Annotated in this window: 43 protein-coding genes (1 of these 43 only partly in view); 20 read left to right on the top strand and 23 right to left on the bottom strand. The window is 64.0% G+C overall.

Annotated features, from left to right (window positions below):
* Both astD and astB read left to right on the top strand, forming a co-directional pair.
* On the top strand, positions 1-1431 hold a 1431-nt coding region (gene astD, locus DOM56_RS05675; RefSeq protein WP_232822190.1), incomplete at its 5' end, for a succinylglutamate-semialdehyde dehydrogenase.
* Positions 1428-2789 (top strand): N-succinylarginine dihydrolase, encoded by a 1362-nt coding sequence (gene astB / locus DOM56_RS05670; protein WP_110707901.1) that lies wholly within the window; start codon positions 1428-1430, stop codon positions 2787-2789. The genes astD and astB, both read left to right, overlap by 4 nt.
* Before the next feature lie 9 nt (positions 2790-2798).
* Here the strand turns inward: astB and DOM56_RS05665 are convergent, their stop codons facing one another.
* From DOM56_RS05665 to DOM56_RS05655, 3 genes are all read right to left on the bottom strand, one after another.
* Complete coding sequence (locus tag DOM56_RS05665) at positions 2799-3848, bottom strand: SPFH domain-containing protein (RefSeq protein ID WP_110597979.1); 1050 nt, start codon at positions 3846-3848, stop codon at positions 2799-2801.
* Between the two features lie 5 nt (positions 3849-3853).
* Entirely contained in the window at positions 3854-4309 is a 456-nt protein-coding gene (locus DOM56_RS05660) for a nodulation efficiency, NfeD-like protein (RefSeq protein ID WP_110597978.1), read from the bottom strand.
* A gap of 188 nt (positions 4310-4497) precedes the next feature.
* Positions 4498-5700, bottom strand: a complete 1203-nt coding sequence (locus DOM56_RS05655; protein ID WP_232822189.1) for an MFS transporter — start codon at positions 5698-5700, stop codon at positions 4498-4500.
* Between the two features lie 162 nt (positions 5701-5862).
* On the opposite strand from DOM56_RS05655, the gene DOM56_RS05650 reads away from it, so the two are divergent.
* Both DOM56_RS05650 and DOM56_RS05645 read left to right on the top strand, forming a co-directional pair.
* A complete protein-coding gene (locus DOM56_RS05650; RefSeq protein WP_110707899.1) occupies positions 5863-6390 on the top strand; it encodes a TetR/AcrR family transcriptional regulator in 528 nt (175 codons plus the stop codon).
* A 134-nt stretch (positions 6391-6524) separates the two neighbouring features.
* Positions 6525-7835, top strand: a complete 1311-nt coding sequence (locus tag DOM56_RS05645; protein ID WP_110707898.1) for an MFS transporter — start codon at positions 6525-6527, stop codon at positions 7833-7835.
* 74 nt (positions 7836-7909) lie between these two features.
* On the opposite strand, the gene DOM56_RS05640 is transcribed toward DOM56_RS05645, so the two are convergent.
* The 7 genes from DOM56_RS05640 to DOM56_RS05610 all read right to left on the bottom strand — a co-directional run bounded on the left by DOM56_RS05640 (position 7910) and on the right by DOM56_RS05610 (position 15061).
* Complete coding sequence (locus tag DOM56_RS05640; RefSeq protein ID WP_110707897.1) at positions 7910-9286, bottom strand: amidase; 1377 nt, start codon at positions 9284-9286, stop codon at positions 7910-7912.
* Complete coding sequence (locus tag DOM56_RS05635; protein ID WP_110707896.1) at positions 9283-9966, bottom strand: DUF2848 domain-containing protein; 684 nt, start codon at positions 9964-9966, stop codon at positions 9283-9285. The genes DOM56_RS05640 and DOM56_RS05635 overlap by 4 nt, the downstream gene beginning before the upstream one ends.
* An 87-nt stretch (positions 9967-10053) precedes the next feature.
* Positions 10054-11334, bottom strand: a complete 1281-nt coding sequence (locus DOM56_RS05630; RefSeq protein WP_110597971.1) for a TRAP transporter large permease — start codon at positions 11332-11334, stop codon at positions 10054-10056.
* Positions 11334-11957, bottom strand: coding sequence for a TRAP transporter small permease (locus tag DOM56_RS05625; protein WP_110707895.1), 624 nt, complete (start codon positions 11955-11957; stop codon positions 11334-11336). Before DOM56_RS05625 ends, DOM56_RS05630 begins: the two co-directional genes overlap by 1 nt.
* A 59-nt stretch (positions 11958-12016) precedes the next feature.
* Positions 12017-13063, bottom strand: coding sequence for a TRAP transporter substrate-binding protein (locus DOM56_RS05620; protein ID WP_110707894.1), 1047 nt, complete (start codon positions 13061-13063; stop codon positions 12017-12019).
* A gap of 74 nt (positions 13064-13137) precedes the next feature.
* Positions 13138-13932: a putative hydro-lyase gene (locus tag DOM56_RS05615; RefSeq protein WP_110707893.1), complete on the bottom strand. Its 795-nt coding sequence runs from the start codon at positions 13930-13932 to the stop codon at positions 13138-13140.
* 229 nt (positions 13933-14161) lie between these two features.
* Complete coding sequence (locus DOM56_RS05610) at positions 14162-15061, bottom strand: LysR family transcriptional regulator (RefSeq protein WP_110597967.1); 900 nt, start codon at positions 15059-15061, stop codon at positions 14162-14164.
* Between the two features lie 349 nt (positions 15062-15410).
* Here DOM56_RS05610 and ilvD point away from each other — a divergent pair, with 349 nt between their 5' ends.
* From ilvD to DOM56_RS05590, 4 genes are all read left to right on the top strand, one after another.
* Positions 15411-17120, top strand: a complete 1710-nt coding sequence (ilvD, locus tag DOM56_RS05605) for a dihydroxy-acid dehydratase (protein ID WP_110597966.1) — start codon at positions 15411-15413, stop codon at positions 17118-17120.
* A 256-nt stretch (positions 17121-17376) separates the two neighbouring features.
* Positions 17377-18558, top strand: a complete 1182-nt coding sequence (locus DOM56_RS05600; RefSeq protein ID WP_110707892.1) for a methionine synthase — start codon at positions 17377-17379, stop codon at positions 18556-18558.
* Between the two features lie 97 nt (positions 18559-18655).
* Positions 18656-19090 (top strand): hypothetical protein, encoded by a 435-nt coding sequence (locus tag DOM56_RS05595; protein WP_110707891.1) that lies wholly within the window; start codon positions 18656-18658, stop codon positions 19088-19090.
* An 82-nt stretch (positions 19091-19172) separates the two neighbouring features.
* On the top strand, positions 19173-19667 hold the full coding sequence (locus DOM56_RS05590) for a metallophosphoesterase family protein (protein ID WP_342595354.1): 495 nt from the start codon (positions 19173-19175) through the stop codon (positions 19665-19667).
* A gap of 9 nt (positions 19668-19676) precedes the next feature.
* On the opposite strand, the gene DOM56_RS05585 is transcribed toward DOM56_RS05590, so the two are convergent.
* Positions 19677-20909: a PQQ-dependent sugar dehydrogenase gene (locus DOM56_RS05585; RefSeq protein ID WP_110708056.1), complete on the bottom strand. Its 1233-nt coding sequence runs from the start codon at positions 20907-20909 to the stop codon at positions 19677-19679.
* A gap of 172 nt (positions 20910-21081) precedes the next feature.
* Between DOM56_RS05585 and DOM56_RS05580 the strand changes: the two genes are divergently transcribed.
* Complete coding sequence (locus tag DOM56_RS05580) at positions 21082-22182, top strand: AbrB family transcriptional regulator (RefSeq protein ID WP_198655691.1); 1101 nt, start codon at positions 21082-21084, stop codon at positions 22180-22182.
* 123 nt (positions 22183-22305) lie between these two features.
* Here DOM56_RS05580 and DOM56_RS05575 read toward each other — a convergent pair whose 3' ends face one another.
* Entirely contained in the window at positions 22306-22671 is a 366-nt protein-coding gene (locus tag DOM56_RS05575; protein ID WP_110597962.1) for a hypothetical protein, read from the bottom strand.
* Between the two features lie 412 nt (positions 22672-23083).
* Here DOM56_RS05575 and DOM56_RS05570 point away from each other — a divergent pair, with 412 nt between their 5' ends.
* On the top strand, positions 23084-24565 hold the full coding sequence (locus DOM56_RS05570; RefSeq protein ID WP_110707890.1) for an amino acid permease: 1482 nt from the start codon (positions 23084-23086) through the stop codon (positions 24563-24565).
* Between the two features lie 133 nt (positions 24566-24698).
* Here the strand turns inward: DOM56_RS05570 and DOM56_RS05565 are convergent, their stop codons facing one another.
* From DOM56_RS05565 to DOM56_RS05520, 10 genes are all read right to left on the bottom strand, one after another.
* Complete coding sequence (locus DOM56_RS05565) at positions 24699-25469, bottom strand: ABC transporter substrate-binding protein (RefSeq protein ID WP_110707889.1); 771 nt, start codon at positions 25467-25469, stop codon at positions 24699-24701.
* A gap of 163 nt (positions 25470-25632) precedes the next feature.
* The gene (locus DOM56_RS05560; protein ID WP_110707888.1) at positions 25633-26751 is read right to left on the bottom strand and encodes a succinylglutamate desuccinylase/aspartoacylase family protein; all 1119 of its coding nucleotides are present in this window, start codon (positions 26749-26751) and stop codon (positions 25633-25635) included.
* Positions 26752-26818: 67 nt separating this feature from the next.
* Positions 26819-27640: a transporter substrate-binding domain-containing protein gene (locus DOM56_RS05555; protein WP_110707887.1), complete on the bottom strand. Its 822-nt coding sequence runs from the start codon at positions 27638-27640 to the stop codon at positions 26819-26821.
* Positions 27641-27708: 68 nt separating this feature from the next.
* A complete protein-coding gene (locus DOM56_RS05550; protein WP_110707886.1) occupies positions 27709-28440 on the bottom strand; it encodes an ABC transporter permease in 732 nt (243 codons plus the stop codon).
* Complete coding sequence (locus DOM56_RS05545) at positions 28428-29144, bottom strand: ABC transporter permease (RefSeq protein WP_110597956.1); 717 nt, start codon at positions 29142-29144, stop codon at positions 28428-28430. Before DOM56_RS05545 ends, DOM56_RS05550 begins: the two co-directional genes overlap by 13 nt.
* A gap of 13 nt (positions 29145-29157) precedes the next feature.
* Positions 29158-29928, bottom strand: coding sequence for an ATP-binding cassette domain-containing protein (locus DOM56_RS05540; RefSeq protein WP_110597955.1), 771 nt, complete (start codon positions 29926-29928; stop codon positions 29158-29160).
* A 318-nt stretch (positions 29929-30246) separates the two neighbouring features.
* On the bottom strand, positions 30247-31242 hold the full coding sequence (locus DOM56_RS05535; RefSeq protein ID WP_110707885.1) for a succinylglutamate desuccinylase: 996 nt from the start codon (positions 31240-31242) through the stop codon (positions 30247-30249).
* A gap of 229 nt (positions 31243-31471) precedes the next feature.
* Positions 31472-32374, bottom strand: coding sequence for an SMP-30/gluconolactonase/LRE family protein (locus DOM56_RS05530; RefSeq protein WP_232822188.1), 903 nt, complete (start codon positions 32372-32374; stop codon positions 31472-31474).
* Positions 32375-32601: 227 nt separating this feature from the next.
* Positions 32602-33186 (bottom strand): lipocalin family protein, encoded by a 585-nt coding sequence (locus tag DOM56_RS05525; RefSeq protein WP_110707884.1) that lies wholly within the window; start codon positions 33184-33186, stop codon positions 32602-32604.
* Between the two features lie 134 nt (positions 33187-33320).
* Positions 33321-33761, bottom strand: a complete 441-nt coding sequence (locus DOM56_RS05520; RefSeq protein ID WP_110707883.1) for a hemerythrin domain-containing protein — start codon at positions 33759-33761, stop codon at positions 33321-33323.
* Positions 33762-33972: 211 nt separating this feature from the next.
* Between DOM56_RS05520 and DOM56_RS05515 the strand changes: the two genes are divergently transcribed.
* On the top strand, positions 33973-35733 hold the full coding sequence (locus tag DOM56_RS05515; protein ID WP_110707882.1) for an IlvD/Edd family dehydratase: 1761 nt from the start codon (positions 33973-33975) through the stop codon (positions 35731-35733).
* A 41-nt stretch (positions 35734-35774) separates the two neighbouring features.
* On the opposite strand, the gene DOM56_RS05510 is transcribed toward DOM56_RS05515, so the two are convergent.
* Positions 35775-36503: a GntR family transcriptional regulator gene (locus DOM56_RS05510; protein ID WP_110707881.1), complete on the bottom strand. Its 729-nt coding sequence runs from the start codon at positions 36501-36503 to the stop codon at positions 35775-35777.
* Between the two features lie 333 nt (positions 36504-36836).
* Between DOM56_RS05510 and DOM56_RS05505 the strand changes: the two genes are divergently transcribed.
* The 9 genes from DOM56_RS05505 to DOM56_RS05465 form a co-directional block, all read left to right on the top strand.
* Entirely contained in the window at positions 36837-37817 is a 981-nt protein-coding gene (locus DOM56_RS05505) for a tripartite tricarboxylate transporter substrate binding protein (RefSeq protein ID WP_110707880.1), read from the top strand.
* A 32-nt stretch (positions 37818-37849) separates the two neighbouring features.
* On the top strand, positions 37850-38329 hold the full coding sequence (locus DOM56_RS05500; protein WP_110707879.1) for a tripartite tricarboxylate transporter TctB family protein: 480 nt from the start codon (positions 37850-37852) through the stop codon (positions 38327-38329).
* Between the two features lie 58 nt (positions 38330-38387).
* Positions 38388-39896, top strand: a complete 1509-nt coding sequence (locus tag DOM56_RS05495) for a tripartite tricarboxylate transporter permease (RefSeq protein ID WP_110707878.1) — start codon at positions 38388-38390, stop codon at positions 39894-39896.
* 29 nt (positions 39897-39925) lie between these two features.
* On the top strand, positions 39926-41047 hold the full coding sequence (locus DOM56_RS05490) for a mandelate racemase/muconate lactonizing enzyme family protein (protein ID WP_110707877.1): 1122 nt from the start codon (positions 39926-39928) through the stop codon (positions 41045-41047).
* 62 nt (positions 41048-41109) lie between these two features.
* On the top strand, positions 41110-42030 hold the full coding sequence (locus DOM56_RS05485) for a dihydrodipicolinate synthase family protein (RefSeq protein WP_110707876.1): 921 nt from the start codon (positions 41110-41112) through the stop codon (positions 42028-42030).
* 77 nt (positions 42031-42107) lie between these two features.
* Positions 42108-43274 carry an alpha-hydroxy acid oxidase gene (locus tag DOM56_RS05480; protein ID WP_110707875.1) on the top strand — a complete coding sequence of 389 codons (1167 nt, stop codon included), beginning with the start codon at positions 42108-42110 and terminating at the stop codon, positions 43272-43274.
* Positions 43275-43683: 409 nt separating this feature from the next.
* Complete coding sequence (locus DOM56_RS05475) at positions 43684-44112, top strand: hypothetical protein (protein WP_198655690.1); 429 nt, start codon at positions 43684-43686, stop codon at positions 44110-44112.
* Positions 44105-45298, top strand: a complete 1194-nt coding sequence (locus tag DOM56_RS05470; RefSeq protein ID WP_232822187.1) for a hypothetical protein — start codon at positions 44105-44107, stop codon at positions 45296-45298. The genes DOM56_RS05475 and DOM56_RS05470 overlap by 8 nt, the downstream gene beginning before the upstream one ends.
* Positions 45299-45322: 24 nt before the next feature.
* A protein-coding gene (locus tag DOM56_RS05465) for an EAL domain-containing protein (protein WP_110707874.1) crosses the window boundary here: on the top strand, positions 45323-47514 show its 5' portion. The gene runs 634 nt beyond the window's last position; 2192 of the gene's 2826 nt are visible here — the first part of the coding sequence; the start codon lies at positions 45323-45325; its stop codon lies off the right edge, out of view.

Genomic DNA, 47514 nt, shown 5'->3' with positions numbered 1-47514 from the left:
ATCGACGGCGCCGCCACGCGTTTCGACAAGCGTGACCCCGTGTCGGGCGACTTGCTGTGGCAGGCCGCGGCGGCGTCTCCCGAGCAGGTCGATGAAGCGATCGCGGCGGCGCGGCGTGCGTTCCCCGGCTGGGGGCATCGGCCATTCGCCGAACGCCAGGCCATCGTCGAGCGTTTCCGGGACGAGCTGGAGGCCAATCGTGAACCGCTGGCCCGGAGCATCGCCTGCGAGACCGGCAAGCCGATCTGGGAGGCGCGCACCGAGGTGGGCGCAATGATCGGCAAGATCGCGATTTCGCTCACCGCCTACCACGAGCGCACCGGCGAACGCGCCCGTGATGCCAGTGGCACGCGGGCCGTGCTGCGCCATCGCCCTCACGGGGTGCTGGCGGTCTTCGGACCCTACAACTTTCCGGGCCACCTGCCCAATGGGCATATCGTGCCGGCGTTGCTGGCGGGCAACTGCGTGGTGTTCAAGCCCAGCGAGCAGACGCCGATGACCGCCGACCTGACCCTGCAGTGCTGGGAGCGGGCGGGGCTGCCCCCCGGCGTGATCGATCTGGTCCAGGGGGCGGCGGAAGTCGGACAGGCGCTGGCGGGCAGCGCCGCTATCGACGGCCTGCTGTTCACCGGCAGCGCCAAGGTCGGCGGCCTGCTGCACCGCCAGTTCGGCGGCCAGGTCGGCAAGATCCTGGCCCTGGAGCTGGGCGGCAACAACCCGCTGGTGGTCAAGGACGTGCGCGATCTCGATGCGGCGGTGCTGACCGTCGTGCAGTCGGCATTTCTCTCCGGTGGCCAGCGCTGCACCTGTGCCCGCCGCCTAATCGTGCCGGCAGGCGAGGCCGGCGATAGACTGGTCGAAAAGCTGGCAAAAACCATGGCCGAACTGCGCGTGGCGGAACCTTTCAGCGAACCGGCGCCGTTCTACGCCGGGCTGGTCAGCCCCCAGGCAGCGGAGGGGTTGCTCGAAGCGCAGCGTGATCTCGAAGCCCGAGGCGGGCGGGTACTGGTGCGGATGCAGTCGCTGCAGGCGGGAACCAGCCTACTGTCACCGGGCCTGGTGGATGTCACCGGCTGCGACGTGCCCGACGAGGAGCATTTCGGTCCGCTGCTCAAGATCCATCGCTACACGGGCTGGGACGAGGCGATCGAACTGGCCAACGACACCCGTTACGGGCTCTCCGCCGGTCTGATCGGCGGCGATCAGACCGACTGGGACGACTTTCTGCTGCGAATTCGTGCCGGCATCGTCAACTGGAACCGCCAGACCACCGGGGCCTCCAGCGATGCGCCCTTCGGCGGCATCGGCGACAGCGGCAATCATCGCCCCAGCGCCTACTACGCGGCGGATTACTGCGCCTATCCGGTCGCCTCGATGGAAGCGGATACGCTGGCCATGCCCGCGGAGCTGCCGCCCGGGGTCACGTTATGAGCGGCGACGGCGTGAAGGACGACGTGCTCGAGGTCAACTTCGACGGCCTGGTCGGACCGACCCACAACTACGCCGGGCTGGCTCATGGCAACGTGGCCTCGATGCGCCATGGCGGGCTCGCCTCCAGCCCCCGCGAGGCGGCGCTGCAGGGGCTGGCCAAGATGAAGTCGCTGATGGATGCCGGTTACGCCCAGGGCGTACTGCCGCCCCAGCAGCGCCCGGATCTAGGCGCGCTGCGCTCGCTCGGCTTTGTCGGCAGCAACGCCGAGGTGCTGGCGCGGGCCGGGCGAGAAGCGCCGCAGCTCCTGCGGGCGGTCTGCTCGGCCTCGTCGATGTGGACCGCCAATGCGGCGACGATCACGCCGAGCCCCGATGCGCCGGATGGCCGGGTGCACTTCACCCCGGCCAATCTGCAGTCGAGCTTTCATCGCTATCTCGAGCCGGAGACCACGGGCCGCGTGCTGGCCGCCATCTTCCGTGACGAGCGTCATTTCGTGCATCACGCCCAGTTGCCGGCGACGCCCGCCTTCTCCGACGAGGGCGCGGCCAATCACACCCGTTTGTGTGGCGAGTACGGCGAGGCCGGTGTGCATCTGTTCGTCTATGGCCGTCAGGCCTTCGGCGGCGGGCGTGAGCCGCAGCGTTACCCCGCCCGCCAAACCCTCGAGGCGAGCCAGGCGATCGCGCGTCAGCACGGGCTGAGCGATGCCCAGGCGGTCTTCGCCCAGCAGCATCCCGATGCCATCGATGCCGGCGTCTTCCACAACGACGTGATCGCGGTGGGCAACGGGCCGGTGCTGCTCTACCACGAGATGGCATTTCTCGATGAGGAGAGGACACTGGACGCGCTGCGCGCCAAGATGGCCTCGCCGCTGATCCCGGTGCGGGTACCGAGCGAGGCGATCAGTCTCGAGGATGCGGTCTTGACCTACCTGTTCAATTCGCAGCTACTGTCGAATCCGGATGGCAGCATGACCCTGGTGGTGCCCGGGGAGTGCCAGGAGAACGAGGCGGTGTGGCGCACGATCCAGGATCTGCTGCTGGCGGGCTACAACCCGATCGGCGAGGTCACGGTCAAGGACGTCAAGCAGAGCATGCGCAACGGCGGCGGGCCGGCGTGTCTGCGTCTGCGGGTGGTGCTCTCCGCGGCGGAGCGCCAGGCACTGAACGGGCGGGTGCTGTTGAACGACGCGCTGTATGCGGATCTGGTCGCCTGGGTCGAGCGTCACTATCGCGACAACCTGACCCCGGACGACCTTGCCGACCCGCAGTTGGCCGACGAGACGCTCACGGCACTCGACGAGCTGACCCGGCTGCTGGGTATCGGCAACGTCTATCCGTTTCAACTGGCGACATGAGCCTGCCGCTCAGCCTTGCCCCGCGGCGCCACCGACCATGCCGCTGCGCAGGTCGGCGCCACTCTGGCGGTTTCTGACATGCTGGCTCACCACATCTTCCGGTGAGCCAGCCATCTCCCGGAACATCCCCATGCTGCCCAGCAGGGCGGAAGACTCGTAAGGCACGAACACGCGCTCGCCATCCTTGGCCATGGTCGGCAGGGCCTTGATGTAGCTCTGGCCGAGCAGGTAACCCACCACGGTGCGCTTGTTCTCTTCCGTCTCGCCGATCGCATTGAGCACCAGCTTGATCGACTCCTGCTCGCCCTGGGCGCGCAGGATGGCGGACTGCTTGTCGCCTTCGGCATTGAGAATCGACGATTCGCGCTGACCCTGGGCCATGGCGATGGCAGCGGATTTCTCGCCCTCGGCTTCGGTCACCGTGGCGCGTCGTTTACGCTCGGCGGCCATCTGCAGGCGCATGGCGCTCTCGACCTCTTCCGGCATGGCGATGTCCTGCACCTCGACGCGAGAGATCTTGACGCCCCATTTGGACGCGGGCTCTTCCATGGCGGATTGAATCGCGTTGTTGACCTCGGCGCGGGATTCGAACAGCTTGTCGAGCTCCATCTTGCCCACCACCGAACGCAGCGTGGTCTTGGCCAGCACCTCGACGGCCTGACTCATGTTGGCGACTTCATAGACCGCCCGCTTGGGGTCGATGATCTGGTAGTAGAGCGCGCCGTTGATGGTGACGGTGACGTTGTCGGTAGTCACCACCGGCTGGCCCGGAAAGTCCATCACCGTCTCGCGGCGGTCGATGCGGATCTCGTCGGTGGCGATGGGGTAGTACTCTTCGCCCTGCTTGCGGTAGCGGATCATGCTGATGGCGCGGGGCTGTTCGATGAACGGGATGATGATGTTGATCCCGCTCTCGAGCAATCGGTTGAAGGAGCCCAGTCGCTCCACCACCATTACCTCCGACTGGCGAACGATCACCAGTCCCTTGACGATGAGCAGCACGCCGATGGCGACGATGATCAGACTGATGATCAGGCCCGGGCTGGCGAGAAGATCCATGAGCGTTACTCCGTAGGACGCTTCAGCGTGACGATGGCTTCGGTGCCGTCGAACCGCTGAAAGATGACCGGACTGCCGAGCGGCAGTTCGGTGGTGTCGGTATCGGCGACTCTCAATCGATAGAAGTCGCCATTGATCTTGAGGCCGGTCGCGCCGTCGAAATCGCGCTTGAGGGTGCGGTACTCGTTGCCCTTCTCGACGCCGGTACCGGTGGTGCCGTAGTCGACGCCCGGCGGCGAGAACCTCGGCCGGATCACCTTGACGACCAGCGGCAGCAGCACGCCGGCCGCAAACCCCAGTCCGAGCAGTTGCCAGGTCATCGAGGCACCCAGCCAGGCCAGCAGCGCCGCGGTGGCGGCAGCGATCGCCAGCGCCAGCAGCACCAGGGCACCGGAGGCCAGCTCCGCCAGCCCCAGCAGCAGGGCGACGGCCAGCCAGACATAAGCCACATTCCAATCCATATCGATTCCCGACGCGCGGTGATGGAAGAGAGGAGGTTGCGATAGGCGATCGAAGCCCGTCGGGCTGGTTCCCGTCACCGATCGCGGCAGAACGATCCCGAAGTCTGCCCGCATTCGACCGGTCAGCGTATCAGAGATTGCCGACAAGGGCGGTGAGCGTTTGCCGACAGCCTGTCCAACCGGGGAGGTCAGTCGTCTCCCAGCTTGACCATTCTGGGCCGGCCGATCAGTATGCCGGCGACGCTCTGCCCGGTGAGCAGTACGATCAGGAAGATCAACGACAGCTGCCAGTCGCCGCTCAGGCCGTGCAGTGCACCGAATAGCAGAGGGCCGCTGGCGCCCATCAGGTAGCCGATGCTCTGGGACATCCCCGAGAGCATCGCGGCATGCTGGGGCTGACGGGTACGCAGCACGATCATGGTCAGCGCGAAGGCGAAACAGCCGCCCTGGCCGGCGCCCAGCAGCACCGCCCACAATAGTGGCGAGGCCGCCGGTGCCAGCAGCAGGCCGAACAGCGCCAACGCCACCAGCGAACAGAGCCCGAGCACCAGCAGGCTGTGATGGGTCAGCCGCGAGGCCAGGCGGGCAACGATGTAGCTGCCCGGAATGCTGGTGAGGTTGATCAGCGACAGCATGATCCCGGCGGTCGCCTCGGGTACGCCGGCCTGGATCGCCACCGCCGGCACCCAGGTCTGCAGCGTATAGAAGCTCAGTGACTGGGCGCCCATGAACAGGGTCAGGGTCCACGCCACCGGACTGCGGAACAGGCGCGACATTGGCGGCCGACGGGCGGCGGCCGGTGGCTCGGGCCCCAGCGAGAGCGCCATGCGCCACCACACGATGGCGGACCCGATCCCGAAGGCGGCCCACAGCCAGATCGGGGTGGACCAGCTTCCCGAAGCGTTCATCAGCGGAATGGCGCTACCGGCGCTGATCGTGGCGCCAACGCCCATCATCACCGTGTAGAGGCCCATGGTACGGCCCAGGCGGTCACCGCGATCGCGCTTGACCAGGCTCGGCATGAACACATTGCCGAAGGCGATACCCATCCCCGCGCACAGCGTGCCGAGCAGCATGACTGTCAGGCTCTCGACGCCGCGCATCACGCCGCCGACAGCGATCAGCGTGATCGCGCAGGCGATGGCGCGATCGAGCCCGACACGATCGGCGAACCCCGGCGCCAGCGGCGACAGCAGGCCGAAGCAGAGAATCATTCCGGTGGTGAACAGGCTCGCCGTGCCGGCACCGATGGCCAGTGTCCCCATGATCGGTTCGAGCACCGGCCCGATCACCACGATCGGTGCGCGCAAGTTGATCGCCGCCAGGCCGAAGGCCACGAGCCATAGCCAGGCGGGGAGCGATCGAGCAGCAGGGGGAACGGGTCGGGACACGGTTGGCGGCCTTCGGTAAATGGGGCGGCATCTTAGCATTTTCCTTCCAAGGGGCGGATCCGACCTTGCGCGAAGTGCCCGGCGCAGGCGGCCCAGCGGAGATGGCCGCAATCCAGTGAATCGAGCCTTGCATAAGTAAAGTGATCGTTTTACATTGAGGTCATGGATATTCGCACACGACTGATCGACACCGCCGAGCAGCTCTTCGATCGCCATGGCTTCACCGCCACGGGGATGGACCGGCTGACCCACGGCGCCGGCATCTCCAGCCGCACGCTCTACAAGCATGTCGGCAGCAAGAACCGCCTGCTGGCGATCGTCCTCGACGAGCGCGATCGTCGCTTCATGCGCTCGCTGGCGAGCGCTGTCAGCGTGGAGGACCTGTTCGGGGCGCTGGGCGCGTGGTTCGCCGACGAGGGCGCGCGGGGCTGTCTGTTTCTGCGCAGTTGGGCCGAGACCGGCGGCGACGTGCCGGAAATCGTCGAGGCCATGACGCGTCACAAGGCGCGGCTGCGGCAGCGCATCGAAGAGATCGTCGAAGCGGAGACCGGGCGTCGCGACGACGAACTGGCCGAATCGATTCTGCTGCTGGTCGAAGGTGTGACCCACGCCGCGACCTATCGGGGTAGCGCGACCGTGGACGTGGCTCTGCGAGCGGCGCGGCGGTTGGTCGAGGCCGCTATAGTCTGACCGCAGGAAATTGCTCTCTCCGGCTCGATGTCGGCGGATGTATCACGAGCGTAGGGAAAACGATCATTTTACATCGAGGTTGTCGTCTGGGCTCATCGCTCGAGCCAGATTCGGTAGCCAAGGAGAATGGCATCATGACCCACCAGGAACGTCGACTCATCGTCGCAGGGACGCTACTGATTGGTGTGAGCTACGGCCTGGCACGCTTTGCCTACGGCCTGTTCCTGCCCAGCATGCGCGAGGATGTCGGGTTGGATTCGACGATGGCGGGGGCCATCGGCAGCGGTGCCTACGTGGGCTACTGTCTCGCCATCGTGCTCAGCGCGCTACTGGTGGAGCGGCTCGGCGCTCGAGCCATGGCCGTTGCCGCGGCCCTGGTCGCCGCGACGGGAATGGCGCTCATCTCCGTCAGCACCAACGCGCTGTGGCTGGCCGGGGCCATCCTGCTGGCGGGAGCCAGCACCGGGCTGGCATCGCCACCCATGGCCCAGGCCGTCTCGAGTTCGATCGCAACCGACCGCCAGGGCCGGGCCAATACCGTCATCAATGCCGGCACCAGCCTCGGCGTCGCCATCTCCGGCCCGGTGGCGTTTATCGCCACGGGGCAGTGGCGCATCGCCTACGCCGCCTTCGCAGTGACCGCGTTGCTCAACGCCGTGCTGTTGTTCGTCAGCGTGCCGCGAGCGGATGCCAGCGATCGTCGATCGGATTCACCGGAAAATGGTCGCGGCGCCGGTATCTGGCGCTCCCACGTGGTGGTGCTCGTCCTGGCTGCCGTCGGCATGGGCATGGCCAGTGCCGCCTACTGGACCTTCTCGAGCGAGGCCGTGGTCACGTTGGGGCACTTCGACCAGGCGACGGCCAATATCGTCTGGATTCTGATCGGCGTCGCCGGCCTGGCTGGCGGGCTGGCGGGTGATCTGGTCAAGCGTCTCGATCTCGATGTCGTCCATCGCGGCTCGCTCGCTGCGCTGGCGCTCTCGCTCTGCCTGCTCGCCGTGCTGCCCTCCAGCCTGCCGGCGCTGCTCGTCTCGGCCGCGCTCTTCGGTGGCGCCTACATCATGCTTACCGGCGTCTATCTCGTATGGGGCATCCGGCTCTACGCGGATCGGCCCGCCATCGGTCTTGGGCTGCCGTTTCTGATGATTGCCGTGGGCCAGATCGTCGGCTCACCGCTGGCCGGCTATCTGATCGGCGGCCAGGGATACGCCTTCTGCTTCATCGCCTTTGCGCTGATCGCGGTGGCGACGATGCTGGCAGGATACCGCCCGGACGGGCATAAGCGTGCCGACACTCGCCCGCCAGAGGCATCGAAAGGCGCGCCGGCGTCACCGCGCCCGCCGATCCCGCCGTTCTATATGCCGGCGATGCCGCCGCTGGGGTTGATCGACAAGATTGGCCGGAAACTGAACGCCCGGCTCGGCTCCGGCACCGATCGGCGCTGAGCGATGAGGGACTCCGGCTTGGCCCGGGGGCCTTCACCGACGAGCGCGCGCTGGAGCAACCGACTGCCGGGGAATCAGGCTTGCAGCATCGCTTCCACCACGCAGGCATGCTGCAGCAGGGCCTCATCGTCGCCCTGGGGACGCGATAGCATCAGGCCGATGGGGAGCTCGGCGCCGGTGGCGAGGTAGGGCAGCGAGATCGAGGCCGCGTCGAGATAGTTGAAGACGCTGGTATTGCGCAGCGCCAGCCGGTTGGCGCGCTGGAAGGCGGCGGCGTCGTTTTCGAGGTCGGCCCGTCTCGGGGGCAGCGTGGCGACGGTGGGCAGCAGCACCGCATCGAAGCCGGCCATCTCCTGTTCAAAGCGCTGCTGCCAGCCCGCTCTTGGCCACAGGCGCTGCAGGTAATCGGCGGCGCTGATGTCCCGGCCGCCATTCAGGCGTTCGGCGATCAAGGGGTCGTAGTCGGCCTCGGCGCGGGCGAGCTGCTCGCGGTGCAGCGCGGCCGCTTCCGGCACCACCAGGCCACCCTGCTGGTTGATGGCCAACGCAGCGTCGACGGCCGCGAACGGTAGACGCTCGACGTGACACCCACTGGCTTCGAGGACAGCAACGGCCGCCTCGAAGCCGTCGCGAACCGCATCATCGAGCTCGCTCATCAGGCCGCTTTCGGCGATCGCCAGCCGTAGCGGTCGCGGCGTCGTGTCCAGCGGCGGCAGCGGCCGGTCGGCCAGAATCGACCAGAGGCTGGCGCAGCACGCGACGCTGGGCGCGATCGGACCCACGCAGTCGAGGCTCGGCGCGAGCGGATAGGCCCCTTCACCGGGCACGCTGGCCTGGCTCGGCTTGAAGCCGGTCAGACCGCAGAACGCCGCAGGGATCCTGAGCGAACCGCCGGTATCGCTACCCAGCGTGGCGGCGGCGAGACCGAAGGCGACCGAGGCCGCGCCACCCGAGGTCGAACCGCCGGTGATGCGTTCGCCATCGAGCGGATTGGGGGGCGTGCCGTAGTGTTGATTGAGGCCGAGCCCCGAGAACGCGAACTCGCTCATGTTGGTGCGCCCGGTCAGCAGCGCCCCGGCACGGCGCAGACGCTGGACCGCCGGCGCATCGCGACTGGCGGGCGGGTTGCCCCCCAGCACTCGGGAGGCGGCACGGGTCACCTCGCCCTGGACGTCGAACAGATCCTTGATGCTGATCGGCACACCCGCCAGAGGTTGGGTGGGGTCGACCCGCGCCAATCGGTCCGCCAGCTTGTCGGCATCGAATTCGAGATAGGCCGTGGCGGTGACCGCAGCCTGTGAGCGGGCTCGCTCGACCAGTGCCTCCAGCGCCTGGGCGGGGGTGAAGTCGCCGCCGTCGATGGCGGCCTGCCAGTCGTGCAGCCGGCGTTGGCCGGCAGGCCGCGCCCAGAATGCGCGAGCGGCATCCTGTGGCGTCTGTGGCGAGCTCATTGCGCGACCTCGAGCTCGATGACGGTATAGCTATGGCTCAGGCGGCGATTCAGCACGGGGTCGGTGAGCGTCATCGAGAAGCGCGGGCTGGGTCGGATACCGCCGATGGCCGGTACCGTGCCGCACAGCAGCAGCGTATTGGGGGCCAGCGATTCGCCCTGCTTGAGTGCGGCCGGCAGCTTGGCCAGCAACGTCTCGACGTCCAGCAGCTCGGCCAGCGTGCCCTGCTGATAGGTGACGACCTGGCCGTTCTCTTCGATCTCACTGGCCAGTTCCAGTGCATCCCAATGTTCGCGGATGGCCGCCAGTGGCCAGGCCTGTCGGGCGACCGGCTTGGCGCAGAGCTGCTTGGACTCGGCGACACCGACCGCCTCGAGTTTACGATCGGTGTGATCGGAGGCGAGCGTCACCCACAGCCGGCCATCTTCGTCGCTGACGAGGCAGACCTCGGCTTCGCCGGAGCCGTCGCCGCCGAGCATCTCGACGTTCTCCGCCTGGGTCAGCAGTTGCGCGCTGGCGCGATAGAACAGCGGCACGCTGGACGGCGGCTTGACGCCGATGGCGGCCAGCTCGTCGATGTGATGTTGCACGTTCGCCTGATCGCGGCCTGCCCAGCCGGCGATCGCCAGCCGTTCCGGCGTGACGGTGAGCGTGTTCTCGGGGGTATCGAAAGTCAGCATGAGCGGTTCCTGAGTTGTCGTTGGAGCGGACATCGGCGTCGAGTGCCGCGAGTCATCGATGACGCGATGCATCGATGACGCGGCGGATCAGAGCGAGTTCGGCAGCCACAGGGCGATGCCGGGGAACAGGATCAGTAGCACGGCCATCACCACCATGGCGGCAATGAATGGCAGCGTGCCGACGATCACGTCGGAGAACGGCTTACCGCGCCGGGCTGCCTGCACGATGTAGAGGTTGAGACCGACCGGAGGGGTAATCAGCGCCATCTCGACGAACAGGATCATCACCACTCCGAACCACACCTTGTCGAAGCCCGCAGCGAACAGCAGGGGCGCGATGATCGGCAGCGTGATCACCATCATCGACAGCGTCTCGATGAAGAAACCGAGAACCACCAGCAGCGCCAGCACGCAGAGCAGCAGCGCCATCGGCGACAGGTCCAGTTGCGTCAGCAGTTGCGTCAGCTGGCCGGAGAGACCCGCCGAGGCGAGCGCGAAGTTGAGAAACGAGGCCGCCAGCATGATGAACAGAATCATCGAGGTGGTGCGCACGGTGTTGTCGAGCGCTTCGGTCAGCATGCGCCAGTCCAGCCGCCGATTGAACGCGGCGAGAATCAGCGCGACCACCACGCCGATGGCGGCGGCTTCTGTAGGCGTCGCCCAGCCTGTGTAGATCGAGCCGACGATGGCGACGAACAGGATCAGCAGCGGCAGCAGGAACTTCAGATGACGCAAACGCTCAGGCCAGCTCGAGCGACGGCGTGGCCCGCCCAGCGACGGCTTGAAAGCGCAGAACAGGATCGCCGTCAGCATGAACAGGCCGGTCAGCAGCAGCCCCGGCAGCAGTCCGGCCACGAACAGCTTGGGGATCGAGGTCTCGGTCAGGAAGCCGTAGACGATCAGGTTGATCGATGGCGGGATCAGGATGCCCAGCGTGCCGCCGGCGGCGATGCTGCCGCAGAAGAGCCGCGGGTGATAGCCGAGCTTGTCGCCCTGTGGCAGCGCCACGGTGGAGATCGTGGCCGCGGTGGCCACGGAGGAGCCCGAGGTCGCGGAGAACAGCATCGAGGTCATCACGTTGGCATGCAGCAGGCCGCCGGGCAGCCAGGAGAGCCAGTGATCCATGGCGCGATAGGCGCGCTCGGCGATCCCCGCGCGGACGATGATCTCGCCCATCAGCACGAACAGCGGAATCGCGATCAGCAGAAAGGAGTCCGCCGCCGACCACAGGTTCTGGCCGAGCGCCCGCATCAGCGGGAAGAACGAGAAGAACTGATCGACGCCAAAGGCGAGCAGGAACAGCGTGATGGCGACCGGGATGCCGGTCAGCAGCAGCGCCAGAATCCCGATGGAGAGATAGGCGAGCATCAGGGTTTTCCTCCTGTCGCGGCGTTGTCGTGCGCGCGGGCTTCGAGCTCGTTGGTCTCGAACGGGTCGGCCTCGTGGCCCATGCCGATCAGCGTGCGAATCGTGGCGCTATCGCCGCCGGCCGCCGCCAGCAGGGCGCGAATCGCCAGCACCGCCGCCGCCAGGGCGAACCAGGTGTAGCCCAACACCCAGACCAGCTGCGGTATCCACAGCGGCGTCGACAGCGGCGTATTGGCGGTGGTGTGGTTGGAGAGTGACCCCGAGAACACCGGCCAGGCGTGGATGACGATCATCCAGCCGACCAGATTGACGGCGAGTATCGAGAGCAGGTCGAGCGCCGCACGGGCGGCGATCGGCAGCTTCGAGTAGCCGACATCGATGCGGATATGGGCACGTTCGACCAGCGTGTGCGAGAGCCCCCAGGCCGAGAGAACGGCGAGGACATAACCGGCATACTCCTGGACGCCTTCGAAGGAGCGGCCCAGCAGTTTGCGGCTGACCACTTCCATGATGACCATCGCGACGACGGCCAGCAGCAGCAGGCCGATGAGCCGAGCGGCCCAGCGCGAGACAAGGCGGACGGCGCGCACGAGCGCGTCGAACAGAGAGACGAGAGCGAGCATGTTGGATACCTGCCGACGGGCAAGGGCCGAGCACTGACGTGCCCGGCCCTGCGATCCATTTACTTGACGATGGGGAGGGCGACGAGGGGAGCGACGTTCTCGTTCCACAGCGAGATCGTTTCGTCATCGATCCGCGAGGCCCAGCTCGGCAGGACCGCACTGACCAGCGCCTGATGGGCGCGCTCGCGGTCGGCATCGGTCACCTCGACCAGTGTCATGTCGCCCGGCTTGCCGTGCTCGCACTCGCCATTGCCGGTCAGGCAGGCGATGCCCTGCTGCTCGTCCTTGGCCAGGTTGTTCCACACCGGATCGATGAAGCCGGGTACGATCTGGCTCTCGATGGTCTGCTTGGTCTCGTCGTCGAGCGAGTTCCAGGTATCGTCACTGACCGCCGTGATGACCGTATCCCAGCCGCCGATGGGGAGCGGCAGCAAATAATCGGCGACATCCTGCCAGCCGGAGTTGTAGCCGGAGAGCGAGCCGGTGACGGCACAGTCGATCACCCCGCGCTCCAGTGCGCCGGGCACTTCGTTGAAGGCCATGACCGTGCTCTGGGCGCCGATGGCGGAGAGGAACTCCGCCGTGGTGCGGCCGCTGGCGCGGACCTTCTTGCCCTGCAGATCGCCGAGGCCCTTGATCGGCGTGTTGCAGAACACCACCTGCGGCGTGTTGGGCGCGATCGCCAGCACGTGCGCATTGTAGTGAGACTGCATCGTTCTCTCGGCGATCGGCATGAACGCCTCGCTGACCTCGCGGGCCTTCTCGGGATCGGTGGTCATCATCGGCAGGTCGAGACCTTCCAGTGCCGGCGCCTCGCCGCCGACGTAGTCGGAGAAGGTCATGCCGACATTGAACAGGCCGTTCTTCAGGTAGGTGAAGACATCGCTGCCTTCGATACCCATCTGATCGAAGGTCGTCATCTGGACCTGGATCTGGCCATCGCTCGCCTTGGGCAGGGTCTCGGTCCAGAACGGCTTCTCGAAGTTCTTGTGCAGGGAGACCGCGCTCCAGGTACCGACGACGTTGAGGCTGGTATCGGCGACGGCGCCCTGGGCAAGGCCGACAGTCAGGGCGGAGAGCGTGAGGCCAAACAGTGTCTTCTTCATGGGAGTCTCGCTTGTTGAGGTTGTTTTACGAGTCTTCGGCAGGCGCGACCGGCGTGACCGCCGCGATATCGCCGCTACCGATACTTCAGGCGATAGTTGGGGATGTCGGTAATCAGCATATGACCGGGGGCGTGGGCCATGGCGAAGGGCAGCTTCGCATTCATCAGCGCGATCTGCGGTGTCACGCCGCAGGCCCAGAACACCGGGATGTCGCCGGCTTCCATCACCGGGGCATCGCCGAAGTCCGGCTCATGGATGTCGTCGATGCCGATCAGCTCCGGTCGCGCCAGATGCAGGGGCGCGCCGTGAACGCTGGGCATGTCGGTGGTGATCTGCACGGCGCGGATGGCATCGGCCGGCGACATGGCGCGCATCGACACGACGTAGCTGCCGTGGAACGGGCCGGCGGGAATCAGTGGAATGCGGGTTCGGTACATCGGCACGATGGTCCGCGCGGCCATGTGGCGAACCGGCACGCCCTCGGCGAGCAGCGACTCCTCGAACGAGAACGAGCAGCCGATCGAGAAGGTGACCAGGTCGTCGCGCCAGCGGGAGACGAGGTCGGCCGGCTCGTCGACCAGTTCGCCATGTTCGTAGACGCGGTAGCGCGGCACGTCGGTGCGCAGGTCGATCGACTCTCCCAGGGCCTGCGGATGAAAGCTGCCCGGTTCGCTGACGTCGAGCACCGGGCAGGCGGCGCGGTTGGCCATGCAGAAACGCAGGAAGTCGGCGGCGTAGGTTTCGGGAATGATGACCAGATTGGCCTGGGCGAAACCGTTGGCGATACCGGTGGTGGTGGTGGGCCAGTCGCCGCGGCGGATGGCGGCGCGCGCCTCGGCCGGAGAGACGGTGGCGTCGAGAGAGGTCATGTCGTCGATCCTGGTTGTCATTGTCGTGGCAGTCTTGGCCGGCAGAACCGGGCGCCGCCTTATGACATCCCACGCTATGGGTTCACGGCGCATCAATCCAATCGATTTTTATGATTCTTATTCATCGGTAAAACCTTTCAATACCAGCGTTCTCGACAAAACCTTTCGACGTCAGGCACATCGGCAACGCCTTGCGACAAAGGACCCCTCGGTAACGCCGCTTTCGGCGTCAGGCGTGCTCGCGCTGGTCCCGTTGCCCGAGCTCGATCGCCAGGTCGATGACGCCATCGGCCAGCGCCTTGTCGATGTGCTGCGGCCAGGAGGCGGCGAAGTCGAGCCGGGGCAGGTCGCAGGGCAGGGTGATGAGCTCGCCGCGGGCGATCTCCTGTTCGACGATGCGGGGCGGGATGGCACCGACGCCGATACCATCCAGCGCCAGGCGCACGATGGTCCAGACCGAGCCGGAGCAGTGCAGCTTGATCCGCTCCAGACGCTGCTGATGCAACAGCGACTGCAGCTCCCGGTAAGGGCGGCTGTCGCTGGCGAAGGTGATCAAGGGCGTGCCGGTACGCGCCAGCGCTTCCAGAGTGAACGTCCGGGCCGAGAAACCCAGCTGCGGGGTGGCGATCAGGCCCGTGGCATAGTGGCATAGCGGCCGGCTGAGGATGTCCTGGGCGTCGACCGGTCCCAGCGTGAAGGCCATGTCGATCTGGCGATTGAGCAGCCGGTTGGCGAGTCCCGGCGTGCCGTCCACCTCGAGCTGCAGCGTCATGTCGGGGAAGCGGTTGGCGAGTTCGGCGATGAACGCCGGCAGCCAGCTATGGGCGATGGTTTCGACCACGCCGAGACGCAGCACCCCCTGGAACGGGTTGTTGGCCTCGAGCATCGCCATCGCCTCCTGGCGTGTCTCCAGCATGTGCTGAGCGTGGCGGTAGAACTGTCGACCCTTGGGTGTGGGCTGGATCGGGCGCTGGGCGCGATCCAGCAGCGGCCCGCCGACGAACTCCTCAAGCCGGGCAATACGATCCGAGATGGAGGGCTGGGTCAGGTGCAGGTGCTGTGCGGCAAGGCGGAACGATCCCAGGCGTACGATCCAGACGAAGGCTTCGATTTCCTTGAAGTCGAACATGGCGGGCTCGCTCGGCGTGCGGTGAAGACGGCAGACGTGATGGCGGCCAGTATTGCATGGATGGCCGCCCTCGAGAGACGCGCGATTTCCGCCATCGTCGGATGTCCGCGCGCGCTCGGTGCCGTTACAATGGGCCACCCTTTCTGCATCGGGCGCGTCCGATTCGCTTCACGAGAGCCGCTTCACAAGAGCCATCGCGTCCGAGCATTGTCATGTGACCGTGACACCTCGACGCCTGCCGACCGTCATCTTTCGAGGCATCGTTTCAGCCGGCATGCGTCGCTCAACCTTCGCCCGACGAGGCAGCCAGACCGCCCTCGAGGCGAACAGCCGAAAACAGGAGCGCTTGATGAGTCAGGATTACCCGGAAAATACCGACCACCGTCGCCGCCACTCCGCCAACGTGGTCGATGGTCCCGGCAAGGCCGCCAGTCGCGCCATGCTGCGCGCGGTGGGCTTTACCGACGAGGACTTCAAGAAGCCGCAGGTGGGCATCGCCTCGACCTGGAGCCGGGTGACGCCGTGCAACAGTCATATCAACGTGCTGGCGGAAGCGGCCAGTGACGGTGCCGACGCCGCCGGCGGCAAGGGCGTGATCTTCAATACCATCACCATCTCCGACGGCATTGCCAACGGCACCGAGGGCATGAAGTACTCGATGGCCTCGCGCGAGATCATCGCCGACTCCATCGAAGCCGTCTCCGGCTGCGAAGGCTTCGACGGGGTGGTCGCCATCGGCGGCTGCGACAAGAACATGCCGGGCTGCATGATCGGGCTGGCGCGTCTCGATCGGCCCAGCATCTTCGTCTACGGCGGCACCATCCAGCCGGGCGCGGGCCATACCGATATCGTTTCGGTGTTCGAGGCGATGGGGGCCTACTCCCAGGGCAACAAGTCGCTGATCGAGGTCAAGCAGATCGAGGAGACCGCGATCCCAGGGCCGGGTTCCTGCGGTGGCATGTATACCGCCAACACCATGGCCTCGGCGATCGAGGCGCTGGGCATGAGCCTGCCCAACTCCTCGGCCCAGGAGGCGGTCTCCCAGACCAAGCACGACGACAGCCGCGCCGCCGGCGAGGCCGTGCTCAAGCTGCTCGAGCTGGACCTCAAGCCTTCCGACATCATGACCCGCAAGGCGTTCGAGAACGCCATCACCGTGGTCATCGCCCTCGGCGGCTCCACCAATGCGGTGCTGCACCTGCTGGCGATCGCCAACACCGTTGGCGTCGAGCTCACGCTGGATGACTTCACCGAGATCGGCAAGCGGGTGCCGGTGCTCGCCGACGTGCGCCCCAGTGGCCACTACATGATGAGCGAGCTGGTGGCGATCGGCGGCATCCAGCCGCTGATGAAGGTACTGCTGGATGCGGGCATGCTCCACGGCGATTGCATCACCGTCACCGGCAAGACACTGGCGGAGAACCTGGCGGACGTGGCGCCGTATCCGGTCGATCAGCAGATCATCAAGCCGCTGGATGCGCCGGTGAAAGCGAGCAGCCACCTGCGCATTCTCTACGGCAACCTGGCGCCGGAAGGGGCCGTGGCCAAGATTACCGGCAAGGAAGGGACCCGCTTCACCGGTCGGGCGCGGGTCTTCAATTCCGAGGAGGAGGCCCAGGCACGCATCAACGACCTGACCGTGGTCGCCGGCGATGTCGTCGTCATCCGCTACGAAGGACCCAAGGGTGGCCCGGGCATGCGCGAGATGCTCACACCCACCTCCGCGATCATGGGCCGCGGCCTGGGCGACAAGGTGGCGTTGATCACCGACGGTCGCTTCTCCGGCGGCAGCCACGGCTTCGTGGTCGGCCATATCACGCCGGAAGCGTTCGTCGGCGGGCCGATCGGCCTGGTCGAGGATGGCGACGAGATCACCATCGACGCCGAGAACGACGTGATGACCGTGCATATCGACGATGCCGAGATGGAGCGGCGCCGCGCGGCCTGGCAGCGTCCGGCACCGCGATATACCCGCGGGACGCTGGCCAAGTACGCCAAGACGGTCAGTTCCGCATCGAAAGGCGCGGTCACCGATCTGCCTGAAGCGCTGGAAGACTGAGTCGGCACCAGGCGATCGACGCGGTCGCCTTCGCTGAATGAACGCCCCGGGGTCTCCCTCGGGGCGTTTTTCGTGGTGAGGCGACTGCTGAAGCGAAACATGAGCCCGGTTCATGATCGAGCTGCACAACTTTCATGCGGCCTCACGTCTATTGCATCTCCGGCTTGGGTATCCTGGCGGCCTGCCTCTTCGGTGGCGCCACGCTAGCCGATCCGCTCGCCATCGCCGAACCGTTCCATAACGCCAGGGAATTGCCATGAAAGTCAGTCGCGACCGCATCATCACCACTCATACCGGCAGCCTGCCGCGCACCCCGGCGCTGTCGCGCATGCTGGTCCTGCGGGAGCAGGGCAAGCCGGTCGACAGTGCGGCGTTCGAGGCCGAGGTCGCGGGCTGCCTGGATGGCGTGATCGGCGCCCAGCTCGATGCCGGGCTCGACAGCATCAACAACGGCGAGGCGCCACGAGTGGGCTTCTCGACCTACGTGACCGAGCGCATGAGCGGCTTCGGCGGCGAGGGTCGGCGCAAGCCGACGCTGGATATCCAGAAGTTCCCCGGCTACGCCGAACACATGGCGCGCCAGATCGGTGTCTCCGAGGATCTGGCCAAGGTGTGGAACACGCCGCTGGCCCAGCGTGCGGTGCACTACGATCCGACACTGGCCGGGGTCAAGGCGGAGCTGGCCTCGTTTTCGGCGGCGCTTGCCGGCAAGCCGGCACCGCTGGAGACCTTCATGACCGCGGCCTCCCCCGGCGTGGTCACCACCACCATGCTGCGCGCCCAGGACAACCCCGACTATCCCACCGACCGCGACTACGTGCTGGCGGTAGCCCGCGAGCTGAAGCAGGAGTACGAGGCGATCGTGGCGGCCGGCCACGTGCTGCAGCTGGACGCCCCGGATCTGGCCATGGAGCGCGTGATCCTGTTCGGTGACGCCGATCTGGGGACCTTCCTCGAGCGCGTCGAGCTGCATATCGAGGCGATCAACCTGGCGCTGGAGAACATTCCGGCGGACAAGGTGCGCCTGCACGTCTGCTGGGGCAACTGGCAGGGCCCGCATCAGGATGACGTGCCGGTCGCCGAGCTGCTGCCGATCCTCTACCGCGCCAAGGTGGGGGCACTCAGCATCCCGCTGGGCAATCCGCGTCACGAACACGAGACGGTCTCGTTCAAGACCCATCCGCTGCCGGATCACATGCTGCTGATGCCGGGGGTGATCGATGTCACCACCAACTATCTCGAACACCCCGAAGTGGTGGCCAATCGCATCTGCGCCTCGGTCGATGCCGTCGGCGATCGCGAGCGTGTCGTGGCCGGCACGGACTGTGGTTTCGGCACCTTCGCCAGCTACGAGTTCGTCGCCCAGGACGTGGCCTGGGCCAAGCTCAAGGCGCTGAGCGAAGGCGCGGCGATCGCCAGCCGACGTCTCTGGGGGTGAGTGGGCCCTGCCCATCGCGGTCTCGGCGTCGATGACTTTGCAGATCGCGAGGCTCTCCTATACTGCGAGGGCAAATGGCACAACAGGGAGAGGTGCAATGGCGACCCAATGGATGAGGAATGCCGGGCTGGGCCTGGTACTGAGCACGACGCTGTTCGCCGGTGGCGCCGTGGCGCAGGACAAGACGAGCGATCAGCCCAACGTGAACAAGCAGGAGGGGGCGCAGACCAACGAGCAGGAGCCGGCCCATGAAACCGAGACGCAGGCGGAGGGAGCCCCCAAACTCGCCAAGGAGTGTCTCGATCTCGCCCTGCAGAAAGACGAAGGTAGCGAGAAATTCCGAGGCAATTCGATCTACGAGAACAACGCCAAGGACTACGATGCCGATGAGCTCGAGCAGGGAGACACCTTCGAGCTGCGGGTCGATCTGCTCGGCGAGGGCAATGCGAAATACAACCTGACCTGCCAGATCGATGCCGATGGCAACATGACCTACGAGGGCATGGGCAAGTCGACCAGCGTCAAATCATGAAGCGGACTCGTGCAACGTTCCAGACGGCCCCTCGGGGCCGTTTTTGTCTGCACTCTTCGACCGTTTCATCGGGAGATCATCGGTGAACATCACCGCGGACATTGTCGAGACGACGTCGCCGGTCGGGGTCATTTCGGATACCCACGGGTTGCTGCGGGACCAAGCCCTGGCGCTGCTGGCGGATTGTCGCCCGTTGATTCATCTGGGCGACGTCGGCGATCCGGCCATTCTCGAGCGTCTGGCCGAGTTGGCGCCGGTCTACAGCGTTCGCGGCAACATCGACCGGGAGGGGGTGTGTTCGGCACTGCCGTCACACCGCCTGCTGGTGATCAACGGCCGGCCCCTGCAGCTGGTCCATGATGTGGCGGACGTCGACGAGCGGATGGCGTGCGAGGCCGTGCTGCACGGCCACTCGCACAAGCCGCGCAACGAGTGGCGGGGAGAGGGCGACGAGCGGAGGCTATGGTTCAACCCCGGCGCAGCGGGCAAGCGCCGATTCAGCCTGCCGATCACGCTCGGCAAGCTGTGGATCGACGCCGACGGCATCCGCAGTGCGATCATCCATTTGCCGCTGTAAGTTTGGAAATCACTCGCCGTCCGGGGTGATCCGGACCAGCGCGCCGTTGCTGGAGTCCGTCAGCACCCAGAGCGCGCCGTCGGGGCCCTCCTCGACATCGCGTACGCGGCCCAGCTTCTCCAAAAGACGCTGCTCGCCGCTGACACGCTTGCCGTCGAGCGTCAGCCTCACCAGTCCGCCCGGCGACAGCGACGCGATGATCAGATCGCCCTCCCAACCAGGGAAGCGATCCCCCTGATAGAACGTCATGTCGCCGGGCGCGATCACCGGGTCCCAGTAGTAGATCGGCTGTTCCATTCCCTCCCTGGCGGTCACGCCTTCACCGATCGGTGCTCCGCTGTAATCCTCGCCATAGGTAATGACGGGCCAGCCGTAGTTGTGGCCGGCTTCGGGGACGTTGAGTTCGTCGCCGCCCCTGGGCCCGTGTTCGATGGTCCAGAGTTCACCGCTGGCGGGGTTCAGCGCCGCGCCCTGGACGTTGCGATGGCCGTACGACCAGATCTCGGGCAGGCCGCCTTTTTCGACACCTCCGTTCTGGCCACCGGCGAACGGGTTGTCGTCGGGAATCGAGCCGTCGGCGTGGATCCGCACCACCTTGCCCAGATGCGTGTCCAGATCCTGAGCCAGTTGGCGGGGTTCGGGTAGCGAGCGCTCGCCCAGGGTCACGTAGAGTCGGTTCTGGTCGTCCCAGGTCAGCGTGGCACCGAAGTGCTTGGTGGAGTTCCACGCCGGTGTCTGGCGAAAGATGACTTCGACGTCGCTCAGCCGCGCGTGGTCCTGGCTCAAGACGCCACGGGCGACCGAGGTGCCGTTCTCGCCGTCGCCCCTGGGTTCGGCGTAGCTGAAGTAGATTCGCCGGTTGCTGGAAAAGTCGGGGTCGAGCACCACGTCGAGCAGACCTCCCTGGCCGCGGGCATCGATCTCCGGCAGGCCCTCGATGGGCGCGGACAGCGTCCCGGCCTGCAGGTCGACGGCACGCAGTCGCCCGGCGCGCTCGGTTACCAGTGCCATGTCGTTGTCGACAAATGCCAGGCCCCATGGATGGGCCAGGCCCTCGGCTACCGGCGTTACCGTGAGCGTGACATCGCCGTCGAGCGCCGGCGCGCGGGTCTGGCCGTCGAAGGCCGGGGTCTGCTCCGGCGCATTGGGCGGACCGCTCCGTACCGGCTCCGCGGCGAAGGCCTCACCGCCAAGCGACAACAACAGGGCGGCACCGGGGAAGGTCACCAGATTTCGAAGCATGTCGGTCTCCATGGCAGGGGCTGGCACTGCGCCTGATTCATTGACTGTAGCAGCCTTCCGGGCCGGCGTGAGCGGTGACGTGTCGCTGACAGTTTGAAACCAAAGATTGTCGACAAACGATGCCGCGCTTTGGTCAAAGTTGATATCATTAGCCTTTTATCGGAGTTCGAACTTGCCCACTGACCCCTCCGTGCCCAGCCAGCCATCATCGCGCTTCCGCCCCCCGACGTGGTTGCGATGGCTGCTGCTAGTGCTCGGCTGCGTCGTTGCCAACCGGTCGTTGAACGCGGTGCATATGCCGGCCGGCGGGTTCATCGGCCCGATGGCGGTATCGATCGCCTACGGGGTGCTGGTCGGTGGCCTGAAGTTGCCTCGTATCGGTTTCAAGCTCAGCCAAGGGGTGATCGGCGTGCTGATCGCCCAGACGCTGACCCTGTCGGTGCTGTTCAAGATTCTCGATGCCTGGCCGGTGATGCTGATCGCCACGGCGATCACCCTGCTGCTGAGCCTGGGGGTGGGCATAGGGCTGGTGCGCTACGGCGGCTTGCCTGGCTCGACAGCGGCCTGGGGCACGACGCCGGGCGCCGCCGCGGCGATGGTCGCGATGGCCGAGGAGAGCGATGCCGATCCGCGGATCGTGGCGGCGATGCAGTACGTGCGCGTGGTCTGCGTGGTGCTGGTGGGGGCCCTGGTCAGCCACTACCTTGGCGTGACGGACAGCGCCGGCCAGGGGCACGCTGCCAACCTGCCCGCCAGTCTGGCAGAGCTGGGCAGCTTCGTTGCCACGTTAGCGGTCGTCGTCGGCGGCGTGTGGTTATTCGACCGCCGGTTGCCCGCGGGCGCGTTGCTCGGGCCGGTGGTGCTGGGCAGCGTATTGAGCCTGAGCGGACTCATCACCATCGTGCTGCCCCAGCCGCTACTCGAGCTCGCTTACGGCGTGATCGGCGCCTACGTGGGACTCCGCTTCGACCGGGAGACGGTCCACAACATCGCGCGCGCGCTCGGCAAGATGATTTTCGCCTCGCTGGTGCTGATTGCGCTCTGTGCCGTCTCCGCCTGGCTGATGACGCTGTTGATGCACACCACTTTCATTACTGCCTATCTGGGCACGAGTCCTGGCGGCCTCGATTCGATGACGATCATCGCGATCGATACCCATGCGGATGTGGGGTTGGTGGTCGCGTTGCAGACGCTCAGGCTATTCACGGTCGTGCTGGTGGGGCCGGGGATGGCGAGGCTGGTCGCGCGGTTCGCCAAGCCATCGGCGACCTGACAGGGACCTCGAGGGTGAGTCTCTTTGACCGTAGCCAGGCGAAGGCTGGGCTAGCGTGGAGCGTTCGACGGGTCACCGGCTGATCGACGCCGGACGGCTTGGCACCGGGGCCTCGGGTAGCGCCTAATGAAGGCTCCATTGCCAGCGCTTGTGCTTGTGACGCGGGGCGGGCGTGTGGCTGCGGACGCGGCTGACCCAGGCCTGGCGCGACTCCCAGCGTATCAGGTAGACGGTCTCGCCATCGCGTAGCGGAGGGTTGGCCGGATCGATCAGGACCGCGTCGAACCAGCGTGAGAGATGATAGACCTGGAGCTTGCCGGTGACGGGGTGAGCGGCCACCTGGACGGCGGCCTCCGCGCCGCCGCCGCTGTCCGGTCGAAGCGACAGCGCCCACCAGCCCGGCATGCGGTGCCGGAGGATCATGGCGAGCGAGCAGAGCGCCAGCCAAAAGACGATCTCTCCCGGCGTTGTACTGAACCATGACTCCATGGAATCCCCCTGCGACTCGGTGGCGATAGCTTCCAGTAATGGGCCATCGTCCTTTTTATGCGACGCCTTCGGGGGCGTCGTCTGTCTTCGATAGATCCAGCGTTACCCAGCACGATACGGATAGCGAGTGCCGCTCTCCACACCAGAACGGTAAACAATTGCTGTCTTACGTAGCGGTTCCCGGTGATTGTTGCGGTGATTTCCCACCGCGCGAGACGGTTTTCCTCGTGACTCTCTTCTGGACACTGTCCCATCCGCGCCAAGGGGTTTGCGGACCCGTGGGGTCTGCAGTATTTCTGAAAGCGCAAGGTCTCCTCGCACCTCGAGGGGAAACGGGATGCGGGATGCAGCGGCTGGTCTCACCGCCCTGCACCGACGACAACAAGGACAACGACAGTGGCGAGAGGCGGATATGAAACAGCAACCCTCCAACATTCAATACCGGCAGGAAGACGCCAGTTACTTCGAACAGCGTGGCCTGAGCCGATATGCCGGCCCCTGGTCGCTATGGGCGCTGGGCGTCGGCGCAGTCATTTCCGGCCACTACTCCGGCTGGAATCTTGGGCTCTCCATCGGCGGCTGGGGCGGCATGGCGATCGCGACCGCGTTGATTGCGATCATGTATCTGGGGCTGACATTCTGTATCGCCGAGATGTCCCCGGCGTTACCCCACACGGGAGCGGCATACTCCTTCGCGCGCTCTTCCATGGGGCCCTGGGGTGGCTTCATCACCGGCCTGTGCGAGAACGTCGAGTACATCCTGACCCCGGCGGTGATCGTCTTTTTCATCGGTTCCTACCTGGGCAGCATCTTCGAGACGCCAGCGGCGATGCAGCCGCTATGGTGGGTGATAGGCTATATCCTGTTCGTGGGACTCAACATCGTGGGCGTGGAGCTGTCGTTCAAGGTCACCTTGACGGTGACGCTGATGGCGCTGGCGGTGCTGATCGTGTTCTGGGTATCGGCGATTCCCAATATCGACTTCTCCACCTGGGCGCTCAATATCGGCAGCGGCGGTGAGCTGCTGGAGGGCGGCGGCGGGCCGTTGCTGCCGATGGGCATTGGCGGCGCGCTGGCGGCGATGCCTTTCGCGGTGTGGCTGTTCCTGGCGATCGAGCAGTTGCCACTGGCGGCGGAGGAGTCGGTCGATCCCAAGCGAGACATGCCCAAGGGCATCATCCTGGGGATGATCACCCTGATCGTCTCCGCCTCGATGGTGCTGTTCCTCAACCCTTCACTGGTCGGCGTCGGGGCCTACGCCCTTGGACAGAGCGGTGAGCCACTGCTGGACGGCTTTGCCGCCATCTACGGCAGCGGCCTGGCCAAGGTCCTGGCGCTGGTGGCGATCATCGGGCTGATCTCCAGCTTCCACACCATCATCTTCGCCCAGGGGCGTCAGATCTACTCGCTGTCGCGGGCCGGCTACTTTCCGACCTGGCTGTCGATCACCCACGGCACCCGCAAGACGCCGCACGTGGCGATGATCGCCGGCGCCTGCCTGGGGCTGGTCATCATGCTGATACTGTTCATCGGCCTGGGGATCGATCAGGGATCGGCGGTGATCGGCGGAACCCTGCTCAACATGGCAGTGTTCGGCGCCATGTGCTCCTACATCGCCCAGGCGGCATCGTTCATCCTGCTGCGCAAGAACCGCGCCGACATCCCGCGCCCCTATCGCAGTCCTTTCGGGGTGCCCGGTGCCTGGATCACCATCGCCATCGCGCTGGTGACGCTGTTCTTCCAGCTGAGCGACCCCACCTACCGGGTCGGCATCCTCGGCGTCATCGTGTGGTTCGCCGTCGCGATCGCCTACTTCGCGCTGGTCGGTCGTCATCGGCTGATCCTGTCGCCGGAGGAGGAGTTCGCGATGGCGCAACGCGAGGCGGCGAGCTAGAGCGCCGAGGCGACGTCAGCGATACGGCAGGGGCGCCGATGGCTTCGGCTGGCGGAAACGACAAGGCCCCGATCCTGGGACCGGGGCCTTGCGTTCGAGAGGCAGGCAGGCGTGGGACGCCCGCCGTCGACCTCTACTGCTGGGTCTTGAAGTACTTGTCGTAGATCTTCTGGTAGGTGCCGTTGTCCTTCAGCGTGGCGAGGGCGTCGTCGAAGCGCTCGGCGAGCTCCTTGTCGCGGGGACGGAAGGCGATACCGAAGCCTTCGCCGAAGTATTTTTCCGGCTCGCTGATCATGTCGCCGACGGTGACGTAGTTGCCATCCTTGCTGTCCAGCAGCGTGGACTTGCCTACCGGGAAATCGAGGAAGGCGATGTCGACGCGTCCGGCATCCATGTCCAGCACCAGGTCGTCGGCGGTGGTGTAGCGGCTGATGTTGGCCACGTCGCCGTACATGTCGGTAACGTAGTTGTCCTGCAGCGTGCCGCGCTGGACGCCGATGGTCTTGCCCTTGAGCGACTCGGGGTAGGTGGTCTCGATGCCGCTGTCGGCAGCTGCGAACCAGGCGGAGGGCGGCTTGATGTACGGGTCGGAGAAGAGCACGGTCTGGCGGCGCTCGTCATTGATCGTCATCGACGACATGATGGCGTCGTACTTGCGCGCCAGCAGGCCCGGAATGATGCCATCCCACGCCTGCACGACCCATTCGCAGTCGGCTTTGATCTGCGCGCACATGGCGTTGCCGAGCTCGATGTCGAAGCCGGTCAGTTCACCATCCGGAGTGCGATATTCCATCGGCTCGTAGGGAACGTCGACGCCGATACGCAGCTGTTCGGTGTCCTGGGCCTGGACGACGCCCGCGATCAGCGCGGCGCCAAGCAGGCTGGTGGTCAGCAGTTTTTTCATGGATCGCTTCTCTCTCGTGATGCGTGTGTTCTTGTGTGTTGCGACTCGGTCCCGGTTCGTCCGGCGCTTCGTGGGCGGCGAACGATCCACGACATCCGATGGATGACAACCGCAGCATAACGAAAGCTTACACGGTTGAATATCACCTCGATCAACGCCTGGTTCACGGCGCCAGCAGGTAGCCGCTGCGGTGACTGTGGTGGCCGGCGATATCGGCGACGATCATGCCGGCCGTGGCCATGCGGCGCTGGCTGCGAGCGTAGAACATGCCTGCCTGCGGCGCGCGGACCGGCTCGACGCGATCGCTGATCGGGTCGATGATCTCGGCGATGAGCTGCCCCGCCTCGACGGCCGTTCCCGGCCTGGCATGGAACACCAGCAGCCCCCCGATCGGCGCATGCAGGAAGTCCATCGCCGCCAGTTCGGTGGCGGGATAGGCCAGCTCGGGCAGGGGCGGCGCCTCGCCGGCGACGAGTCCCAGGTGGCGGAGCCAGTCGATGATCGCCTGGGCGTCGTCAGCGGCGAGGTCGTGATCGACGTCGCGCTGCCCGCGCAGCTCCAGGGTCACCGACTGACAGCCATAATCGAGCGGGAAACGGTCGCCGAAGGTCTGCCGAAGCCGCTCCCACACCAGCGTGAAGCACTCGTCGAACGACTGTCCGCCGGAGTCGGTCGCCAGCATGCTCGCCTTGGCGCCGAAATAGCGTGCCAGCGGCTCGAATACCGGCCATGCCGCCGGCGTGGTGTAGAGATGCTCCACCGCATCGAAATCGCAGTGCAGGTCGAGCACGAAGTCGGCACGGCAGGCCAGGCGCTGCAGGGTCAGACGCATCGACTCCAGCGTCGTCGTCGGCGTCAGTGCATCGAGCGCTGCCTCGAACCGGTCGCGGATCAGGTCGCGGTTGTGGGCGACGTCGTCGTTCAACGCGGCGTCCAGGCCAGCGGCGATCTCGTCGGCGACGTTGGCGTAGCGGCGGTTGAAGTTGGTCAGGCTCTCGAAGTCATAGCGGCCCAGCGGCGTGTCCATCAGTTGCTGGTCCAGGCCGACCGGGTTGGCCACCGGGACGAGGGTGACGCGGCAGGCCAGCAGGCCCTGGGCTTCGAGTTCGGCCAGGCGCTGCTTCAGGGTCCAGGCCACCAGCATGCCGGGCAGTTCGTCGGCGTGCAGGGCACCCTGGATGTACAGGTGGCGCTCGGCGTCCGCCGGGCCGTAGTGAAAGCTGTCGATCTGTCGCTCGGTGCCCGGCACCGGGCTGATCAATGGGTGTCTCCGATGTTCCACGACGCTTCCTCGGCTCGAGAATCGATAGGTCCGGTCGCTGGCGCGGCAGCGACCGGAAGGGACTGGGTTACTGGGCGCAGTCGGCTTCGCTGGGGCGGACCGACAGGTCGTAGTCGAAGTACTGATCCATCAGCTTGTCGAAGGTACCGTCGGCGTACACCTCGCAGATCGCCTTGTCGAACTTGGCGGCCAGCGCCTTGTCGCGCTGGCGGAACGCCATGGCGGCACCCTTGCCGAAGATCGACGTCGGCGTCTTGATGCTGTCGCCGAGCTGCTTGTAGGGGCTGTCTTCCTGGCGGAAATCGATGGCGTCGTTGGCGATCGGGAAATCCTCGAAGGTCAGGTCGAGCCGGCCGGACTTGAGATCGTTGACCACCTCCTGGGAGGAGCCGTAGCGGTGGATGTCGAGGACGTCACCGTACTCCTGGGTGACGTAGACGTCGCGAATGGTGCCGCGCTGCACGCCCACCGAAAGACCCTTGAGCGAAGCCTTGTCATCGATGTCGATGTCGCGATCCCGGGCGGTGATCCAGACGCTCGGCGTGTTGTAGTAGGGCAGCGAGAACATCACCTGGCGCTCGCGCTCCGGGGTGATCGCCATCGAGGAGAGGATGGCATCGTACTTGCGCGCCAGCAGGCCGGGAATGATGCCGTCCCAGCTCTGTTCGACCCAGCTGCACTCGAGGTTGGCGCGAGCGCACAGCTCGTTGCCGAGGTCGATCTCGAAGCCCTCGAGCTTGCCGTCGGCATCGCGCATGACGAACGGCTCGTAGGGGACGTCGATGCCCAGGCGAACGGTGTCCTTGTCGTCCTGCGCCATGGCCTGGCCGAGGAACTGGCCGGAGACGAGTGCGCCGGCGAGCAGGGCGCTGGTGATCCACTTGTTCATGTTCGACTCTCTTGTGATTGGTGGTTGATGATCGGGAAGCAACGCCGTCGTGACCGAATCGCCGGCCGTCAGGCGCCCCGTGGGCGCAGGTGCGCCAGCAATCGTTTTTCCAGCCTGCGGAACAGGAACATGATGCTGAAGGTCAGGCAGAGATAGATCAGCGCCACGAAGATGAACGCCTGGAACGGTGCATAGAAGCGGGCGTAGACGTAGTACGCCGCCCCGGTCAGATCCATGATCGTCACGACGCTGGCCACGGCGCTGGCGTGGAGCATGAAGATCACCTCGTTGCCGTAGGCCGGCAGGGCGCGACGGAAGGCGCTGGGCAGGATGATGCGGCGCATCATCAGCTTGCGCGACATGCCGTAGGCGCGGGCGGCCTCGATTTCGCCCTTGGCGGTATTCTTGATCGCGCCATGGAAGATCTCGGTGGTATAGGCCGCGGTATTGAGCGTGAACGCGATCAGCGCCGGGAAGAACGCCTGCTTGAACACCACCCAGAAGATGCTGTCCTGGATGCCGTCGAAGAAGACCACGCCGTAGTAGACCAAATAGAGCTGGATCAAAAGCGGTGTACCGCGGAAGACATAGGTATAGGCGTAGATCGGCAGCTTGATCCAGCGCCGCTTCGAGCCGCGGCCGATGGCCAGCGGCACCGCCAGGATCACGCCGATCAGCAGCGACAGGAAGACCAGCTGCACCGTCGTGACGAGCCCGCCCCAGTAGAAGCTGAGCGTATTGGCGGTAAAGATCGCGTTGCCGGACAGCAGTTCGGTGAACCAGCCGTTCAATTGTTCCATTCGCTGGACTCCCCGAAGCCGGTGTTATAGCGCTTGGTCAATTTGGCGAAGCCCCACTCGGAAAGCGTGGCGATCAGCAGGTAGATCAGTGCCACCGGGATCATGAACAGGAAGGGCTCGTGGGTTGCCTTGGTCGCCTCGGCGGCCACTCGGACCATGTCGGTCAAGCCGATGATCGAGACCAGCGCAGTGGTCTTGAGCAGCACCATCCAGTTGTTGCCGATCCCCGGCAGGGCATGTCGCATCATCAGCGGGAATCGGACACGCCGGAAGGCGAGCAGCGGACTCATGCCGTAGGCTCGCGCGGCTTCCATCTGTCCCTCTTCCACCGACTGGAAGGCGCCGCGGAAGGTTTCGCCCATGTAGGCCCCGAAGATCAGGCCGATGGTGATGACGCCCGCCACGAAGGCGTCGACGTTGATGAAGATGTCGATGTCGAAGGCGTAGTAGAGCTGGTCGGTGAGCATGTTGATCCCGATCTGCCCGCCGTAGAACAGCAGCATCATCAGCACCAGGTCCGGTACGCCGCGCACCAGCGTGGTGTAGAGCGTGCCGATGCCGTGGATCAGCCGATTGCGCGACAGCTTGGCGCTGGCGGTCAACAGTCCCAGGATGACTGCGAGTATCAGCGATAGCACCGCCAGTTCGACGGTGACCAGCGCCCCCTCGAGCAGCCGCGGGCCGTAGCCTTGCAGGTCGATCATGATGGTTTCCGCCTCAGTGCTTGGGCGCCAGGAACTGGCGCAGGCGCTCGGAGCGCGGGTTGTCGAGGACGTCGGCCGGTGCGCCGACCTCTTCGACCACGCCCTGGTGCAGGTAGATCACCTGGCTGGAGACATCCCGGGCGAAGGCGATCTCGTGGGTCACCAGAATCATGGTGCGGCCCTCGTCGGCGAGGTCGCGCATGACCTTGAGGACGTCACCGACCAGTTCCGGATCGAGCGCCGAGGTCGGCTCGTCGAACAGCATGACCTCCGGGTCCATCGCCAGTGCCCGGGCGATGGCACCGCGCTGCTGCTGACCGCCGGACATCTGGGTCGGGAAGTAGTCGGCGCGATCCAGCAGGCCGACGCGATCGAGCAGGGCGCGGGCCTCTTCGATCGCCTGCTTCTTGGGTTTCTTCAGCACGTTGACCGGCGCCTCGATGACGTTCTCGAGCAGGGTCATGTGCGACCAGAGGTTGAAGTTCTGAAACACCATCGAGAGCTTGGCGCGAATGCGCTCGACCTGCTTCCAGTCGGCGGGCTCGCGGCCGTGCTTGGTGGCGCGGAAACCGATGGTCTCGTTGTGAACGATCAGTTCGCCTTCGTCGGGCTGTTCCAGCAGGTTCATGCAGCGCAGGAACGTGCTTTTCCCGGAACCGGAAGCACCGATCAGCGTGATGACGTCGCCTTTCTGTGCCTGGAGAGAGATCCCCTTGAGTACCTCGTGATCGCCGAAGCGCTTCTTGATGCCCTTCGCTTCCAGGGGAATGGGGGTCGCGGCCATGATGTTGTCCACCGAGTGGGTTGGCTGGCGGGAAGCGGCACGGCGTCAGATGGCCCGTCTTGCTGTCGACCGAGCCATCTTCGATGGCGTTGGCGACGCCGACTCCCCGGCGAAAAATGCGGCGATTCTAGCAGTTTCGCCGTTAGGTTCCAGATAACGCCAGGTCGGAGCGTCGACGGGGACGGGGCAGGGGCAGGTGATCGAAGGGTAACTCTTTGTTCATTTTGGAAAACTCCTGAATGGTGTTGTCATTGTTCAGCGAATCGAAAATCGTCTTGGGCGAATCGGCGATCGCGGTCGTCGATACCGCCGCCAGACCTAGTCGGGAACAGCGCAGGGCCGCACCAGCAGCGCCGCGCGCGCACCGAGCTCGACCTGGGCGTTGGGAAAGACCACCGACAGTGGCGCCTCTTCCACCACGAAGGGGCCTTCCGTTTCGTCCTCTGCCAGCCTTTCTCCCACCGCGAACTCGCTGAAATTGGCGACATCTTCGGCAAAGGTGAGTCGAAAGGTATCGCTCGTACGCATCAGCTCGAAGGCGACCTGGAAGAATCGGAGGTCGGTCACGTCGCCACTGGCCGGCGGGACGCCCTGCGCCAGCGTGGCTAGCCACCCCCGCATGCCGTCCAGGGCGTCGAGGTCGTTGGCGCCGAACGGGCGTACCTTGCCGAGTTCCAGCGTGTAGGCTTCGGCGGCGTGGTAGTGGCGGGAGTAGTGAGAGAAGGTCCAGCTGTGTCGATGCTGGAGCAGTACGGCCTGCATGCCAGCCGCGGCTAGATCGGGCCATGCCGAGCGAGGCTGGGTCTCTGCCTCTCCCTCCGTATAGGGCACCACGGCGAAGCGCGGATAGCGGCTGTCGCGTATGGCGGTGTGCAGGTCGAGATGCAGTGGGCGATGGCGGTGACGCGCGAAGAAGTCGTCGACCGCATGCATCAACGCCCGCGCCCGTTCTGGCTCTTCTCCCTTCTGGTCGAGCCCACGCTGGAACAGGCGGTTGAGATTGGTGGTGACGAAACGCGTCTGCGCGCGAATCGAGGGAATATTGCCGAGGATGACCAGTAGCGGTGCCCCCAGCACGAGACGTCCGGCCTCCAGCGCGGCGAGCAGCTCGCCGACCAGCTCGATGGGAGCGGTCTCGTTGCCGTGGATACCCGCGGAAATCACCACGCTACGCGCATCGGAAGCGGCGACATCCGGTGTCAGCTCGAGAATCCCCTCGCCGTGGAGCCGGTAACGCCCGCCTGGGAGCGGGCCACTGGCGGGTCGACCGACGCCGCCGCCGTCTAGCGTTGCCGAGAGCCAGTCATCGAGCATGGAGATCTCGGGGCATCGAGGCGCTGATCGAACTCTCCCGGAACCCGGGAGAGGAGGAGATCGGCGCGAACAAGGGATGGATCGGGTTCATGCCGATTCTCGGCTGCTGTCAGGGAGCATTCAGCTTACCCCGATCGTGGGTCCCGGCAAGCGGCCTCGTCGACACGCTGAAAAAACGCGGCCTCATCTTGAAAGCCGGCGGCACCGGATCCAGCGACGGCGCTGGCATTCATACGCCGCGGGTTCCGGTGTAGAGGGTATAGATCGAACGGCTCGCCGCCATCAGCAGCCGGTTGCGATGCTCGCCGACGAAGCAGAGGTTGGCACACACCTCCGGCAGCAGGATCCGGCCGATACGGTCCCCGTCGGGAGAGAAGATCGAGACGCCGTCATGGCCCTCGCCGCCGGAGGTCGCCGCCCACAGATTGTCGTCCTGATCCAGGGTGATGCCATCGTAGGTCTCGGCGTCCTTGCTCGACACCAGGGTCTCGCGGTTGCTGAGCGACTGGCCGTCCTGGGAGAGCGCCCAGCGCGACACCGTTGCCGGGCGGTCGGGGAAGTGGGAGGGAGCGGTATCGCTGGCATAGAGCGTCCGGCCGTCGCCGGACAGGGCGATGCCGTTGGGCTTGCCCAGCTCGTCGCTCAGCAGCTTGGGAGCGTCCAGCGTGTCGTCGACATAGTAGATCGCCGGCTTGATCTCCAGCGCGCGCTTCTCGCCCTCGTAGTCGACGTGGGCGCCGTAGCCGGGATCGGTGAAGATCACCCCATCATTGGGCAGGATCACCAGGTCGTTGGGGGCGTTCAGCCGCTTGCCCTGGTAACGGCTCGCCAGCACGGTGGTGGAGCCATCCCATTCGTAGCGCACGACCCTCGCCGGAGAGTGCTCGCAGGCGACCAGGCGGCCGTGGTGGTCGAACGCATTGCCGTTGGAGTGACCCACGCCTTCGCGCAACACGCTGACCTGGCCGGTCATCTCGTCCCAACGCATCTGCCGGGCTCGGGGGATATCGCTGAAGACAGCGTAGCGGCCGACCGCGTTCCAGGCGGGACCTTCGAGCCATAGCCCGCCGGACCAGTGGCGCTCGAGCGGGGTATTGAACAGGTAATAAGGCTTGAAGCGGTCGTCCAGCACCTGCCATGCCTCGTCGGGATAGCGAGTGGGCGGGGCCTCGGTGGTCTGGGCCAGCAGGCCGGGCGAGAACGCGGCGAGACGCCGATCAAGGCAGAGTTGCGCAGAAGCTGTCGACGATCGAGGGGCATGGCGGGCTCCAGGTAAAAATGGCTGTACCCACTATAGAACGTCTTTCGGCAATGACCGCCGGAGGCGCCGGGATGTCGACCAAAGCACGAGCGGCAGCCTCAAGCCCGTGGTTTTCCCGAACCGCCGGCTCGCGGGCAGGCATCCGGATCCTGGGTGACCTGAATCAGCTCGTCGACCGGAAACTCGAGCTGGCGGGCCTGCGAGATCAGCGCCGTATAGGTGGGCTCGTCCAGCGTCGGATCCCGTGAAAGTATCCACAGGTAGTCCCGGTCCGGGCCGGCGACGAGAGCATGTTGATAACTCTCGTCCAGTGCCAGCACGCTGTAGCCTGCGTAGAAAGGACCGAAGAAGCTGACCTTCAGATGGCCGACGCTGGGGTCCCCGGCGAAGCTGGCGTGCCCCTCGGCGCTTTCCCAACTGCCCTTGGCAGGGTCGTAGCCACGATTGACGACGCGGATGTCGCCGTCGGCGCGGCGAGTGTACTCCGCGGTGACGCACTCCAGGCCTTCCTCGAAGCCGTGGTCGAGCCGGGCGATTTCGTACCACTGGCCCAGATACTGGTCGATCTGGAAGTCAGCGACGGGTTGCGTGCCTTCGGGGACGCCCGTGCAACCCGCGAGCAGAGTGAAAGGGGCGAGCCAGGTCAGTCGCGGATATCGCGGGAGTCTCGAGGGCAGCAACATGAGGATCCTTCCTTTTATGGCTGTTGCTGAGAGTTTTCCGACAGGAAAAAGTTGCACCCGCCGCTGGCGCCGCCGGATTCCGGCGACCAGCGTGACGACCGCTCCGGCCGGAGCGGTCGTCGGATGTCTGCCATTCAGCTGGCTTCCCGGCTCTCCATCTCGTGGCGGTAAGTCTTGGCCAGATCGGCCTTCTTCGAGTCGTCCAGCGCGCGGCCCGCCAACTGGAACACTTCCTGTTCCTCTTCGTCGAGATGGTGCGTGACCAGGTGCTGGAGTTTCTTGGCACTGGCCAACCAGCCCGGCGAGTCGTATTCGGTGGTTTCCAGGGTTTCCAGCAGCTCGTCGATCTCGTGATGTTCGGCGACGCTGTGCCGTGCCTTCTCCTGGGTCATGTCGTATTCCATCATTGGAATATAGAGCGCCCGCTCTTCGGCGGCGGCATGATTCTCGAGTTCGGCGCGCAGCCGTTTGAACAGCTCGTCGCGGCCTTCACTGTCGCCGTGGGTCTTGACCAGCAGGTCCAGCAGGCGGCGCTGCTTGTCGTGGCTCTCACGCAGGTCTTCGAAAAGCGTCATCGTCTTCATCCTTTGTCGCGGTCCTTGCGGGTATCGGCAGCGGTTCGTGGCCGCCGCTCGCCACAAGGTTAGGCGATAAGGACCGTTGCTGCTAAATCCGCTTCGCACCTCTTCACGGATGAGGCTACGGCTTAAGTCGGATGTCTTTGCCGCGCCAACTGTGGTTACTTGCGTCAATAATATTATTAATAATATTGACGATGAGGATGCCATGACGACCCACTCCCCCAGCGACGAGCGGCACCACAAACCGGACGAAGAGCGCCAGACAGGGCTCAACCAGGGCTTGGTGAACTACGGCGATGCCGGTTTCTCGCTATTCCTGCGCAAGGCGTTCATCAAGGGCGCCGGGTACAGCGACGATGCACTCAATCGCACCATCGTCGGCATCGTCAATACTGGCAGCGGCTACAACCCCTGTCATGGCAATGCCCCGCAACTGATCGAGGCGGTCAAGCGCGGGGTAATGCTGGAGGGCGGGTTGCCGATCGAATTTCCGACCATCTCGATCGCCGAGAGCTTTTCCACGCCGACCAGCATGTATCTGCGCAACCTGATGTCGATGGACACGGAAGAGATGATTCGTGCCCAGCCAATGGACTCGGTGGTCCTCATCGGCGGGTGCGACAAGACCGTTCCCGCCCAGTTGATGGGAGCGGCTTCCGCCAACCTGCCGATGCTCGAGCTGGTCACCGGCGCCATGCTGACCAGCGGCCATCGCGGCGTCCGGGTAGGGGCCTGCACCGACTGTCGTCGCTACTGGGGCATGTATCGCGGCCAGGAGATCGATGACCAGGAGATCGAAGAGGTCAACGCCAAGCTAGTCGGCAGTGTCGGCACCTGCTCGGTCATGGGGACGGCCAGCACCATGGCGTGTATCAGCGAGGCGCTGGGGGTCGCCCTGCCCGGCAGCGCCTCGCCGCCGGCGGTGACCGCGGATCGCATGCGTGTCGCCGAGGCGACCGGTCGCCAGGCCGTGATCAATGCACGGGCGGGCGTGACGCCGGACAAGATACTGACCGAGAAGGCGTTCGAGAATGCGCTGCGCGTGCTGCTGGCGATCGGTGGTTCGACCAACGGCATCATCCACCTGACCGCGATCGCCGGGCGCATGGGCATCGATATCGACCTGGCCGCCTTCGACCGCATGAGCCGCGAGACGCCGGTGCTGGTCGATCTCAAGCCGTCGGGCCAGCACTACATGGAAGATCTGCATCGTGCCGGCGGACTGCCCACCGTGCTGCGCGAGCTGAAGCCGCTGCTGCATCTGGATGCCATGACCGTGACCGGTCGCACGCTGGGGGAGGAGATCGACGCCGCGCCGGCGTTCGAGCAGCAGGTGGTGCATCGCTTCGACGCGCCGCTCTACCCCGCCGGCGGGATCGCATTCGTGCGTGGCAACCTGGCGCCCGATGGCGCGATCATCAAGCAGTCGGCCGCCGATGCCCGACTGATGGAGCATGAGGGGCGTGCGGTGGTGTTCGAGGATGCCGAGGACATGGCCGCGAGAATCGACGATCCGGCGCTGGACGTGACGGCGGAGGATGTCCTCGTGCTCAAGCGTATCGGCCCGGTGGGTGCGCCGGGAATGCCCGAAGCCGGGTATCTGCCGATTCCGCGCAAGCTGGCCCGGCAGGGCGTGCGCGACATGCTGCGAATCTCCGACGGTCGCATGAGCGGCACGGCGGCGGGCTCTATCGTGTTGCACGTGACGCCGGAAGCCGCCCTGGGCGGGCCGCTGGCGCTGGTCGAGAACGGCGATCGGATTCGCCTGAGCGTCAGTGAACGGCGCCTCGAGCTGCTGGTCGACGAGGCAGAACTGGCTCGGCGCCGGGAAGGCTGGCGGCCAGTCGCGCTGACCGCCGAGCGGGGCTATCGCAAGCTGTTTCTCGAGCAGATCACCCAAGCGGACCAAGGCTGTGATTTCACCTTCCTGCGGCCGCCGACCATCCAGCGCCGGGTGCCGAAGTGATGGCGGGCCTCGAGGCCAGCCATCACTCTTATCAGCCGCTATCAGCCGCCTTCCCGAATCCGATAGAGATGCAGGTAACGCTCCTTGGAGGGCTGGAGATGCCGGTAGCAGAGTCGGTGTAGCTCGGCGCGATCCTGGCGCTCGAGCGCGTCGATCATGGCCAGATGCTCGTCCCGGGCCAGCAGGATGGCTTCACGGTCGGTGGTGCCGATGAAGCGGATGGCGTGGGCCTTCTGGGCGAACTCGTTGATCGTGTCGGCGAGGTAGTCGTTGCCGCAGGCCGCGAACAGGGTGCGGTGGAAGGCGATGTTGTGGTGGAACACCGCGCGCAGGTCGCCGCTCTCCACCGCGGCGCTGTGCCGAGCCTGTATGTCGGTCAGGGCCTCGATCAGCGAAGGCGGCGCCGGCATCGGAATACGGTCCGCGGCGGCCTCCTCCAGGAGCTCGCGCATGACGTAGATTCCCTCCACCTCTTCGGGCGTGTAGGACTTGACGAAGGCCCCGCGATTCTTGATCCGCTCCACCAGGCCGGCGTTCTCGAGCTGAAACAGCGCCTGGCGCACCACGTGGCGCTTGCCGGCGAAGCGCTGCATCAGATCTTCCTCGACCAGTCTCTCCTTCGGGTGCGCGCGATTCAGCACGATATCCTCTTCGATGGCCGAGACGATATCGGCGACGCGCACCCCCTCGACCTGGGGTTCCGCGTGTTCGTCGGCGAGACGATGGCCGGCGGCGGCGGAGGTCGGTTTGGCGGTGTCTCGCTTTGGCATGAATGTATTCCCGTCACGATGAAGTTCGCGTCACTCGGTCGGCCATTGTCCGCAGCGGCCAGGGGGTGGAGCAAGCGCTACTCGTTGCTAAGGCAGCGGTATCGCTCCACGGCCGGTTGCGGAATCGATTCTGCCATGCCGACTTCGAAGATGGCCCTGCTTTTTCGGCCTTTGATGTCATTTTGCAAGACGTTACTGCTTTAGTCGCTATTGGCGTCAATATTATTGACAATTTGATCGATAAATTAATACGTTCTTTCTGGCACGACAAGTCGGCAACACAAAGCGTAGGTACGACAACGACAAACTGACTCCGTCAGAGAGGAATCGACCATGCACGCCAAACCCCTTCGCCATTGGCTGACGATCGCCGCCGTGGCCGTCAGCCTGTCTCCCCTGGCGCAAGCCGCCGATTACGTGGGAGGCGACGAGATCACCGTATTGCAGGGATTCAAGCCAGGGGGTGGCAGTGACGCCCTGGCTCAACTGGTACAGCCACGGCTGAGCGAAATCCTTGGCGTCGATTTCGTCAACGAATACATGCCCGGCGCCACCGGGGCCGTCGCGTGGACGCGGCTGGCCAAGCAGTCGCCCAACGATGGCAGCACCATCAGCATCACCAACACGCCGATGCTGATGACCAACTACATCATGAACGATGCCATCACCTACAAGACCGATGAGATGACCCCGATCGCCAACGTGGTGACCGATCCGGGCATCGTCGTCGTCAGTGCGGACAGCCCCTATCAGACCATCGAGGATCTCTTCGCGGCCGCCGAGCAGAACCCGGGTACCGTGACCATCGGCAACTCCGGCGTCGGCGGCGATGATTTCTTCACCACCATCCTGCTCGAGCAGGCCAAGGGGCTGTCGTTCAAGAAGGTGCCGTTCCAGGGCGACGGCCCCTCCGCGACGGCGGCCATGGGCGGCAAGATCGATGCCAGCTTCAACAACGTGGGCAACGTCTACGGCCAGGTCGAGTCCGGCAATCTGAGGGCGCTGGCGGTGTTTGCCGAGAAGCGTCTGACCAGTCTGCCCGACGTTCCCACCATGAAGGAGAAGGGCGTCGATGTGGTGGCGGGCTCCTCGCGCGGTTACAGCGCGCCGGCCGATATCCCGGAAGAGGCCCGGCAGCAACTGATCGAAGCGTTCCAGACCCTGGCCAAGGACCCCGACTTCCAGGCCCAGGCGGAAAAGCGCGCCATGAATCTCGATGTCGTCACCGGTGACGACTACCGCGCCATGATCGACAAGATGGAGAGCGACTATCGGGAAATCTGGGATTCGGTCAAGGATCAGGTCGGCCGTTGAGCGACCGGCGAGTTGCCGAGGAGGAGGGCGCCATGAACGTCAGTCGTCTGTTGCTGGGAGTATTCGGCCTCGTCGTGGCTGGCGTCTTCTTCCTCGACGCCAGCCAATACCCCCGCGCCGCCGCCGAGATGCCGATGATCTACGCCGTGGCCGTGGCGCTCATGTCGCTGGCGATGGTGGCCAGTGAGCTACGCCTGCGACGCCAGGGACCGGCCCTTCGCGAGCCCGCCACCGAGGCATCCACCATGGCGCCGGACGACGCGCCGCCGCCGCCTCGGCGCTGGATGGCGGTCGCGGTCATCTTCCTGCTGGCGGTGGGATATGTCGTCATGATGACGACGCTGGGCTACGTGCTGGCCACGGCGCTGTTCTTGGCCCTGTCGCTGTCGATTCTGCGCACCGTGAAGTGGACCTTCGCGGTGATCGCCGGGGCGCTGTTGATCGCGATGGTCTGTCTGGTGTTCGTGCAGTTCCTGGGGCTGCCGATTCCGCTGCTGCCGAGCTTCCTTTAAACCCTGGCCGAAGCGGGTGGCCACGACGCTCGGTTCGGGCACAGGAGAGTAGACGCGCATGGATTCCTCACTGGTGATGATCGGGCTGACCAACGTGCTCAGCGTCAACAACATTGCCTGCATTCTGGGTGGCACGCTGCTGGGGCTATTCGTCGGGGCGATGCCAGGGCTATCGGCAACGATGGCGCTGGCCTTGCTGCTGCCGCTGACGTTCAGCTTCGATCCGGCGACCGGGCTGAGCATGCTGGCCTCGCTCTACGTCGGGGCCTCCTACGGTGGTTCCATCGCCGCGATCCTGCTACGTACGCCGGGCACGCCATCGGCGGCGGCGACCGTGCTCGATGGCTTCCCGCTGTCGCAGCAGGGCAAGGCTGGACAAGCACTGGGGATCTCGCTGTTCGCCTCCTTCTTCGGCGGGCTGATGAGCGGCATTGCACTGCTGACCGCAGCCCCTCTGCTCGGCACGCTGGTGCTCGAGTTCGGCCCGGTGGAGCTGTTCGCCATCGCCGTGCTGGGTATTACCATCATCGGCTCGCTGGCGCAGGGGTCGGTGATCAGCGGTCTGCTTTCCGGCGGGCTGGGGCTGCTGCTCAGTACGGTCGGGATGGACCTGACGACCGGAACGCCACGCATGACGTTTGGCCAGATCAATCTGTTTGCCGGAATCGACTTCACGGTGGCATTGATCGGCCTGTTCTCGGTGCCCCAGGCGTTGACGCTGATCGAGAATTCCCATCGGGGCGGCAAGGTCGCGAGCCGTATTACCGACCGGTTGATGCCGCGCTGGCGCACCATCAAGCAACTGATGCCCAACATCCTGCGCTCCAGCGGCATTGGCATCGTCGTGGGCCTGATTCCGGGGACCGGCGGCGATACCGCGAGCTGGTTCGCCTACAACGAGGCCAAGCGCTTCGCCAAGGACAAGAGCCGTTTCGGCAAGGGCGAGATCGCCGGGGTTGCCGCGCCGGAGGCTGCCAACAACGCGGTCGTCGGTGGCGCGCTGATTCCCACCATCGCCCTCGGCATCCCGGGAAGTTCCTCCACCGCGATCCTGCTGGGTGCGCTGATGGTGCAGGGCATTCTGCCGGGCCCCAATCTGCTCACCGACTACGGCGATGTCACCTACACCCTGATCTGGGCGGTGATCCTCGCCAATATCGCGCTGCTGGTGGTGGGGCTGGCGTTCACCAAGATGAGCGTGTCGGTGACCCGGATTCCCGATGGCTTCATCGCCTGCGCCATTCTGACGCTCTGCATCATCGGCGCCTTCGCCATCAACAACAGTCTGTTCGATGTCGGATTGATGCTGGGCTTCGGCCTGTTCGGCTACTGGATGAGCAAGGCGGGCGTCTCGCCGGCCCCGATGGTGATCGGTCTGATCCTGGGGCCGGTGATGGAGACCAGCTTCCAGCAGTCGATGCTGATCGGCAACGACAGTTTCGGCGTGTTCCTGGAGAGTCCGATCGCCACCGTCCTGTTGATCCTCGCGCTGCTGTCGATCCTGCAGGCGACACCTTTCTTCCGCTGGCTGCGCGTGCCGTTCAAGCGTCGCCTGAAACCCGATTGATGTGAGGCCAACCACTCGGAGAGTGACCGATGACCAGAATCACCGAGGTACAGGCGCGAACGGTCAATGTCGCGCTGGACAACCCGACCAGCTTCTCCAACCGGCAAGTCCTCAAGCGGGACTACGCCCTGGTCAAGGTGACCGGGGACGACGGTATCAGTGGCATCGGCTTCTGCTATGGCGGCAACAATGCCGGCCATCTGGTGACGCAGGCGGTACGCGATCTGCTCAAGCCGATATTGATGGGGCAGGACGCTCACCGTGTCGAGGGGCTATGGCAGGAGATGTATCAGGAGAGTCTGTTGCATGGCCGCGCCGGCTCGGTGATGCGGGCGCTGAGCATTCTCGATGTGGCGTTGTGGGACCGGAACGCCCGCGCCGCCAACCTGCCGCTCTACAAGTTTCTCGGCGCCAGTGACGAAGAGAGCGTGGCGGCCTACGCCAGCGGCGGTTATTACCTCGATGGCAAGACGCCGGCCAAGCTGGCGGAGGAGATGACCGGCTACGTTGGGATGGGCTTCCGGGCGGTCAAGATGAAGGTGGGACGCGAAGACCTGGCTGGCGAGGAGGCGCGCCTGGCCGCCGTTCGCGAAGCCATCGGCCCCGACGTGCTGCTGATGATGGACGCCAACAACGCCTGGCAGGATCTTCCCTCGGCCCTGGCATTTGCGCGAATGGCCGAGCCCTATTCTCCTTACTGGATCGAGGAGCCGTTCAGCCCGGACGACATCGACAACCATCGCCGACTGGCCGAGCGCACGCCGATTCCGGTGGCGACGGGCGAGATCGAAGCCGGACGCTGGCGCTTCAAGGAGCTGCTGGACAAGGAGGCGGCGATGATCCTGCAGACCGATGCGGCGGTCTGTGGTGGGGTCACGGAATTCCGTCGTATCGCCGCCACGGCGGCCAGTTACGGCGTCGAGATCTGCCCCCACTGGTTCCACGACCTTCACGTCCACTTGGTCGGCTCGACACCGAATGCGCCTTTCGTCGAATTTTTTGCCGACGATCAAGTGCTTAACTTCCGTAGACTGATCGATACGCAGTTGACCTTCAGCGACGGGCGCCTGCACCTGCCACGGACGCCGGGGCTGGGGTTCGATTTCGACGAAGCCGCCTTGTCGCGTTACGCCGTCGACCCCTGGTCCTGAGTCGACCCGGCCCATCGTCGCCACCATTCGCCAATCATCCTGTCTGCCAGAGGTCTGCGCTCATGCCGAATGCGCCCTGCGGTACCGTACTCTCGCCGGTCATCACCCCGTTTCGCGATGATCTCTCTCCGGATGCGGTGCGCTTCGTCGAGCACTGTCGCTGGCTGTTGAGCAACGATGTCGGCCTGGCGATCTTCGGCACCAACTCCGAGGCCAACTCGCTGTCGGTGCAGGAGCGACTCGAGCTGCTCGATCACCTGGTCACGGCTGGGGTCGACACGACCCGGCTGATGCCGGGTACCGGCTGCTGCTCGATACCCGATAGCGTGGCCCTGACGCGACATGCGGTGAGCCTGGGCGTGGGGGGCGTGCTGATGCTGCCGCCGTTCTACTACAAGGGCGTCTCTGAAGAGGGGCTGTTCCGGTTCTATTGCGAGGTGATCGAACGCGTCGGCGACGAGCGGCTTCGTCTCTACCTCTACCATATCCCGCCGGTGGCGCAGGTGCCGATCGGGCTGGGTCTGATCGAGCGACTGCTGAAGCGCTACCCCGAGGTCGTGGCAGGGATCAAGGATAGCTCCGGGGACTGGGCCAACACCCAGGCCGTCATCGATGCCTTCGGAACCCAAGGATTTAGAGTCTACGCGGGCAGCGAGCGCTTCCTGCTGCCCACGCTGCGAGCTGGCGGCGTCGGTTGCATCAGTGCCACTGCCAACGTCAATCCTCGCGCGATCTCGGCGCTGGGCGGCAGTTGGCAGGGCGACGATGCCGATGCGCGCCAGCAGGCGCTGAACGAGATTCGCGATATCTTCGAAAGCGTGCCGATGATCCCGGCGCTCAAGGCCGCCACCGCCCATTTCAGCGACGATTCCGGCTGGGACCGTCTGCGACCGCCGCTGGTCTCGCTCGACGAGAGCCAGCGCGACAAACTGCTGACGGCCTTGAAGCGGGTCGATTTTGCGATGCCGGGGCTGGTTGGGTGACGATCGCTATCGGCGTCGACATCGCCGGCGTCGCCGCCTTAATCTCGAACTCTCTTCTCAACGCGTAAGGATCCTTCGTGACGCGTCAACAACGCCGCCTGTCTCGTATTCGCAACTTCCTGGACCTCGAACGCGCCGGCAAGCGCCATCTTCCCCGGCCGATCCACGGATACGTCGCCAACGCCGCGGAGGAGGGCAAGAGCCTGGCCGCCAACCGTGCGGCCTTCGACGATTACTGTTTCCTGCCACGGGCGCTGATCGATGTCTCACACGTCTCCCTCGAGACGGAGCTGCTGGGGCGACACTACGCGGCGCCGTTCGGTATCGCGCCCATGGGGATCAGTGCACTCTCCGCCTACCGGGGAGACCTGGCATTGGCTCGCGCCGCGGCGGGGGCCAACGTTCCGATGATCATGAGCGGTTCGTCACTGATTCCCATGGAAGAGGTGGCTGCGGTCGAGGGATGCGACTGGTTCCAAGCCTATCTGCCGGGAGACGAGCCTGGCATCGAGGCGCTGATCGCTCGGGTCGAGCGCGCCGGGTTTCGCAATCTGGTCATCACCGTGGACTACCCCGTTCCGCCCAATCCCGACAACAACCGGCGCAGCGGCTTCTCGTCCCCGATTCGCCCGACCCTCCGTCTGGTACTGGATGGCTTGGTCAAGCCACGCTGGCTCTACGAGACGTTCTACAAGACGCTCCGCCACCACGGCATTCCACACTTCGAGAACAATCATGCAACTCGGGGCATCCCGGTCATTTCGCGTCACGTCAATCGCGACTTCTCGGGGCGCTCGCACCTCGACTGGAACTATCTTGCCCTGGTGCGAGAGCGATGGCCGGGGAACCTGATCGTCAAGGGTATCCTGCATCCCGAGGATGCCCAGCGTGCCAAGGCGCAGGGCGTCGATGCCATCATCGTTTCCAACCACGGCGGCAGACAACTGGACGGCACCATCGCTCCCTTGCGCGCGCTCCCCGAGGTTATCGAGGCCGTGGGCGACTTTCCTGTGATGATCGATAGCGGCTTCCGACGCGGTACCGATGTGCTGAAGGCACTGGCGCTGGGAGCCCGCTTCGTCTTTTTCGGCCGTCCTTTCAATTATGCCGCCGCCTACGCCGGAGAAGCGGGTGTCAGCCATGCGATCCATCTGATGCAGGAGGAGATCGCGCGGAACATGGCGCTACTTGGCATTACGGACATTCGCCAGATGAATATGAGCCGGCTACGCAAGGTCGCTTGATATTCCCCACATCGGTCGTTACTTCCTGACAACGTTGCATGAGTCTCCACGATCGACTTGGTCGCTGGGCGAGCCACGGCAATATGAGTATGCTGTGATGTAAGCTCTGCGAATTGGCGAGCTAAGCCAGGGCTGCCTTCCTGGCTCGACCAGATAGTATCCAGGGCAGCGCATAATAATGCAGCAGTAGGGGACAGCCACGATGCTGAAAGAGAAAGCCGGTAGCCTAATCCGTGAGATAGCCGCCGTTCCCAGAGTTATTCCGAGAATATCAGCCACCCCGACCTGCGATGCTTGGCGATGAGCAAGACCGGGTCGTAGATACTACTGAAATGCAATCGATTTCGGGTCGGGGTGTGTCTTTGACAAACATCATGGCGGACGCAAACGTGTCGGGGAGTCGTGACGCATGCGGCGGGCACTGACCGGCTGCGTGCTGCTGCTCTCTCTGTTATCCGCGGACAGTTTCGGAGACGAGCCTGAAACCGTCGTTATCGTCAACAAGACGGTACAGCAGGCTTCCCTGCCGCTAGAGACGCTGAGGGCGATTTTCGCGATGCGACAGAGAACCTTCCCCGATGGGCAGGCCGTGCATGTCTTCGTCCTGCCGGACGACAACCCGATTCACGAGGATTTTTCCAAGAAAATCCTGGGTGTCTATCCGCATCAACTTCGACTCGCCTGGGATCGTGCCGTATTTTCCGGCACCGGGCAGGCCCCTAACGAGGTCGCCAGCGAAGCTGAAATGATCGAGGACGTCGCCTCCACGCCCGGCAGTGTCGGATACATCAAACAATCAAGCCTGACGGATCAGGTTCGGGTGCTCGACATTGAATAAACTGAAGCCGTTCGCAATCGCAACTCACGCGGCGATATCCCTGATGCTCGCGGCCAATGCTCATGCCGTGGAAATGGCGGATACCTTTCAGGTTCATGGCTTCATGAGCCAAGCACTCATCGTGACCGACCATAATGATTTCTTCGGGCCCAGTAGCGAGGGTGGCGGAAGCTGGGAATACACCGAGCTGGGCTTGAACGCCTCTTTTCGACCGCTAAGTAACGTGTTGGTAGCAGGGCAGCTGCTCGCCAGGCAAGCCGGAGACGACGGGGAACTGAACGATCCCGAGCTTGATTACGGCGTGGTGGACTATCAGTTTTTGACCGATAACGAGAATACGGTTGGCGTGCAGTTTGGACGATTCAAGAACCCGTTCGGGTTATACAATCAGGCTCGAGATGTAGCGATTACCCGCCCCAGCATACTGTTGCCACAGTCTATCTACTTTGATCGCACCAGAAAGCCGGCGCTGAGTTCTGACGGCGTGATGGGATACGTTGAACGGCGCATGGACAACAGCGTGGTCAGGTTCCAGGTCGGCGTTGGAAACCCCAGGTTCGATAGCCAAGTGGCCGGATCGTTGTTAGGCAGTAACGGCTTGGGGGACTTCTCTGGAGAAACTTCCTACATTGGCCAGATAAGATACGAGTACGGTGGCGGTGCTGTCGTTCTGGCGTTGACGAATGCCAGAGTTAAAGCCAAGTTTGAATCTGCGGAAGACGAGCCGGGAGATGGCGATTTTCTCTTCGAGCCATGGATTTTTTCCTTTCAATACAATCAGGAAAACTGGTCCTTCACGACCGAATATGCTCTGAGAGACCTGAAAACCGAAAAGTTTACCGATCCTTATAATTACAACGTTACCGGTGAGAGCTGGTATCTCCAATACTCAAGAAGGCTGAGTTCCTACTTGGACTGGATCGTGAGGTATGATTCATACGTCGTCGACCGTGGTGATAGAAGGGGGAGAAGTTTCGCGGAACAGTCCAGTCGGCCTGCGTTTTCTCGATATGCCAAGGATTGGACAACCGGACTTCAGTGGCAAGTTTATCCCAGATTCCTTCTGTCTTCAGAGCTGCATCATATTGAGGGTACGGGATGGCTGCCTGTCGTCGGTGAAGGGGCGTCTGAAAGTCAGGATAAATATTGGAATATGTTGCTGCTCCAAGCTTCCTATTTTTTTTGATGACGCCAATTTAAGGCCGATTAAATGCATGATCGAAAAAATGCCTTTCGGATTAGCTTGAAATGGAGGGCGTTGGTATTTACCAGCCTTTTGCTGCTGGCACTGGCAAGCCTGGTAGCCTGGGTGAGCAATCACGCCTTGGTTCAGCAGTTTAACCAGTCTCAGAAAACTTTCTATGACCGCCAGCGGTATGAAGTGTCCCTGACTTTGCAAAGTTCGGCGGATGCCATGCGGCAAATAGCTAGCTTATTGGCGTCTTCTCCCAGCCTGAGTCATGCTTTACTTGAAGGTAATGCCTCAGACATAGAATCGGCTCTTTCACCTCAATGGCCGACGCTTCAGCTAGATGCGGGGCTTGATGACGTCAGTGTCTACGATAGTGATACTAAAAGTGTAGTAACGCTAGAGCAAGAACGGTCTGACAATCAAACGGCTTTGGACACTGAATGGCTAAGAGAGGTGATAAAAGAAGAAAAGCCAATGAAGAGGCTAGCCTGCTATCGGGAGTGTCGCCAATATGTGGCTGTGCCTGTATTGGCAGAAGGCACGGACGCCGGGGTCATCATGGTTTCCCGCTCGCTCGCCGATGTGACTCGTTATATGCAAAAAAGCTCCGGCAGCGAAGTTGCGCTGTTAGTTACTCCCTCGAGGTGGTCCAGCTTTGCCAGTGACAGGTATCTGGAGAGCTGGGATGCGAGTTTGATTGCCTTGACGCATGAAGATACTAGTTGGCCGTTATTTGAGTCTATCGCTGGCAGAATGGCGTTCTCCGATGTCGATGGTAAGGTCGCTCGGTATGCTGAGGACGACAAGATTTTTGAAGTCATTGCAATTTCCATAGATAAAGGCAATCAGCAGATAGGCGGGAAGTCCGGATATTTTTTGCTGGTATCGGATGTTACGGCTCAGATAAATTCGATTTCCAGCACTACGCATATGGTCCTTTTGATTGCATTGCTAGGCTGGTTGGCTTCGGAAGTGATCCTGTTCGTCATGTTGAAGAACCGAATGGATAGGCTACGAATAATTAGTCGAAAACTTCCCTTGTTGGCACAACGAAGATACGACGTAATGCGAGATTCGATGCCGCCAACGAAGGTCTTCTTCCTGGATGAACTCGATGTTTTGGAAGGCACGGCAATTGAATTGGAAACCAAGCTCGAAGGTATGGAGAGAGAGATAAGCCTTCGGGGAGTCGAGCTGGAAAATCGTGTAAAGGAGCTTGCCAGAGAACGAGACTTCGTATCAGGCCTTTTTAACACAGCCCAAGTCTTAATCGTGATTCATGATCGAAATGGTCATATTACCTTGACCAACCGGTTTTGCGAATGGCTGACAGGCCAATCGAGTGATCAGCTGTCTAGGAATAAATTTCAGGACGTCTTTGCCGCGGATTTGGTTAATATTGATGAATTTTTTGATGGTGGTGGTCAACAGGAAAGCAAGTTAGTCTCGGGGGATGGCGAGACCAGAACCATTGTCTGGTATCACACTCCCCTGGAAACGGAAGATCGTGGTTCTCATCAGGAACTCATCTCCGTTGGGGTGGATATTACCGAGCGAAAGTTGGCAGAAACGAGGCTGCTCTGGCTGGCCAGTCGAGATTCACTGACCGAGCTGTACAATCGACGGTTCTTTGAAGAAGCCTTGTCTCGCGCCGTCACGCCCAGCTCGTTTGGCGCAGTTCTTTATCTTGACCTAGATCGCTTCAAGGAAGTTAACGAGACTAGCGGACATCAATCAGGTGATCAATTGCTACGGTCAGTCGCGACGGCCTTATCGGAATTGGGCCAAGGTAACGTCGTGGCGCGTTTGGGAGGGGACGAGTTCGCCATTCTCCTCGAACATGCATCCCAACAGAGTGCTGTCGATATGGCTCGGCGAATCGCGGACCATCTGGAGCAGAAGACACTGCATGTCGAGGGGCGTATCCATCGCGCCAGTGCCAGCATTGGTATTGCGCTTTATCCGGCTAACGGGGCTTTTCCCGACGAGCTGATGGCCAATGCCGATTACGCGATGTACCAGGCGAAAGTCGATGCGACGCAGCGGTGGTATCTGCTGTCTCCCGAGCAGCAGGGCCGGGAGGAGATAAAGCAGCGCGTTTATTGGGTAGAGATGATCCGTAATGCGCTACTCAACGACAGTTTTGAACTCATGGTCCAGCCAATTTTTCGTTTGGTCGATTTCGATGTTCAACACTATGAGGTGCTGCT

Source organism: Salinicola sp. CR57, from assembly GCF_003206585.1.
In the GTDB taxonomy this organism is placed as follows: domain Bacteria; phylum Pseudomonadota; class Gammaproteobacteria; order Pseudomonadales; family Halomonadaceae; genus Salinicola; species Salinicola lusitanus.
The sequence above is the reverse complement of the archived record's forward strand: the minus strand, read 5'-3'. Positions and strand labels throughout refer to the sequence as shown.

Coding starts and splice junctions, on each gene's coding strand:
- DOM56_RS05640 (WP_110707897.1), bottom strand. CDS start 9,286: ATGAGCTCGCCACAGACGCCACAGGATGCCGCTCGCGCATTCTGGGCG.
- DOM56_RS05525 (WP_110707884.1), bottom strand. CDS start 33,186: ATGTTGCTGCCCTCGAGACTCCCGCGATATCCGCGACTGACCTGGCTC.
- DOM56_RS05635 (WP_110707896.1), bottom strand. CDS start 9,966: ATGCTGACTTTCGATACCCCCGAGAACACGCTCACCGTCACGCCGGAA.
- DOM56_RS05545 (WP_110597956.1), bottom strand. CDS start 29,144: ATGATCGACCTGCAAGGCTACGGCCCGCGGCTGCTCGAGGGGGCGCTG.
- DOM56_RS05550 (WP_110707886.1), bottom strand. CDS start 28,440: ATGGAACAATTGAACGGCTGGTTCACCGAACTGCTGTCCGGCAACGCG.
- DOM56_RS05475 (WP_198655690.1), top strand. CDS start 43,684: ATGCGGCGGGCACTGACCGGCTGCGTGCTGCTGCTCTCTCTGTTATCC.
- DOM56_RS05650 (WP_110707899.1), top strand. CDS start 5,863: ATGGATATTCGCACACGACTGATCGACACCGCCGAGCAGCTCTTCGAT.
- DOM56_RS05610 (WP_110597967.1), bottom strand. CDS start 15,061: ATGTTCGACTTCAAGGAAATCGAAGCCTTCGTCTGGATCGTACGCCTG.
- DOM56_RS05620 (WP_110707894.1), bottom strand. CDS start 13,063: ATGAAGAAGACACTGTTTGGCCTCACGCTCTCCGCCCTGACTGTCGGC.
- DOM56_RS05630 (WP_110597971.1), bottom strand. CDS start 11,334: ATGCTCGCCTATCTCTCCATCGGGATTCTGGCGCTGCTGCTGACCGGC.
- DOM56_RS05495 (WP_110707878.1), top strand. CDS start 38,388: ATGGATTCCTCACTGGTGATGATCGGGCTGACCAACGTGCTCAGCGTC.
- DOM56_RS05510 (WP_110707881.1), bottom strand. CDS start 36,503: ATGCCAAAGCGAGACACCGCCAAACCGACCTCCGCCGCCGCCGGCCAT.
- DOM56_RS05490 (WP_110707877.1), top strand. CDS start 39,926: ATGACCAGAATCACCGAGGTACAGGCGCGAACGGTCAATGTCGCGCTG.
- DOM56_RS05625 (WP_110707895.1), bottom strand. CDS start 11,957: ATGCTCGCTCTCGTCTCTCTGTTCGACGCGCTCGTGCGCGCCGTCCGC.
- DOM56_RS05485 (WP_110707876.1), top strand. CDS start 41,110: ATGCCGAATGCGCCCTGCGGTACCGTACTCTCGCCGGTCATCACCCCG.
- DOM56_RS05515 (WP_110707882.1), top strand. CDS start 33,973: ATGACGACCCACTCCCCCAGCGACGAGCGGCACCACAAACCGGACGAA.
- DOM56_RS05595 (WP_110707891.1), top strand. CDS start 18,656: ATGGCGACCCAATGGATGAGGAATGCCGGGCTGGGCCTGGTACTGAGC.
- DOM56_RS05575 (WP_110597962.1), bottom strand. CDS start 22,671: ATGGAGTCATGGTTCAGTACAACGCCGGGAGAGATCGTCTTTTGGCTG.
- DOM56_RS05500 (WP_110707879.1), top strand. CDS start 37,850: ATGAACGTCAGTCGTCTGTTGCTGGGAGTATTCGGCCTCGTCGTGGCT.
- DOM56_RS05540 (WP_110597955.1), bottom strand. CDS start 29,928: ATGGCCGCGACCCCCATTCCCCTGGAAGCGAAGGGCATCAAGAAGCGC.
- astB (WP_110707901.1), top strand. CDS start 1,428: ATGAGCGGCGACGGCGTGAAGGACGACGTGCTCGAGGTCAACTTCGAC.
- ilvD (WP_110597966.1), top strand. CDS start 15,411: ATGAGTCAGGATTACCCGGAAAATACCGACCACCGTCGCCGCCACTCC.
- DOM56_RS05555 (WP_110707887.1), bottom strand. CDS start 27,640: ATGAACAAGTGGATCACCAGCGCCCTGCTCGCCGGCGCACTCGTCTCC.
- DOM56_RS05570 (WP_110707890.1), top strand. CDS start 23,084: ATGAAACAGCAACCCTCCAACATTCAATACCGGCAGGAAGACGCCAGT.
- DOM56_RS05660 (WP_110597978.1), bottom strand. CDS start 4,309: ATGGATTGGAATGTGGCTTATGTCTGGCTGGCCGTCGCCCTGCTGCTG.
- DOM56_RS05615 (WP_110707893.1), bottom strand. CDS start 13,932: ATGACCTCTCTCGACGCCACCGTCTCTCCGGCCGAGGCGCGCGCCGCC.
- DOM56_RS05565 (WP_110707889.1), bottom strand. CDS start 25,469: ATGAAAAAACTGCTGACCACCAGCCTGCTTGGCGCCGCGCTGATCGCG.
- DOM56_RS05520 (WP_110707883.1), bottom strand. CDS start 33,761: ATGACGCTTTTCGAAGACCTGCGTGAGAGCCACGACAAGCAGCGCCGC.
- DOM56_RS05645 (WP_110707898.1), top strand. CDS start 6,525: ATGACCCACCAGGAACGTCGACTCATCGTCGCAGGGACGCTACTGATT.
- DOM56_RS05600 (WP_110707892.1), top strand. CDS start 17,377: ATGAAAGTCAGTCGCGACCGCATCATCACCACTCATACCGGCAGCCTG.
- DOM56_RS05505 (WP_110707880.1), top strand. CDS start 36,837: ATGCACGCCAAACCCCTTCGCCATTGGCTGACGATCGCCGCCGTGGCC.
- DOM56_RS05585 (WP_110708056.1), bottom strand. CDS start 20,909: ATGCTTCGAAATCTGGTGACCTTCCCCGGTGCCGCCCTGTTGTTGTCG.
- DOM56_RS05665 (WP_110597979.1), bottom strand. CDS start 3,848: ATGGATCTTCTCGCCAGCCCGGGCCTGATCATCAGTCTGATCATCGTC.
- DOM56_RS05535 (WP_110707885.1), bottom strand. CDS start 31,242: ATGCTCGATGACTGGCTCTCGGCAACGCTAGACGGCGGCGGCGTCGGT.